Here is a 57,671-nt window from a genome sequence, read left to right as displayed (position 1 = left end):
TGTCACGACGCAAACACGCAGACATCGAACGACCATTTAGAGTCCCTGGCGGTAAAGTGGGAATGAGCTTGGTGGCAGGTTTAGGATTAATTAGCTGTATGATCACTATCGTGGTGTCGTTCGACGTACCAGCAGGTATCAGCGCAGAAACGGGCGCGTATGCACTCGTATTGGGGTTCATCGCATTCAGTTTGCCAGCTATCGCGGCGGTGATGTATCGCAATCGAAAAGTTCGCTCTCAAGCTCAACTAATCGAAGCATTAGCAAGCTAATTTTTCCGAAATACGCAATAGAATAAAGCCGCGGCAGTTACCTGTCGCGGCTTTTTATTTTTACATATTTTGTCTAAAAGTCATGCAAAGCATTCTTGTAACCCCACGCGTTCTAGTGGGTATTTCGTTTGCCTTCTTTTTGGTATTGCTGAGAAATTTCGAAGTAGATATGCATGTCTATTGGCTCAGGTGTGTTCAAAAGCATTTTGCCGACTTCGCGCTGAAAATGGCCGTAGTTCCCAAGCTCATCGGTTAGGCCTAGTTGCTCGTAACATGATTCGCTTGCGAACATGCCATACGCGTAATAATGATGATTTAGATCTTTTTGTTTGTCATAGCCAAGCTCTTGAAGTGCCTGATCAATTTCATCGGGAACGTAAGTGTTTTTATCGCCAAACGAACGCAACAACACGCTTGGAACCTCTTGAGCAATGCTCTGAATTTTCGTTTTTTTCTTAAAAATACCGAACATAATGTCCTCCACTGACGATGTCTCCAAATACCACACACAACGTGGGTTGAGCGAGCGAATAGTTTTTAGTATGGCTCACGATTTAAAGACTAAGTTACATTCAAGTCACGTTTGTATACTAACTTGATCGCATAATCCGCATCAAATAATAGTCACCTCGTTTCACCCTCGTCTCATCAGAAACCCTGTTTTAATCACAATTGCTGGCTGCTTTGCTGTGCCTTTCCCATACTATCTAATAGGCGTCGCCATCTTCTGCTATCAGTGTTTTGAAATAACCTTGGCTAAAGTCACATTTCGTATCGACATCCATTTTAATTTAAGTTAGCTTTAGAAGTATAGACGTCTAGATTGACTAAGCTTAGGGAGAGAAAGTCGTGCCAATTAGAATTCCAGATCAACTACCTGCTTCAGATGTACTAAGGACAGAGAACATCTTTGTAATGAGCGAAACTCGTGCCGCGAGTCAAGAAATACGTCCTTTGCGAGTACTGATTCTGAATTTGATGCCCAAGAAAATCGAAACAGAAACACAGTTTCTTCGCCTCCTTTCAAACAGTCCATTGCAAGTAAACGTCGAGCTACTGCGCATCGATAATCGACCAAGCAAAAACACACCAACCGAGCATTTAGATACGTTTTACCGTCAGTTTGAGATGGTAAAAGGGAAGAATTTCGACGGTCTTATCATCACTGGTGCGCCACTTGGTCTGGTGCAATTTGAAGATGTGATCTATTGGGATCATTTAAAAACCATCATGGAATGGGCGAAAGACCATGTTACCTCGACGTTGTATGTGTGTTGGGCGGCGCAAGCAGGCTTAAAGTTGTTGTATGACTTGCCGAAAAAAACGCGTAAAGAAAAGCTTTCCGGTGTGTATCATCACCAAATTCATAATCCATTCCACCCTATTCTGCGTGGGTTTGATGATACGTTTTTAGCGCCCCATTCGCGTTATGCCGATTTTTCGCCACACTTTTTAGAAGAACATACCGACTTAGATATTCTCGCCACATCCGATGTGGCGGGCGTATATCTGGCAACGACCAAAGACAAGCGAAACGTGTTTGTTACCGGCCATCCAGAATATGACTCACACACTCTTCACAATGAGTACATTCGGGATTTGGGTGAAGGGATGGAGCCAGCAATCCCGGTCAATTACTACCCGAACAACAACCCAGATAACCCTCCCATTGCGAGTTGGCGAAGCCACGGACACTTGCTGTTCTTGAACTGGCTCAACTACTGCGTATACCAACAAACGCCTTACGATCTGGATCACTTCAGCGAAGATGCTTTCACTAAAGACGATTAAATCAACGAATTAAGTTTGTGAACCGAGCCGCCATCTGGCGGCTTTTTCATATCAGTTTGCAAACCTGATCGCATAGTGCTTTTTCCTCAATGGGCTTTTGCTACGTAATTCATATCATGCTGTCAGATTCAGGGATGTGGGGAAGAAGAATGAAAACCGTAACGCTCAGTGCACTAATGTTGATGACTCAGTTTGCACTCGTAGGCTGTGTTACCGTAAAAGAAAACGGCGCTCCTATCGTGAAAGCCGATCCTGTTGCTATGGCAGAATCTCGCATTGCTCTTGGGCTTGGTTATCTCGAAGGTGGCAATATGATCCGAGCACACGACAACTTGCAACAAGCCTTGAGCCACGCCCCACAATACTACCGCGCACAGCTTTCTATGGCACACTACTACGAAACTGTTGGTGAAGATGCGAAAGCAGAAGACATGTACAAACGCTCTTTACGCCAACACACCAAAAACGGCAACGTACTCAATAACTACGGAACATTTCTATGTAAACGAGGTGATTTCCAACAAGCCGACCAAATGTTTAACCGCGCAATTGAACAACCTTATTACTACCTCATCCCTGCAAGCTACGAAAACGCCGCTTTCTGCGCATTAAAATCACAAGATAAAGACAAAGCAAAATACTACTTTACGCGAGCTATCGATCACGACCCACACCGCCCAAAATCGATTCTCCAACTGGCTAAACTCGAAATAGAAAGTGGCAACTTTACCGATGCAAGAATTCGACTGATGCGATTTAATCAAATGTACGGTGTGAAAAAACCGTCACTGCAACTTATGATCGAGTTAGAACGTGCGGCAGGTAATGAAGCGCTAGAGCAAAAATACGTAAAACAGTTAGAACGCATGTCTTAACGAGCCACACTAATAACCCAAACAGCATAAGTCTTTGCTTAACCTCTCATTTTATTTTCAGGCTCACTTACACCGTTCAAGTTAAGTGAGCCTTGTTTCTCAGAACGCCGACAAATCCCCTGTTTCACTTGTGTTTCAGTCACTGAAAGAGCGACATTACTCCTGTACTTAACATTCAAAATCGGTACTATTTGAAAGATACGTGACCGAGTCACTTTTTGAGTTCTAACTCAATAATTACTGAATGATTGTGCGCTTCGTTGAAGTGCAATTTGCTTTTATTATGAATCTTGTCGTTCAAGAACATATACCCAAGGATGTTGACGCCGGATGAAACCTGCCTGCACACTCTTACTGCTTGCTTCTTTAAGCTCCCCCTTTCTTGCTAGCGCTCAACCCGTCAATGACCTCGTATTTACCGTAGGTATCGTTTCCGACAAAGCAAAAAGTAAAATCAAAAAAGCAACACCCTTTGCTCAATATGTGTCCGGAAGGCTGAATCACCTCGGTTATACCTCTGGGTCGGTACAAGTCTTCAACAACTATGGACAACTTGCAGTTGCTCTCAAAAATGGCAGCGTTCAAATTGCAACAGCTACACCGTTTAACGCCGTAACCCTAGAACGAGAATCTAACAGCCAAGTGCTCGCCGTAAGGTGGAAAAAGGGACTCGAAAAATACCACTCTGTATTTTTCACCCATCAAGACAGTGGCATTCATTCCTTGGCCGATCTGCGCGGCAAAACGCTCATTTTCGAGAGTCGCAACTCCACCAGCAGCTTTTACTTACCTGCCATTACATTGCTCAACCAAGGCGAAAAATTAGAATACCTTCGCTCTATTGGTGCTCACCCAACGAAAGACCGTATCGGCTATTTGTTTTTGGATGAACATTTGGAACAATCCAACGAAATCAACCTATCCGTTTGGGTGTATAAACAGCGCGTTGCCGCAGGGGCGTTCAGTAATTTCAACTGGAACAACCCAAAAGATTTGCCAGAAAACATGAAGGAAAAACTGACCATTTTCCATAACTCGGTGGAGATCCCGCGTGATTTGGTTTTAGCGTCGCCTACTTTGAGCCAATCGACCAAAAATGAAATTACATCGATTTTATTGAAAATGGATGCCTCACCAGAAGGTTTGCATGCCTTGGATGTATTCCAAAATACCAAGCGCATATCAGCACTCACGCCAGATATGGCAACGTCTCTCGACACGGTTCGAAAGTCCGTTAACTTGCTACCAAAGGCAAACTGATGCTGAACAAACTTTCGCTAGAAACCAAATACATTTTCGCGACCATCTCCGTCGTTGTTTTGGTGGTTGCGGTCAACCTTGTACTTTACATGCATGGCTACGACACATACTCAAACAATCTCGCGCAGCAGATTACGCAAAATTCTCAAGATAAGACGGAATCCTACGTCAAACAAAAAGGATTAGTGTACGCGGAGTTGTTGTCTAAGCAGCTGTTTGATCCGCTTTACAACGATAACATCAGCCAAGTCTATGGACAGATTACGGCAACCTTAAGCCAACCGGACGTATCAAAAATCCATGTTGTAGATAACGATGGACTTGTATTCCACGACGGTACACCTCAGCTTGCCATGTTTGCTCAGCCCCACTACCGCTCAGACTTTATTCTTAAGGCAATTGAACAAGAACGTGTCCAAGTCGCTCTATCTAGAGAACAACTGGAAATTGCCGCGCCTATTCACCAATCAGATGTGACGCTTGGAGCCGTATATTTGGAGCTTAACCTTGCCCATTTATTAGAAGAAAAAGAGCAAAACATTGCCCAAGTTGCAGCGATAACGTCTAAAGATAAACACAACATGTTTATTTTGCTGCTGGCAATCAGCATTATTTCTATCTTCATGGGTAGCTTATTCGCGTTTGCCGTAGGTCGATCGTTGGTGAAACCAATCAAACAGTTGAGTGAACAGTTTTCGGAATTTGATACCCAAGCACTTCCAGTTACCGATATTCAACGCAAAGATGAAATTGGTGAGCTGATTACTGCCTATAACAAGATGTCTAACAAGGTAAACACCTACACAACCCGTGTTGAGTTCATGGCCTATCACGACATTCTGACTTCGCTTTCTAATCGTGAAAAGCTGCTGATTGATCTTCAAGAACAAATCAGCGCCAAGCGAGCGCCAGCGCTTGCCGTCCTATTTGTCGATTTGGATGATTTTAAGCACATCAACGACAACTACGGCCACAATGTTGGGGACAAATTACTGGTACACCTTTCGGCACTATTGAGAAAGGAACTGCCAATTTATATCGAACCAGATTATCGACCATGGATACTCGCAAGCCGCGTTGGGGCGGATGAGTTTGTCGTCGTATTCCCTTGCAACAACAGCTTAGAAGCGCGCGAGATTGCCAACCAAATTCATAGACAAGTGCTATCGCCATTGAGGCTCGACAGTCACAATATCCGCTTAACCACCAGCCTTGGTGTTGCGGTATATCCAGAGTTTGGCTGTAACGCAGATTCGTTGCTGCAACTTTCATCCCTTGCCGCACAAGAATCAAAACGTCGCGGCAAAGACATTATGTCCGTTTACGATCCCGCATTCGATGCGACGGTGAAACAACGACTCTATATCGAAAGAGAACTGAGTCGCTCCATCCACGACTTATCTCAGTTTGAGCTTTGGTATCAACCTAAATTTGACCTTAAGACCTACCAGTTGGTTGGGGTTGAAGCTTTAGTGCGATGGAATCATCCCGAGAAAGGTTACATTGGCCCTGAACAGTTTATTCCGATTGCAGAACAAAACGACTTGATTCTCGATCTTGGTGAGCATTTGATCGAAACCGCGATCAAGCAAAGAGCGGAATGGGCAGAAGCATTTGACCATGATTTTCATATCGCGTTGAACTTGTCCCCACGACAAATCTACCGTCAGGATCTTAGCCTCATATTTGAGCACTTTTTATCGCAATACAATGTATCCGCAACAGACATTCACGTAGAAGTGACGGAGTCACTTTTGATGGACGACATAGAAAAAGCCCACTTCGTTTTGCGCAAACTGCAAGCCACTGGTATTGAAGTCTGGTTAGATGATTTTGGTACTGGCTATTCTGCCCTGTCCTATCTTCAACAAGTTAACTTTGATGGGCTTAAAATCGATCGCTCGTTTATCGCACAAACCCAGCAAGACAACAAAGATGACTCTCTGGTACGCGCCATCATTTCAATGGCTCACAACCTCGGAATGAAAGTTGTGGCAGAAGGTATAGAAACCCAAACACAACTGGCGCTGATCGAGCGTCTAAATTGCGATGTGGCACAAGGCTTTTTCTTAGGCAAGCCTGTTCCAGCGGCGCAGCTCCTAGAACTGGAAAACACCTGCCAAGCAATGAAGCACAATGCCTCTTCCATCGTAGGTTAAAAACTGGCATGAAAAGCTCATAACGCTCTGCTTCTTGCTTGGCGTTATGAGAAGCTTTCTGCAAAACACGTCACATTTTTATCCCCTTTTAAACCCGATTGCACTCACAGCGCTAACAACCCAAATAGATAAACTACACTTTTCATATCAACCCTTTGGATATGGAAATGCGCTGTGGTCGGAATTTTTTCGTGGAATAACCTGTCAGTAAAACACAAACTGTTTGGCCTTGTCTTACTGCCAATCATTTCGTTGTTTTTTCTGGCGGGACAACACGTTCATAACCTTTCGACTCAAGCTCAAGATTTACAAAAAGCTCAATTATTCTCTGTTTATATCGACAAAGTCTCTTACCTGTTTAATTTACCCAATAACCCATCCATCCCGAATAAAGCTGACAAAACAGCGCAGTTCATTCAAGAACTAAAAGAAACGACCCCCCGCGTTTTTGGCGACAATTCTGAGGTTTTGCCTCTACTTGCGAGTTTTGAAGAAGCCAGCCTCTCGATGTTTACAGCAATCGATATCGAAGAAAAACTGGATATTGCAGAATGGCGAGCAGATACTTTTGAGCAAATCCTACTTAATCTCGACAAGGTCTATTTTAGTAACGTCAGTTACGAAACCGATCGCCATCTTTCCTCCTTAATGCAATTGGAATGGTTAATGTTTTGGTCGACGGAAGAGCGTCGATTGAGTGAATATCTCATTTATTCAGCCAATAAGCGTCTTCATTACGACGACGCTGTTCGTGATGAGATTCAGTCTCTGATTCAAAACCAACAACTGCTTGTAGAGCGCTTCGTCGCGCTCAATGCCAACCATAACCAAGTCCAATTGCTGATAGAAACCTTTAGCAACAAGGTATTTCAAACTAGCCAAGAATTTCGTGATAAGTTACTTAACCAAGAGGAACTACAAGCGTTATCTCCTCTTAAAACGGGAGCTGGACTTGCTGCGCTGAACACGCGACTGGCGCTACTTCATGACATCGACGACACGATGGAACATGAGCTGCAAACGAAGCTCGCACAAACCATTAAAGCAACCACGCAACAGCGGTTGGTATTCATTGTTATTATGTCGTTGGTGACGATTCTTGTTATCAGTTTAACCATTCGCTTGGTGCGTAAAGTGACCAACAACCTGCATCTAGTTCTTGAATTTTTAAGCCGCGAAAATTACAGCGAAGACTCACCACTTTCGGAGCTCATCAAAGGCAAAGATGAGTTAAGCAAGTTTGCTCAAGAAGTGGAAAAGCTCAGTCATGAGAGAGAACAAGCAAAGCAGAAACTCACCAAAGCCAAAGAAGACGCAGAGCGCGCCAAAGACGACGCGATTGAAGCCAGCAAAGCGAAAAGTAGCTTCCTCGCGAACATGTCGCACGAGATTCGTACTCCGCTCAACGGTGTAATAGGTATTTCTGAAGTGCTGGCAGACACTCCGTTGACGGCTACACAGCGAGATTACGTCGACACAATAGAGACGTCTTCCCAATTGCTGCTCAGCCTGATTAATGACGTGTTGGATTTTTCCAAAATTGAGTCCGGCATGTTGCTGATAAGTCCTCATTCAACCTGCGTGCGAGAATCAATTTATGACATCGCCTCAATCGTGTCCCCAAAAGCAAAAGAGAAAGGCATCGAATTAACCGTCAGCATTAGCCCAAACACGCCTTATCACATCGTCATTGACGATCACCGCTTGCGTCAGGTGATCATGAACTTCATGTCCAATGCCGTTAAATTTACGGAACGAGGCAGTGTAGAGCTTTCGATTACCACGCTTGAAAGTAATGAATCGGAAGCCATCATCGAGTTTTCCGTGCAAGACTCAGGCATCGGCATCGATGAGCAGCAACAGAAACGAATCTTCGCACCATTCGCTCAGGAGGACGACTCCACCACCCGCCAATTTGGAGGTACAGGTTTAGGCCTTGCCATCAGTACGCAACTCGTCGAACTCATGGGCGGAAGCATACAACTTGAATCTGAAAAAGGCCGCGGAAGCCGTTTCTACTTCCAACTCACAGCGTCGATTTCTCAAGCCCATTTTCGTGCTCGACATACCGTGAATAACCAAATCTGGCTCGTCTGTGACGACACTGACCTAGAAACAAAACTGCGTAATGAGTTGAGCTTCTATCAAATTCAAGTGCATCAATCTGTTCATGATCTTAGTGCTCTTCCAACATGGATTAACGACAAAGAACGCATCATCATTCTTTATGTTGAAACGACGCCAGATGCCGCAGTGAAGAACACAGATTTGATGCGAAATTTGGAACATCAACATGTGCAAGTTTGCCTAATCAAACATCTACACAGCCAACAGCTTGATTTCGGTCACCGTGTTGCAGCGATCATTACTCAACCTTTGCTAGGACAACGTCTACTCAAAGCGCTTGAAAGCTGTGCTGAACGATTTACTCAATCTATTTCCGTCGTTCAGCCTGCAACCCGACTTGAAACATTACCCAAAGTGCTCGTTGTAGACGACAATACTGTGAACCAAAAAATTGCTGGGTTGCATGTCACCAAAGCCGGCTTTAGTTTTGATGTCGCTGCGAATGGTGAGGAAGCGGTCGACATGTTCAGAACATCCCAATACTGTCTGATTTTGATGGACTGCATGATGCCGGTGATGGATGGGTTTGAGGCAACAAAACAGATCCGACAAATAGAGCAGAAAGAAAATCGAACGTTCCGCATTCCTATCATCGCGTTAACAGCAAGCGTTGTTGATGACGATATTCAAAAGTGTTTTGACGTCGGCATGGACGACTACGTACCAAAACCGTTTAAGGCGGATTTGCTCAAAGAGAAACTTGATAAAGCCGTTGGGTTGCGACTTCCCGTAACTGCGTCGACAAAGCTCAACCAATCAAGCTTGCCCACTTTTGAAGAACCCGAATTTAAACAACGCGTTGGTGAGGCGTTAAGTGCTGTGCCAATGCGACGTGAACGGATTTTATTGGTGGAAGATAACCGGGTGAATCAAAAAGTTGCTTCTTTACTGTTAAGCAAGGCTGGCTATCAGTTTGAAGTCGCGGAAAATGGCCAGATCGCAGTGGAGATGTTCCAGCGCGATGGTGGTTTCGACATCATTTTAATGGACTGCATGATGCCGGTGATGGATGGTTTCGAAGCAACGAAACAGATCCGCGCTTATGAAGCAAGCTTAGGACTCGAAAAGACGCCGATCATCGCGCTAACAGCCAGTGTGGTCGACGACGATATTCAACGCTGTTTTGACTCTGGAATGGACGCTTATGTGCCTAAACCAGTGAGAAAGGAGAAACTGTTGCATCAAATCGAAAACGTAATGTAGGCGAGCCACATATGAGCATGATTCTCCCCCCTCATAATCAACGAGCGCTGCGACTACTGGTCTCCACTTGTTTGCTGCTTATATTTCTATTGCCTTGGAGCCATCAGGCACTTGCCGCAGAAAGTTACGCCATTTTCTCACTTAACGCTCAGTTTGACGCGTTGACCATTAATAAAGCGAGGAAGCTCTACCGAGGCAAAACCAGACTATTACAAGGCCAACGAATTGAACTCTCTGATTGGCCAGAGACGTCCGTTGAACGAACGGAGTTCTATCGCTACCTGCTTAATAAAAACTTGGCTCAAATGAATGCGCATTGGGCCAGCCTTTCGTTTTCAGGCAAGGCGCGTCCACCCAAAGTAATTGATCAACCCAGTATTGAAATCTTGTTAGCGTGGATGCGAGAACAACCTAATCGCATTGGCTATGCCCCCGTCGACTCGTTGCCGTCGGATGCTCATGTTCTTTATGTCGTCAGTTCGGAGAAATGAAATGAAGAGATCGCTCCTCGCAGTACTTATTAGCAGTGTCGCTTTTCCGAGCTTAGCAACAGTAGAACTGACCGATAACTTATCGCTTAGCGGGTTTGGCTCCATTGCTTGGGCGCAGTCCGACAACGAAACTTCATTGCTCGTGAATCGATTTATTGATGATGACAGCTGTTTCGATTGCGACACCACATTCGGCCTCCAACTTGATTACTTCTATCAAGCTTTTCGTGCTTCTGTTCAAGTCGTCAAGCGACCGCAAGATCATTGGAGTGAACCCAAAATAGAATGGGCTTACCTCGCTTACACCTATAACAACGTCGAAATTCGTGGCGGTCGATTGCGTTTGCCTGTATTCCTTATTTCTGAATACAACTATGTGGGACAAGCGTTTACCACCGCCAGACCGCCGAACGAAGTGTATGACAGCATTCTCGGGATCACGGCGTATGATGGCTTATCCGTTAGGTGGAATTACGACCTTAGTGAGAATGTGATGATCACTGCAATGCCGTTTGTGGGCTATGGTTACAGCAGCGACGTTACCATCAGTGAAGATACGGACATTAGTATAGACACCAACTATTCAGCAGGGCTTAACTTGACGTTAAGCGGTGATAACTACCGTTGGAACTTTGCGTATTTGAATGCCGAGTACGATCAAACCACCGTACTTTCTAACGCCATGCAGCCCATACTTGGCCAAGGCAGCGCGGCGGGAGCAATACGGCTGAAAGATGAAGACCAACACATCCAGCTGTTTTCGCTGGGTGCAAAATATGAGTTTGACCGTATAACCGTCACAGCCGAAGGACAAACCAGCGATATCTCGACCTCGTGGTACGCCGCAACCAGCTACAACCTAAACAAGTTCACCCCTTACGTGGTTTATGGCCAGCAGTTTGACGACAACGAAAAGAAGACCGGTGACAGCGTCCTGACAGGGTTAAGGTTTGACGTGGATTACAACGTGTCAGTGAATGCCGAATGGCAACACTTTAACGCCTTCAACAACGACTCCGGCGCGTTTTCTCTCCCACCAACCGATACCAATGCCAACCTCTACACGGTGATGTTGAATTTCGTCTTTTAGCTACTCAATACAAACAAAGGCAGATTGGATGATCCATCTGCCTTTTCTTGTTTCTATCGCTTCATGTGCCCAGCGTTAAGCCTCTTTTTGGTCTCGATAGACATTGCCCTCGACTTTACGATCCTTGAAGTAAAACTCTCGGTCATGCTCGCCGATTTCACGTAGCACACGACAAGGGTTCCCCACCGCAACGACATTACTTGGAATATCTTTAGTCACAACGCTCCCTGCACCAATAACCGAGTTTTCACCAATCGTCACACCCGGTAACACCACGGAATTTGCGCCAATCCAAACATTGTCTTCGATGTGAACCGGAATATTGAACTGAGCAACTTCACGACGTAAACCTGGCTCTATAGGATGCCCTGCTGTCGCAATCGTCACGTTCGGGCCAATCATCACGGAATTGCCGATATAAATATAGGTGTCATCGACAAGTGTAAGATTGAAGTTGGCGTACACATTATCACCCAGATAAGTGTGACGCCCCCAGTTTGCTCGAAGCGGTGGCTCTAAATAACAGTTATCGCCCACAGACCCAAGTAAACGCTGAAGAATTTCACCACGTTTTTCGCCCTCTGAAGGTCGCGTTTGGTTGTAGTCATAGAGAATCTCTAGGCATTGCGTTTGCTGTTTTGCGAGTTCTTCGTCAGTACAAAAATAAATCTTCTGACTATGCAGCATTGATTGTCGGTCCATGTATCCATCTCATTTAACGTTCTATTACCTTCGGTCTTACAATAACCAATCACAGTAGACAGACCGGAGTATGTCTTGTAGAAACTAGCAGACCTTGCATGAACAAAATTTGCAAAAAATCATAGAAACCTTGCGGATTACTGCACGAAAAAACAGGAAGTTGCGCCATCGCACAAAATGAAATTAACTCACTGATGAATTGTTTTGCTTTGCTTTTTCTCGCTTCATCTTTAGCTGCTTATCTTTACGTTTTAGAGCACGGAAGAACTTGGACTCTTCGTGATACCAGCCCACAACACTAATCGGGAAACCAACTAACATCATGATGAAGAAATCTGCCGGAAACTGCTCCGTCACGTCCTGAAAAGTGTGAAGCTCTCCAAAGATGAACAAACCGATAATTTTACCCACCAACAACGCACAACAAATCATAAAAAACGATTTCATGATGTAGTGCCATTTTCCTTTCTTTCTCTCCTCTCGCCAATAAACATACTTATGTTCTCGGTTATACATTACTCCTCCACAAAGTGACAGCGTCACTCATTAAATGATAGTGTGGGTTCAGTGCATCAGCACTATGGTAATCATAGTGCTGTTTACTAGGAGTTGCCTGTCAAACCAATGAGAAGAACACAAAAATGACATTGTGTTTTGGGAAGAATTCGCTTCGCGTTTTAGAAAGGAAAGAAATAGCGACTATGCTGATAAAATCTCTTTGTATGAGCGATGCTCTCTATCCGCTTCGCTCAGATGAAACTGCTGCGCAAGTGCGACTAATCGCTCGCGATAGCGAGCTAAAGCAGTTTCGTCATCGGTCATAATAGCGAACTCCGCAAAGTGACCAAAACCATCGAGAAAATCTAAGGTGATATGGAACTCGCCGACAAAGAAGATACTTCTGATTTTCTTGCTGCATTGAATCACTTCGTAGCCCATGTTTTCGAGCATACTTTGAGCAGAATCTAACTTAGTGATATTTGTTGCTTCACAACGGTCAGCTTCTGGCCCTTTTACAATCCACAGTTTGATGCCGGCAGGCTGAATTTCTCTGAGTACTAAACTCTTCCCCTGCTTAGTCAGCGTGCGTTGTGGGGTATCGTAAAACCAATCTGACTCTTGGTTGTTTTCGAACATGACTTCATGCTCAATCTGTTTGAGCATGTTTAAAAATGCATCATGATTTTTTACTCGATACTTTAACTCGACTTCAAACTGCCCTTGGAAATGCGCGTCACTCACCACTCGCCTCTACTACATAAACGTCGAAAGGAGCCGAATACTACACTCAAAATCTTAATCGTGTTGTGGCAATACACTCAGCTTGCGCATTTAGTGCTTTCGAAACACCCAGATTGGGCCGATTAATAAGAACTGTAGGTCCTCAAAAAAGGATGGCTTTTTGCCCTCGATTTTGTGCCCAATGAACTGAAGAATCCACAAAGCGCCAAACAGCAGCATAGAAATGTGTAAGACGGGTAGATCTAGAATCTCCAACGACCAAATCAAACCAATGCACGCTAACGTGTAACCGAGCATCATCATGAACACACTGAGAGATAAACGGAAATAAAAGACCCAAACCGGAATGACAGCGAACCAAACCCAGTTGAGCTGAAAACCTAAGATTGAAAGTTGAGGAATGGACCAAATAAGCCCAACCACAGAAAGATAAATACCCGGTACGGCAATTTTGTGAATTTTTTGATTAATTGGGTTTTGATGGCTTTCACCGTAGGCTTCTAACCAGTCAGATAGTGCTCGCATATCACTTCCCTTTTTACGCAACTTCTTTTTATATAGTCCGAGCTCAAAAAAGGTGCGAGTTTTTCAGCGAGCAATTGATGGTTTTCGTTATTGCCTAAACGCTTTCCTGAAATACTATTTGGCTTCAGTGTCCAAGCAATGTACGTTGCGCTTTGGGCAGTTTCGCTACAACCAAATCGTAGGAGCGCTCGCACAAGTCTTGAATGAGACCATCTTCGACATCACCATTGAAATACGCTGTGACCCAATGGCGTTTGTTAAGGTGGTAGCCCGGAGTGATGTCGGTAAACTGAGACGTTAGCACTTCTCCATCTTCCGGTTTCACTTTAACACTGACGTATTCTCGGCCACCACGCTCCGCGATTATCGCGAACATCTTGCCTTTTACTTTGAACACAAGCGCGTCAGGGCCAAAGGGGAAATCACTTTCGGCGCACATAAATGTCTCTAAAAAGGATTCCAATTCTTTGATATTCATGCTCATTCCTTGTTTTTTGCAACGAGATTCGCTATTCAAATTGAGGCAGTAGTAACTTTAACGCCTGATTAACTTGTGACTTTTCATCCGCCGACAATCCACTAATCAAACTATGTTGTACATCCACATGCTCTTGGATCAACGATTCAATCAATGCCAAGCCTTCCGTTGTTAGCTCAACAGTAACACTGCGTCGGTCTTCTTTACTGTGCTCTCTGGCAATAAAGCCTTTCTTTTCTAGCTTGTCTAAGCGGTTAGTCATCGCTCCGGACGTGAGCATCATCGACGCAATCAACTCTGATGGGGTGAGACGGTAAGGCGCTCCGGCACGGCGCAGCGTGGCTAACACATCAAATTCGCCCATTTTCAGGTCATATTGTTTGTGCAGATCAGCGACTCGACACTCCATATGTTTAGCAATGCGCATTAGCCTACCCATGATAGCCATTGGTTCGGTATCAAGATCTGGTTTTTCCTTCGCCCACTGCGTTACTACTCTATCAATTGCGTCCACGAGTTTTCTTTCTCCAATACGAATTCGGTCTGACGATTTATTTTAACATAAAGATACTTTACAAAAAGTAATCTAGCGCGTACCTTTACAATTAATTATCTCAACGTAAAGATATTTTACATGAATATATTACTCGCAATGATCCCCGCATTTTTCTGGGGCACTACTTATGCCGTTACGCAGTTCACTCTTCCAGACTGGCCGCCTGTGTTGCTGGGAGCACTGCGGGCACTGCCAGCCGGACTACTGCTACTGGCAATCAAACCTTCGCTGCCTAAAAAGCACGAATGGAAAGTATTATTGGTATTGGGCACGATTAACATCGCCTTCTTCTTTGGCCTCATTTTTGTGATGGCGTTGACCCTACCTTCTGCAATTTCCGGTGTCGGCATGATTTCTGTCCCCGTCTTTGCCATGCTGTTTGGTTGGGCGGTTTACAAACGTCAGCCTAGCGCAATACAAGGTATTAGCGGCGCAATGTTGATTGCGTTAGCGTGGTTCTTGTTCGATCCAAGCTCAATCTCGCTCAACCCTATCGGTTTAGGGGCGATGCTGGCGGCCATCATGTGCATCGTGATTGGCAGTAGCGTAACCAAATCACTCGGCACAAAAGTGCATTGGTGGACTGTGCTCACGTGGCAGTTGATTTTGGGTGGAGTATTGCTGTCTATCGCCGCTGCTGTGTTAGCTATCATCAATCCGCAGCCTTATGTGCATGCCGTACAGAATATAGATATGACCAACACACTCGGGCTGCTTTGGGTCATTGTGCTCAACACCGCGCTAGGCTACGGCATGTATGTGTGGTTGTTGCAACGCATGTCTGTGGTCGACTTTACGTTTGGTGGCATTGCCAACCCGATTGCAGGGATCGTCTCTGGGTTATTGCTGTTGGGTGAAAACTTTACCCCACTCCAATACAGCTTGATGGTGGGTATGATTGTGATGTCTTTACTACCTCAAATTTTAACGTCGTTGCACGCAAGAAAAGAAGCAATAACGGTTTAAGTAATCATCCCCCATCATATTCAAGAGAACGCCCGATTTTGTATCGGGCGTTTTGTTATTCAATACGATCAACTCGCTCTGAGCTGGGCTTGTTTTCGATAAGCAAGCGGTGTGGCACCATATTCTTTTCTGAAACAGGCACCAAAATAAGAGGCATGCTTAAAACCACATAGCTCAGCTATTGCACTGACACTCGCATCGCTATTGCACACCATTTTTTGTGCTGTATCTAGTCGTGCAGCCTGCAGCACGTCAGTAAACGTCGTCCCTTCCTTGTTCAACTTTCTTTTTACCGTCGACTCACTCATGTAAACCAGTTTCGCAATTTCTTTGAGCGTCCACGGCTTCGTTAGATCTTTAGAAATCAGCGCGCGAATACGTGAAGACAACGAAGAATATGAACGAGTTTCTGCCTGACTGGCGCTCTGCTCAAAGTGCATCAACAAATACAAAAGCATGCTGTTGATATCGAGCAATTCATCGTTTGAACGGTTACCACAGCCCTTTTTCACCATTGCTTTTAATGCCGAGTAGATATCCACGATTCCCGGACGTAAAGTGAAACTCACCGCTACATTCCCCGAGAACACGCCATCGCAAAGCTCGCGGAAGTTCAACTGTTGATTGAGTTTTTCAATGAAACACGCAGCCAGTCTGAAACCCGAAATATTGGCATTTTCTACGAACGAATTGATGGCGATTTGCCCTTTGAAATCCGCGCCAATAGCGACCAAGCAAGGTGGTTCGATAAACTGTTTAATACCTTTAGAATCACATAACTCCAAAGCACAGTTATGGTTTAAGACAATGTAAAAATCCGTCGAGCTAATATCAAACTTTTGATTTATCGGACAGTGTTGCACCTGCCCCTCAAGAACCTCAATCAAAGCCTTCATTTACATTTCCAAAATGAGTGTCAACGCTATCTTGAAACGATATGAACAAAGTGCGTGAATGTTAGTTCTCGCGGTCAGGGAGTCAATTTGATATTTTTTAATCAGCGTTCAGAAATACTGAACGCTGAAATCGGTTAGTTAACCAGACTAATTTCGACTCTTTCTTTTCCTTTGCCAACGTTTTTACGTTTTAAGGCAATGCGTCCAACTTCAGAGGTGCGTTTAAGATGTGTACCACCGCAAGGCACTTGAGCGAAGCCTTCCACTTTCCAATAGCGCCTTTCTTGGCCTTCGTCAGAGAATGCGCTCTCAATCTCAGCGTCCGAATCGATAACTGCCTGAGCTCGTTGTTGAAACTCCGCCAGCAGTGGCGTGATGCTTTCAGGCCATTCAAAATCAATTCGGCTTTTATCTGCTGAGATATGTGCGCCAACCTTCTGAATGTTTGCAAATTTTTGCGTGAACAGTTCAAGTATGACTTCCGCCGCAAAGTGGAGCTTCATCAACGCATAACGCCTTTGCCAGTCAATTTGAGTGATCACTTGGTCGCCAACTCGAAACGTGGGTTGACGTTCTAGAGTGTAAACAATGCGTGAGCCAGACTTAATTGCACCGACGACACGAATCCCGTCGATCGTACCTGCATCGCTCTCTTGTCCGCCGGATTCAGCATAAAAAATAGTGTGGGATAACTCTACTTCGTTGTCCGAAATTCGAGTTACCGTGGAGGTGAGTTCTGTTTGGTAAGGTTTTTTCCAAAATACCTTGACGGTCATATGGCCTTCCTTTGCACATAATATTGACGTACATCGATGCTACGCGGCTAATAAGTGAAGTCAAGCAATGCTAATGAGATAAAAAATAAGCTCCCGAAGGAGCCTATTCACTTACTTTCACTAACTTTCAATTACTTAAGAGGAACGCCAGGCGCGTCAGACACGCAGGAAGCATAAGCCGGGTCTCGAGCATCCATCACCAACTGCGCTCGACCTCGATGCAGGTTAATGATGTCATACACGACGCCCTCATGATGCGGTAAATCCATTAGCGAAGTAGACCAATATTCCGAATTCGCTGGCCAACCAAAACCTCCGCCATCTTTGTCTTCTTCATAGATGCTTTCAGTCCCGTCCCAAACACTGCCTCGTGATGCACGATACAAGCTAAACAACTCATTGCGTGTGGCACGACGCCAGTTGTCACGGCCAGCAAAGTTTCTTACAGACAAATCATGACACCAGTTTGCGTATTGGCTGGTTAAGCCTGCGCGATCACGTCCGTATTGGTTGAACATCGCAAAGTCACCCACAGGGCCGCGTGTACCGTCTTCCGTTTTGATGCCAACGTAAGTTTTCGGTTTTGTCGCGTCGTAGCTCAAAGGTTTAACAAGCTCATAGCCTAGTTTGTTCATGAGCTTCACTGATGGTGGTGCGGTAAATAGGCGACCATCTTCATCACTCGCTACCATCAAACACGCTTCCGCGCTTCCTTCTCCTGAACGAGGCTGTGGGCAAATAGAGATGGCAGACTCTTTTTCTTCCGCCTCAACAACCTTGACCTCAGAGGTGCCTTTTAATTCCCCAAAGGAAGCTGAAATGGTGACCGAACCAAGCTGAGCACTATTTGAGAGTCCACCAGCAATCAAATCTAAAACCGCTTTATTACTGCTTCGCCATGTCACTCGATGCGTTACATCCTGAGTGGTTTCATCGCTATATTCACCGTAGGCATAAAATCGCTGGACGTTCTTTTCCTCTATAGTGATTTCACTAGGATGAACATGGATTTTTTCTAACACCGCATTCGTTACTTGAATTTGCAATGGTGCACTGGTGATCGCATCTTTGGTGGCGTAAACCATTGCCTGCCCTACCGCAAGACCTTTAACGCGATCGCCTTCTAGTTGTAGGACATCTTGATTATCAACCCACCAAGCAACCTGTTCGGTCAACTCAACGCGGCTTTCATCGCTATAGACTCCTTGTGCAGACAGCAGGGTCGAGTTGCCTTTTGCCACGCTCGACGCATTCGTTGTCACTTCAATATTTGTTAGGATTGCATCGGTTACCTGCACTTGTATTGGCTCGCTTTGCACACCATCTGACGCAGCCGTCACCAACGCTGTTCCTTTATGTTTGGCTTTCACAACGTTGTCGACAATCTCAACCACATCGTTATCGACGTGCCAAGTGATACCTCGGGTGAGGTCGACTTGTTCACCATCGCTCAACGTTCCCATGACCACCAAAGTCTTATGTGTGCCCAACGGCATTTCCAGTGCGGTTGACGAAATGTCCATACTCACTAATACCGCAGGCGTGACAGTAATAGAACCATGCTTACTGGTTAAGCCATCAAGTTCGGCATAGATATCCGCGTCACCCTCATCTTGTGCGGTGAAAATACCATTTGTGCCTGGCATGACAACGCTACAATCTGTGGAATCCCACTCTACGAGATGGCTAATATCACGGGTTTGTTTGTCGGTATATTCACCGTAAGCTTTCGCTTGAAAGCTTAGCCCTTTGGCAATCGCCTTATGTGGCACATCGAAGTAAATGTTGGTCAACTTCGCGTCCACAACCTGTACAGTCATTTCGCTACTGAACTCATCTAGGTCTGCGCGAATGACCGAAACACCCGTTTTAACCGCTGTAATCACACCGCGTTCGTCGATGTTAACAATGTCAGCATTTTCAACGTTCCAAACAACTTGTGATGTAAGGTCGTCTTGAGTTTCATCGTTATAAAAGCCGATGACTTTCACCTGCGCCAGCTCACCCTCTGCAAGCGACACATGGCTTTGGTTTAGTGCAATACGAGACACCACTTTGTCTGGTACTGGCGGCTCTGGAATAACGGGATCAGAAGGCTCCGGCGGCGTCACCTCTGGCGTTTCAGGAACTTCCGGTTTGGAAATATCAGGAAACTCAGGCACTGGCAGTTCCGGTATTGGCGCTTCAATTTCTGGCTCGTCAGGTAATACTTCTTCTGGCAAGCTCATTGGTGGTTGGCTAGTGCTGCTTCCACTGTCGCTATTACAACCAAACAAACTCGTGACGAGTAATAGCGTTGCGATCTTATTAAAAGTATTTTTGCTTATCATAGAGTCAGACATTCAAACTTTTATTATTAGACAACATTAAAAATTCAAATTATGAATACAAACAACTCAGCAATACCGCTGACTGGTTAGCGCTTCGTATGTATGAAACTTTTTCTCTAATTCAACCTCCAACTTAGCTCTGTTTTTAGTATCTCTCATCAAGATGTGTTCTCGATAACGGGTAATCGCTGAAATTAATTCACTTTTGGCCATCGCTAATTGCTCGTCAAACGAGCACACGAACTCATGTTCACTCATCGTGATTCTCACAATACATAAATTTAGAAATTACATTCTGTTTATTTACTTCGACGACCATCTATGAGATGGCAAAAAAATGTAATGGGAAGTGCTCAGTTCGACAATATGCCGAATATCAAAATCGTCTCATCGTGATATAAAAATCAGCTCAAGTTTTCGGTTTAGAGTTGGGAGTCACTTTTAATGACTTCCCTATTTTCTGGTAAACAATAGGCAAGAAAAAAGGTGCCACATTGGACACCTTTAAAATCAACGAACAGAAGTTACGCCTCCGGATTCGGTTCAGCAATATTCTCGATTGGCTCTGGTTTTGCGTACACATAACCTTGGATCAAGTAGATATTGTGCGTGGCCAAATACTCAATCTGTTTTCTGTTTTCTACACCTTCAGCAATCATTTCACATTCCGCTTTCATCGCCGCAGACACAATAGAATCCAACACTTTGAGTTTTTGGTCGTCTGAGCCAATTGGATCAACGAACATTTTGTCCACTTTCAAGCAGCGAATACCCAAGTCCTGCAAATAAGAAAAGCCACCATACCCAGTTCCAAAGTCATCAATTTTGAACTTGTAACCTTTGTTGGTGAGGTAGAGAATCTCTTTTTTCGCGGCTTCTACGTCTTTAACCGGAATTCTTTCTGTTAGCTCAAAATGAATTCGGTTTGCACACGGCCAATTCAAATCTGCTAGAAGTTTGGTTAGCGAACCGGTTTCTAAATGAGAAGAGACAATATTGACACTCACCCAAATCGACTCAGGCAGTGACTCAAGGTCTTGGATGATTTTGCGAATCATCTGGTTCGTCATCGGAACAATCAATCCGCTCTCTTCTGCGGCGCCAATAAACATATTAGGTGGCACCAAACCATCGCGTCTTGACCAACGCACCAACGCTTCATAACCTACAGTTTGGCCATCTCTGCTATCCACAATAGCTTGATAGTAAGGGATAAATTCGCCGTTATTGATACCGTTTTGAATCAGCCCTTTGATAGACTTTCTTAGGCTTTTACTTGAGATATAAAACAGCGCAAACACAATCCCAAGAATCAAAGTAGCAGGCACACCCCACACGAAAAGACGCTGATTCGCGTATGCGGCCAAGGCTTCACCACTGTAAATCTTGATGAGCATGTTGGCCTGAGATTCGTCAGAGAAGAAAAACTCGCTCGATAGCGCATTGTCTTCATCAATAATGTTTGGCATGCCGCGACTAATTGAAAGGTCACCAAACATAGGTTCGTGATATTCAAATTTTACGAATAAGCACTCTTCACACGGCTCAGCAATAAGCTGTTTTACCCAACTGTTATCGAGAACCCAAAACACCTCAACGTGCTGATTGTCATAAATTACCATCCATTCTGCTTGGTCTTTGTATTCCGGCAAAATCAAGGAAATATAGAAGTTGGTATCTACTGGAACCCGTTTGGATGACGTAACTTTGGAGACAGGCATCCCTACGCTTGAGCACGAGTCGCCATCTTCCGTGGTCATGCCAATAAATCGAATGTAGCGGTTGTAGTAACGAGGGTCACGCAGCACTTTCATATCATCAGATTGACAGTTGAAGTCGAGCTGGGCGATCTGTTTGGTAATGGCACTCTCTAAAAACGTGGATCTTTGATTTAAGTATTCAACCAACGTTTTGATTTTCGCCTCTTTGATATGCCCAACATATAAATTTGACAAGGCATTAAAAACGACAGCAAAAATAATGATGGGGACTAGCCCTATTAAGATGGCATTTCTTATTGTCTTATTAGCCAAAACTCCTCCTAATGTTCTGCCACGAACAATTTTCAGTAAGCAGGTTCACTATCTCACTTTAATAAGTGGAAAAGTGGGGATGGACTCTCAATCGCAAAGAATAAGTGATTGAGCGGCAATTATTTGCTGAGACTACTGCTGCACATTAGCTTTTACAACTCTCTCGCATGAGATTATGAGCTAATAATGATAGCAATTGACCTTTATTATATACGCAATGGCTTATCGCAAGCGGGAGACTGTTTTCTTCTGCTCTTTTGCGTGGAATCTAAATTTCCAACTCTGTCTTGCCAAAAACGAAAAAACCACCTTTAACGGTGGTTTTTTGATTATTTTCAGTGTGGCTTAGTCACTAGAGTGATTCAATCGCTTGTTGAATTGCAGGACCAATTTGACGCTTGCGAGACGTCACGCCATCCAATACCAACATGTCATTGTCAATTTTCACATCAAAGGCTTTTGATAGCACTTTCTTATCTGCATCATCCGCCCAAAGCATGTTTGCACGTTTGTGCTTGGTATCTGTGATCGAGAAGAACAAGTAATCAAGATTCTGAGCTTTCTTATACGCTTGAATAGCTTCGTTGAAGTCCTGTTTGCGGTCAATCAACTGCTGCGCATTGAGCGTTTCTGCTACGCCGATGCCTACCTTTTTACCCGCGAATTCAAAGTTCTTGTAGTCCATCGTCAAAATCGTCTCTGCTGAGAAATGGCTCAGATCCGATTTCGCCAACAACATTTGTTCACCAAAACCTTTGATGTCTTTGATGCCTGCAATGTCCGCCAGCTTTTGCGCGTACTGTTTGTCATATTCAGTGGTAGTCGAAGATTGAAACACAACCGTGTCCGACAAAATTGCTCCTAAACCTGCACACGCAATATTCTTAGGCAGTTTAACGTTTAACTTCTCGGCATTTGCCGTAAGAATTGTTGCTGCAGAACCCCAAGCACGAATGTCCATCGTGACGATTTGCGGCATGCTGATTGGCGAACTGCCCATCGCGTGGTGGTCGATGATTGCCACGATGGAAGTTGGATCAACCGATTTTGCAAGTTGAGTCGATTGGTTGAAATCCACCAAACCAATGTGGTAAGAAGAGAAATCCGCCTTCACTTTTGGCGCGTCCATGCCACAAAATTCAAACACAAACTTACTTTCTGGGTTCGCTTCGCCAGTTAGCGCTGCTTCTCCGCCGTAGATGTGTGACGCAAGGATAACGGAAACGGCACTATCGGTGTCTGGGCTCAAATGTCCAACCCATACGAGGTTGTCGGTATTATTGTTTGAAAGCGTGGTGAGATCCAAAGCGCCCTCAGCCAAACAGCTGAAAGAGGCAATCATGGTTAATCCAAGTAGTGAACGTTTCATTTGAGTCCTTAATGGTGAGTGGTAAGTTACTATTGGTACTGCATAGACCATTGATTCAAATGTAATTTTTTCGAGTTACCAATTCACCCGATATTCTTGGAATCGCAAGCGTTTTTCGAGTCGATACACACTTTTTTATCGATTCCGCTTACAACTTAAACAGGACGTTTAGACAAGCGAAAGACGATTTTCCAAAAACAAAAAGGAAACGATTGGTGTCAACCGTTTCCTTTACTTGTGATTGCTAATTAAAAGCGCGTGAATTACGCCACTTCAAGAATCACTTTTTCCAACTTATCTAAACCTTCACTAAGCACTTCAGGCTCAATGGTTAGCGGCGGCAACAAGCGAATCACGTTCGCTTTTACTCCACAAGAAAGCAGAATAAGGCCGTTTTCTTGCGCTTTAGAAATCACCGCTTTGGTCATCTCTTGCAGTGGTTTGCCTGATTCTGGGTCAGTAAATTCAATCGCCATCATCGCACCCGTGGTACGGATTTCACCAATAGCAGGCACTGACTGTTGCAGTTTAGTCATACGTGCATTGACCACTTCACCTATGCCCATCGCTTTAGCACACAAATCTTCTTCTTCGATGATTTTCAGCACTTCAAGACCAGCAACACAACCAAGTGGAGATCCCGCGTAAGTGCCACCTAAACCACCCGGCAGCGCAGAGTCCATCACATCCGCTTTCCCAACCACCGCTGAGATAGGGAAACCACCAGCAATGCCTTTCGCCATTGTCATTAGGTCTGGTTCAATGCCTAGGTATTCTGTGGCAAACATTTTACCGGTACGAGCAAAACCAGTCTGGATTTCATCGGCAATCAGCATGATACCGTGCTTATCACACAGCTGACGCAAGCCTTGTGCAAACGCTTCAGGTGCTTTGTAGAAGCCGCCCTCACCTTGCACTGGCTCGAAGATGATCGCCGCAACGCGTGAAGGTTCAATATCGCAAGCAAATAGATCGTCGATCGCTTGTAAGCTTTGCTCAATGCTGATGCCGTGGAACGCATTTGGGTACGGCGCGTGGTAGATTTCGTTCGGGAAAGGACCAAAGCCCGCTTTGTACGGCGCAACTTTACCGGTTAACCCCATCGTCATATTTGTACGACCGTGAAAGCCGCCTTTGAACGCTATCACGCCGCTACGACCAGTATGAGCGCGCGCTACTTTCACGGCGTTTTCGACCGCCTCGGCGCCAGTGGTTAGAAAGATCGCTTTCTTCTTAGTCTCACCTGGTGCAAGTTCTGTTAGCTTTTCAGCCAGCTCAACGAATGACGCGTACGGCGTAACCATCGCACACGTGTGCGAAAAGTTGTCCAGCTGGGCTTTTACCGCTTCGCTAATGCGCTTGTGAGAATGCCCTGTATTAGTTACTGCGATGCCTGCTGCAAAGTCGATATATTTGTTGCCTTCGATATCCCATACGTAAGCGTTTTCAGCTTTCTCGACGTAAAGTGGGTACAGTGCGCCCATGCCTTGAGCGATAACTTGGCTTCTTCTTTCGTGTAGTTGTTGGTTTGTCATTGTTTTGTCCTTAATTAGTTGCCGCCAAAGCAGAGATATTTCACGTCCATGTATTCATCAATACCTTGTTTTGCTCCTTCGCGTCCGATGCCGGACTGCTTAACACCACCGAAAGGAGCCACTTCAGTAGAGATCATGCCTTCGTTAATGCCGACCATGCCGTATTCGAGCGCTTCTGCGATTTTCCAAACACGGTGAATGTTTTGGCTGTAGAAGTACGACGCGAGGCCGTAGATGGTGTCGTTCGCCATTTCGATCAGTTGTTCATCGCTGTCAAAGCGAATCACTGGCGCGACAGGGCCAAAGATTTCCTCGGAAACAATCTTCATGTCGTGAGTAACGTCTTTGAGCACCACTGGCTGCATAAATAGACCATCGAGCGTTTTGAGTTCTGAAACTGGCTTCGCGCCTTGCTCAATAGCACCGTCGATAAGCGCTTGAATGCCTTGCTTTGCCGATTCGCTTATCACAGGACCGATGTTCACGCCTTCTTCTAAGCCGTTACCGACTTTGAGTTGCTGAACCGCAGCGTCGAACTTAGCAACAAACTCGTCATACACTTTGCTGTGTACGTAGAAACGGTTGGCGCAAACACACGTTTGACCTGCGTTACGAAATTTCGACGCCATCGCGCCCGCAACCGCTGCATCAATATCCGCATCATCGAATACGATAAACGGCGCGTTACCACCCAGCTCCATTGAGGTACGTTTGATGTCAGCCGCGCTTTGTTGCATCAGCACGCTACCCACCTGAGTAGAGCCAGTGAAAGACAACTTGCGAATCAACGGATGCGAAGTGAAGATAGCGCCTACCTGACGTGAGTTTTCACCCAGTACCACTTGCAGTACGTCGCGTGGGATACCCGCTTGGTAGGCGAGTTCTGCAACCGCAAACGCAGACAGCGGCGTGGATTCAGATGGTTTTACGACGAAGCTACAACCTGCGGCTAAAGCGGGTCCTGCTTTGCGCGTAATCATCGCAATTGGGAAGTTCCAAGGCGTAATCGCACAGGCAACACCAATTGGCTGTTTGATGGTAACCAAACGCTTGTCTGCACTTGGCGCAGGAATCGTCTCACCGTAGGTACGTTTCGCTTCTTCAGCAAACCATTCGATAAAGCTCGCGCCGTAAAGCACTTCACCTTGAGCTTCTGTTAGCGGCTTACCTTGTTCTAACGTCATCAAACGGCCAAGGTCGGCTTTGTTTTCCAATAGAAGTTGGAACCAACTATTGAGCATACCAGCGCGCGTTTTTGCTGGCAGTGCCGCCCACTCTTTCTGCGCCACATGGGCACGTTCAATGCTATTTAAAATGTCATTCTCGGTTGAGACTGGTGCGTACCCAAGAAGCTCTCCGGTCGCCGGATTAGTCACTGCAATGCCCTGTTGTGGGTTCGCTACCATAAACGAAACAAGGCTTTGGTTTTGTATCTGTTGCATGGTCATTCCTTTTGACAACTCATCATCGCCGCTAAGTCAGCGGCGAGCTTATGTTTAAGCAGGGATCTGCTGCGTAATGCAGTGAATGTTCCCTCCGCCGAGTAGAACCTCTCTCGACGGTATCGCGATGATTTGGTATTCCGGCATCGCGTTTTGCAAAATATCGATCGCAATGGCGTCGGTGTCTTCATCCAACATCGGTAAGAACACATGTCCGTTGACGATAAGAAAGTTGGCGTAAGAGGCACTTAGGCGTTCGCCAGCTTGTCGGCTCATTCCTGAACTGGCGTCAATGCCATTGGCTTCGCGCTCGCTGTAATGCAACGGACCCGGTAATGGCAAACGGACAATTTCAATCTCGCGCCCTTTCGCATCGTGCTGAGATTTCAGTACTTGTTCCGCTTGACGAGACAACGCGTATTGCGGATCACTTGAGTCATCGGTCCAACTCAGTACCACCTTACCCGGTGCGATAACGTGCATCAGGTTGTCAACATGGCCGTCTGTTTCGTCATTGAATAAACCATTTGGCAACCAAATGACTTTTTCGATTCCGAGATACACCTTTAACTGCTCTTCGATTTGCGCTTTGCTCAATTGCGGATTTCGCCCCGGACTAAGCAAGCACTCTTCTGTGGTGTAAAGGGTGCCTTCACCATCGGTGTGAATCGCCCCACCTTCAAGTACAAACGGTGCGCGGTAATAATCTATACCGATGATGTCGCACACCGAGCCAGCGACAAGATCGTCCTGCAGCCAGTTATCGTAAAGCCCGTTGTACTCGCCGCCCCACGCGTTAAATTGCCAACTAATCCCACGGCGCTCACCCGCCTGATTCACGAGCACGGTCGGCCCGATATCGCGCATCCACGCATCGTTAAATGGGATTTCCACCAAACGTACGTCTGAGTGGAGCATTTGACGCGCTCGGTCAAAGTTGTGCGAGCATACCGCGACGCACACTTTGGTCACTTCCGCGATTAAGTTAGCGATTCTGGCGAAGGTTTCTTGCGCGGGTAATGCGCCGTCACGCCAGTTATCTTTTCTTTCTGGCCACGCTAACCAAACTTCACTCACCGGCTGAAATTCAGCCGGAAAATAGAAGCCATCTTGCGCTGGTGTTGTCGATAACTTCATTTTAACGCCTCTTTAAACAGCTAGTTTACCAACGCTGGTGTAAAGGTCTGGACGACGGTCGCGGAACAAGCCCCACGCGTGACGCGCTTTCGCTGTCGCAGCGAGATCGATTTCTGCGTAAATAATGGTTTCACCTTCACGTGGTGCTTCGGCAATTTTTGCACCAGTGTGGTCAGTGATAAAAGAAGAGCCGTAGAACGTGGTCTCGATACCATCATCGACCTCAGTGCCCACTCGGTTTGACGCAACCACTGGAACGAGGTTTGCTGCCGAGTGACCTTGCATTGTACGTTGCCAGTGATCACGCGAGTCCAGTGTTGGATCTTGAGGCTCAGTACCGATTGCAGTTGGATAGAAAATCGCTTCCGCGCCGTGCAGAGCCAAGCTGCGCGCAAGCTCTGGAAACCATTGGTCCCAACAAATGCCAGCACCGAACTTACCGAACTTGGTTTGCCACACTTTGAAACCGGTATCGCCAGGGCTAAAATAGTACTTTTCGCTGTAGCCCGGGCCATCAGGAATATGCGACTTGCGGTAGTTATCTAGTACCGTGCCATCGGCATCAATCATCACTAACGAGTTAAAAAACGTATTGCCCGATTTTTCAAAGTAGCTGACAGGAATAACCACGCCGAGCTCTTTAGCCAACGCACTCATCTCTTTAATAAGACGACAATTCTCCGTTTCTTCCGCAAGCTCGAAATACTTCGCTTCTTGTTTTTTGCAGAAGTAAGGTGCAGCGAACAGCTCTTGAGGAAGAATCACGTTCGCACCGTTTTGTGCTGCTTCACGAATCGCCTTTTTGGCTTTAGCTAGATTTTCTTCCAGATCCCAGCTTTTCGTCAGTTGAAGGGCTGCAAATTTCACTACTTTGCTCATTGGATATTCCTTATCTCTTAAATCGCCAGTTTGTCACGTAGGTTGTAGTAAGCCGCGCCCATTGCCGTAAACGGAATTTGGAAGTGGCGGCCCCCCGGGAAGGAGTAATGTTTCAGAGCCGCAAACGCATCAAAGCGTTCTGCGTGTCCGGTCAGAGCTTCTGCCAGCAACTTGCCTGCGAGATGAGTACACGTTACACCGTGACCGCTGTAGCCTTGTAGGTAGTAAATGTTGTCTGCAAACGAGCCAAATTGCGGCATGCGTGAGTAAGTCAGTAAGAAGTTACCCGTCCAGGTGTAATCGATCTTGATGCCTTTCAATTGTGGGAAGACTTTCTCCATCTTCGGACGGATCAGTGCTTCAATGTTTTCTGGGTCACGTGCGCCGTAAACCACGCCACCTCCGAACAACAAACGCTTGTCGGCGGTTAAGCGGAAGTAGTCAAGCAAGTAGTTACAGTCTTCAACGCAGTAGTCACTGGTTAGCACTTGTTTTAACTGCTCATCACTCAAAGGCTGAGTCGCCACCACTTGTGTGCCGCACGGGATCGCTTTGTTGCTGATGTTTGGTGCCAAACCACCAAGGTAGGCGTTACCTGCCAGTACCACGTACTTGCTCTTCACGCTGCCTTGCGCAGTTTTAACTACTGGGTTCATCCCTTTATCAATCGACACGACCGCCGACTGCTCAAAGATTTGACCACCTAGAGAAATGAACGCAGCGGCTTCACCTAATGCCAGTTTCAGCGGGTGAATATGACCACCGCGCATATCCAGCAAACCGCCAGTGTACACTTTCGTGCCTACCGCTTGTTCTACCTCTCCTGCGTCAAGCAGAGTCAGTTGGTCGTTGCCGTAACGCTCCCAGTTCTTCTTATGTTCTTCTAGCCCTTTGAGTTGTTTACTATTCAGTGCCGTGAACAAGCCGCCTCGCTTGTAATCGCAGTTGATGTCGTATTTGTCAATCAGACCACGGATGATATCGCCGCCTTCAAAAATCATATCGCACAGAGCTTTGGCTTGGTTTTGGTCGTAACGGCTTTCAATCACGTCAACATCTCGGCTGTAGCTGTTAACGATTTGGCCACCGTTACGACCAGTTGCCCCAAAGCCCACTTTTGCGCTTTCTAACACAACGACTTTAAAACCCTTTTCTGCTAGGTGCAGCGCAGAAGAAAGACCAGAAAATCCCGCACCGACTACACACACATCGCACTCGATGTTGTCTTGCAGTTGTGGGTATTCCGGCATGTTTGGCACAGAGTGCGCATAGAACGAATCCGTATGCTTGTTCATAGAACTATTCCTTTATTTATCGTAATCGTCAGCAGGCTTAAGGATGGAGGCGAATCCAAGTGGTTTTGGTTTCGGTGAATTTTTCAATCGCGTGGAGAGACTTGTCTCGACCATTTCCGCTCATTTTGAATCCGCCAAATGGGACCGTCATATCACCTTCGTTGTAGTTGTTGACCCAAACCGAGCCGGCTTGCAGTCGTTTTGCTACGCGATGAACGCGGTTGATATTGCTACTCCAAAGTGCAGCACCTAAGCCATACTTCGAATCGTTAGCGATCTCAATTGCTTGCGCTTCATCTTTGAATGGAATGACACACAGCACCGGACCAAAAATTTCCTCTTGGGCGACACGCATCTTGTTGTCGACGTTGTCTAAAATGGTTGGGGAAACAAATGCGCCCTGCCCATCGACATCGCCGCCACAACGTACGTTTGCACCTTCTGATTCACCTAACGAGATGTATTCCAACACTTTTGATTTATGATCTTGGTCGATAAGCGCGCCCATGGATGAACTTGGGTCCATTGGGTCTTTTGGCGTGAACGCTTTCGACGCTTGAATAACTTTTTCTATGAACTGATCTTTGATGCTTTCGTGAACAAGCAGACGGGTTGCCGCGACGCACACCTCACCTTGGTTGTAGAAACACCCTGCGGCGGTTTCTGCTGCTGCGCGGTCTAAATCATCACAATCTTCAAACACGATGTTCGCGTTCTTGCCGCCCGCTTCTGCAAACACGCGCTTTAGGTTGCTCTCACCCGAGCTGACCATCAGTTGACCTGCAATGCGCGTCGAGCCTGTGAAGGCGATGCAGTCTACGTCTTGGTGTTTCGCCAGCGCGTCGCCAGCTTCATGACCAAAACCCGTCACGACTTGGAAAACGCCTGTTGGCAAACCCGCTTGAGAAGCAAGTTGACCTAGGAATATCGCGGTGAGAGAAGATTTTTCTGACGGTTTTAGAATCACGCTGTTACCAGCCGCTAAAGCAGGGCCAAGCTTCCAACACGCGAGCCAAAGTGGGAAGTTCCACGGCACAACCGCGGCAACCACACCAATTGGCTGATGAGAAATAAAAGCGTGTACGTCTTTTTCTGTTGGGGCAACTTCACCGTACACTTTGTCGATCGATTCGGCGTACCAGCGTAAAGAGTTTGCTGCGCCAGGAATATCGGTAGAGAAGCTGTGAGAGATAGGTTTACCAGTATCGAGAGTTTCTAATAGTGCTAACTCTTCTTGGTGTTGATCAATCAGGTCAGCAAACTGTTTAAGCACTGCTTTGCGATGAGCTGGGCTGCTTTCACTCCAGATACCAGATTGAAATGCTTGGCGAGCGTATGATACCGCGAGGTCTACATCTTCACTTTGACAACGGGCGATTTCGGTGAATATCTTGTCTGTTGCTGGGTTAACTACCGGGATGGTTTGCCCTGTTAAAGCGGCACTGTATTCACCGTTAATGTACGCCCTGTTTTCGATGTTTAGATTGTTTTTTAGCTCAATCCATTGCTCTTGGGTTTTCATACGCTCTCCTTGTGATCACACAAGGCAAGCCCCCACTAAAATGTGGTTGGCGTATGCGCACTTATCAATCGACAAGCCTTGTCTGTGTGATTCGTAAATCGATGTGGCTTCGTCGTATCAATAATGTACGACTCGCCGGCTGTGAGGACGTAGGAGTGGCCTTTGTACTCTAGAGTGATTTCTCCCTCTAAAATCGTGCCGACCTCTTCGCCTTCGTGTCTGATTTCCGCCGCACCTGTTGTTCCATGTGGTGCGTATTCTTCGATCAAGAATCCAATAACTTGATCTTTGTCGCCATTCGTCACTAGTTTCATGGATACCGTCTCGCTCCCAATTTCCACGAGATCTGACGGTTTGAAGACCACTTTCACTTCATCATTCGAAGATTGTTCAAAAATGAAAAACTCCGACAGTGATAAAGAAAATACATTGACGATTTTTTGTAGTGAGCTGACCGACGGGCTCACTTTGCCATTTTCAATGGACGAGATTGCACTGTGGGTAATACCAGCGCGTTCGGCTAATTCCCTTTGTGACAATCCATGTTTTTTACGTAACTGAACAATATTTTTACCAATCTCATGATTGTCCATTCATGCAGCTCCAAACGTTTAACGAGAGGCTGCCATCATAAATTCATTGAATAAAATTTGAGAGAAATGATTGTTTTTTGCTTTCCATTCTGGGTGCCACTGCACGCCAACGAAAAATTTTTGTTGCGGAAGACTAAATGCTTCTACTAGGCCATCCGGGGCTTTAGCTTCGACTTGCAGTTGAGGAGCAAGCTGATCGACGCCTTGATTGTGCAGCGTGTTCACTTCAAAAAAGGTGGTATTTTCCCAGTGATTTTGTACCAACCATTGTTCAAACAAACTCTGCTTTTGCACTAATACCGCATGAGCGGGCGCGTATTTTTGTTCGAAATCTTCAACAGTCGCTTCGCGATGATCATTAAAGCCTGAATCGTGAACGGCTGGGTTTAATGAGCCGCCTAGTGCAACATTCATCTCTTGGAAACCACGACAGATACCAAGGCACGGAATGTTTTGGTCTACCGCGTGACGAATTAACGTCAGTGATAGTTCATCACGCGCTTCATCTTTATGGCTTTCTTCATGTGTTGCATTGTATCGATGCGGAGCAACATTCGAATGACTACCAGGAAATAGGAAGCCATCACACATGTCTAATATGGTGGCTACGTCGTCTCCCGACATTTCTTGAGCTAACATAATCGGTAGCCCTCCAAAATCCTTAACGGCGCGTAAGTAAAAGTCGTTGACCGCTTGTATCTGATAGCCACCTAACTCTTTAGTGCAGCTAACCACACCAATGATGGGTTTGCGTGTTCCTGACATGACATTTCCGTGTTCGATTTATTTAACATTTACCCTACAAATCATGTACAAAATTATCAACACGGATATTCGTTATTATCGTCACAACGTGATCTAAAGCACTATTTAGGCCACTAAATTGAATATTTATGCTCATTATATTGAACAAAACAAAATCAACTGTTACAAAATAGTTAACAGAAAGGCATAAAAACCAGCCGTTAAACACCAAAAGCACAGTATAAGTGCATGTTTAAATTAAAAATAACCTGAAAAACAAACGATTTAATTAAAACACTGTAATTTATTTGTTAACTTGGTTATTTCTAATTTCTACTCGTCAGGCTATTTGGAGAAGAAAATGGAATCGTATCTACAGGAAGTACAAAATTTTAAACAAAAATGGCCCGATATAGAATTTATCGACCTTATCTTTACCGATATCAATGCCACTCCAAGAGGAAAGCGCATCCCGATAGACGCACTAGAGAAGCTTGATAAAGGGGTAGCACTCCCCCTCTCGACCATCACCCTTGATACTAAAGGTAACGTCGTTGAAACTGCGGGGTTGGGCGAAGATCTCGGAGAACCAGATCACCTCTGTTACCCAATCAGTGGAACTTTGATGCCAACGGCAAAGGAACAAGTTGGCCAACTACTGCTTAGTATGATGGATGAAACCGGGCAACACCCTAACCCACTGTTCATCCGCAACATTCTCGCGTCTATGTTGCAAACGCTGCATGCCAAAGATCAGTACCCATGTGTCGCGCTAGAGTTAGAGTTCTATTTAATCGACAAAACTCGTGGGGAAAATGGCGAACCATTAACGGCAATTAATCCAACGAAGAAAACACGAGAAAAAGACACCGAGGTTTACGACCTTGATGGATTAGATGACTACGCGGATTTCTTGACCGATCTTAATCGAATCGCATTAGAGCAAGGGTTGAATACGTCCGGCGCTCTTTCTGAGTCTGCACCGGGACAGTTCGAAATCAACTTCAACCATTCCAAAGATGTACTGCGAGCGTGTGATGAGATCATCATTGCAAAACGTTTGATTCGCCAAGTGGCTCACCAGCACGGGTTTGATGCGACATTTATGGCGAAACCTTTTGGTGAACAAGCGGGTAATGGCATGCACATTCACCTCAGCTTGGTTGATAAAGATGGTAACAACCACTTTAGTCAAACCGATGGTCAAGCTAGCCCCTTCTTCTATCAAACCATGGCAGCCATGTTGTCACAAACCTCCGATGCCATGGGTTTGATTTGTCCGAACGTTAACTCCTTCCGCCGCTTTTTACCGGGTGCGTATGTGCCAACAAAAGCCGACTGGGGAGAAAACCACCGAGGCGTGGCGCTGCGTGTGCCGATTAGCGACAGTAAAAACCGTCGTATTGAGCATCGTATCGCTGGCGCTGACGTTAACCCTTACATTCTCGCTGCAGTAGTACTTTCCGCAGTATTAGCGAGTGATAACTACACCAAAGACCAATGTCCGCCAACCTTAAGTGACGATGCTGTTGAACTGCCGCTGCGTATGTCAGAAGCGCTAGAGCGACTGGAGCACAGCGAGTTGGCTCAATACATCTCACAAGACTTTATTGACTTGTATCTAGCTTGCAAGCGGAGTGAACTCGCAGAATTTGAGCGAGCGATTACTCCATTGGAAATCGACTGGATGTTGCACTCGGCATAAACAAAGGAAATGCACTTTATGACAACGCAAACCAAGGCGCTGGATGCGCCGCTTAAAATCAATACTCAACATATTATTGTTTCTTTAATCTCAGTTGCGACGTTTATCTTTTTTACCACTATCGGATTAAATCATGAGGAAGGCGAAGCCTACGGATGGATGAGCCTTCTGCCAACCGCGTTGGTTTTGGTCTTTGCCCTCACGACACACCGAACTGTGGAAGCCCTTTTTAGTGGCGCAATTGCTGGGGTACTTCTGCTCAATCCAACTGAAGCGGTCGAGCAAATTGTCGATATTTCGATGAGTGTGATGATGGATGAAACCATCGCATGGATCATCCTCGTATGTGGTTTGATGGGCGGTTTGATTGCCGTGTTGGAGAAAGGCGGCAGTATTTTGAGCTTCTCCGATATGCTTGTCACCAAGGTCAAAAGCCGCAAGCAATCGATGTTGATGACATTTGCTCTGGGTATCCTGATCTTTATTGATGACTACTTAAACGCAATTGCAATTTCATCATCGATGAAAAAAGTCACTGACGGCTACAAGATCTCTCGTGAAAAGCTCTCTTATCTAGTGGATTCAACCGCAGCGCCTATCTGTATTCTGGTGCCGATTTCCACTTGGGCCATCTTCTTTAGCTCGCTGCTAGAAGCAAACGGCGTCGCTGAAGCAGGCCAAGGTATTCAGACGTATATGCAAGCAATTCCTTACATGGCTTACGGCTGGGTAACTTTGGTGATTGTTCTGCTGGTTGCGATGGAAAAAATCCCTGACCTCGGCGCAATGAAAAAAGCAGAAGAGCGTGCGAAGAATGGTCAAGTTCGTCCAGACGGCGCAACCGATGTGGACTTTGGTTCTGAAGTTTCTGCGCACACCAATCCGACAATGGGTCTGATCAACTTCCTTTTACCGATGATCGTCCTCGTTGCTGCCAGCTGGTACTTTGGTATCGACCTACTGGCGGGGGTTTTCGTCGCGCTGATCTTCACCATTAGCTTCTACGGCGCACAAAAACTGATTTCGATGAACGATATGTTCGAAGCTGTTTATGATGGCATTAAAGTCATGCTACTGCCGCTTGCAACCGTAATTGGCGGTTTCATGCTGAAATCCGTCAATGACTCGCTAGGTGTCACGCAATACGTGATTGAGACCGTAAGCCCTTACTTATCGGCGTCTTACTTCCCTGCGATTATCTTTATGATTACTGGTGCGTTGGTCTTTGCTACGGCATCTTCTTGGGGAACATTCGCGGTAGCGATGCCAATCGTTCTGCCTTTGGGTGAACAGCTTGGTGTGCCGCTACACTTAACCGTTGCGGCTCTACTTTCGGCATCAGCGGCCGGTAGCCACTCTTGCTTCTTTAGTGACTCTACCGTGTTGTCTGCACAAGGCTCTGGTTGTACGTCCATGCAACACGCGACGACACAGTTCCCTTATGCGCTGATTGGTATTGTTGCAACCGCGATTTTCTTCTTCATCATCGGTTAAGATTAGCCCTAAAAGCAAAAGCCCTGCTCACCAATGAGCAGGGCTTTTTAGTTTGGCGAAACATCCGAAGCGGAAATAGGCAGAATCTCAACTAAACCTGCACCGCTTTAATATGCTTGATGATACTGGCGTAAAGTAAGGCATACCAAACGATGAATGGCAGAACATCGACGGACGAGCTCACCACAATGCCATCCTCAGGCATCACCGTCATGTAGTAGGCAAGCAAAAATACAGATATCGGAATCAATAACGTACAAAACCGTACTGACACAACAAAGCTGATACTAAAGTATCGCCCAAGGAAATCCGTACCATGTTCGGAACCATTGGCCTTATACGCCCAGTACGTACCAAACAAGACAATCAGAATATAAGACACAGATTCGACAGCATCCCATACATTTTGTGGTTCGAGTGGCGAGATGGAAATAAGCTCAATACCAATAGTCACAAACGCTATGCTTAAAAACATATACAAGAACTTATCTTTTTCCGACAGTTTGTTGGCTCGAATATCGTTCTTCAGACTTTGTACATCCCAAAAATACATAGCGACTCCTTTAAGTATTGCTCGTCTTGAACTGAACACGCCGAGTGATACTTGCGCAATTAATTCATAGTAACTCGAAATATAAATTAAAAATCAAATAGATAGTAAAATCGACTAAAAATACTCTCGCACAAATGGGATGGTTTGTCTCTAAGAAATCTCTCGTTATCGGTACCGTCTTGGGCTAAACATGACTAATTTACCAAACCGATTTTTACAATGTAATTGGCAGTCAAAATCACTAACTTTCTAATTTGCCTTTGAAGGAATAAGCAATACATTGCATTATAAGAAACCGCTTACCCCTATTGAACTAACTTACCGACCAAGGAGGGTCTGATATGAAATTAGCACAGTTAAATATTGCGCTTGCCAAATATCCTTTGGATGCGCCTGAAATTAAAGAATTTGTAGACAATTTAGACTTAGTTAATGGTATTGCTGAAGAGAGTGAAGGCTTTGTTTGGCGTTTAAAAGACGACTCCGGTGATGCCACCAGCATTAAATTGTTTGAAGACCCAAACATGATTGTAAACATGTCTGTCTGGGAAAGTACTGACGCACTCAAAAACTTTATGTTCCGTACTGACCATAGAGATTTCATGCGCCGAAAAAGCGAATGGTTTCATCGATTAACAGAAGATAGCTATGTTCTATGGTGGGTTGAAGATGGCCATATACCAACACCACAAGAAGCTTTATTCCGCCTTCAACATTTACGCGATAACGGAGATACGCCCTTTGCTTTCACATTTAAAACTAACTTTACAGAAGCAGATCTTGCGTGAGCTATGCGCTGATTAAATCGCTAAAGTACACAAGAGCACGGATATTACATGCCTCCCCCCTTCATTGGAGTTATGCAATTCAAGGGAAATTGTAACTGACTCAAAAAGACAAAGAGTGATAGATCATTTTGAAATTAAGGTAGCGGCATTCGAAGAATGTCGTGCGTTTTACATGAATGTGCTTGAGCCATTAGGCATTGAACTCAAATGGTCAGATGAAAATGCTGCTGGTTTCGGGCTTTCGAGCGAGCCAAATGTAAGATTTCTCATTGAAAAAGGTGTCAGCAATTCAACATGCCACATCGCTTTTTCTGCGTTAGACAAACGACAAGTTACAGCATTTCACGAAGCGGGGTTGTCTGCTGGAGGCAAATGTAACGGGAAACCTGGTTTACGAAGTCACTACGCTCCAAATTACTACGCAGCGTTTTTGATTGATCCCGAGGGTAATAATGTGGAATCCGTGGTGTACCTTTAGTACGCATACAACAAAGCGTTTATGAGTAACTTCCCAAGCTTGGGATTTTTACCAAATGGTTCTGGTGATTGAAGAGGCATGTAGTAGCAATAGTATTGCTTACCCCCTCTCCCCTCAGCAAGGCGTTATACGCCAATAGTAAATGAAGAAGCAGACCTTTCGGTGTTAACCACAAAAATTGAGACTGAAGAAGACCTTCAGAACGACTACAAGTAATCTATACAGGCTTAACCAAAACCGTCTCTGACAATACATAAATCTCTTCTAAGCGAGATTTTTCATTAATGTAACTTTCATTCTCTTTGAGATATGAAATACTTTTACTGACTTAACCTTGATAATAATCATCATCTTCAAATGTTGTGAAAACATTAGGGCCTTGTTCAAATAAATATGAGACTTCCTTTCTAAAAGGATGAAGTTCATTTCGTGGCGTTGATTGAATAACCACCGACTTGATAGACACCTTTTCGTTAGACTGACTCGGTGACAATTCAAAAGCCACTGCCTACATTGAAATAGATAGCACTTTCTTCATCACTCACCGCATAGTCCATGCCTATGTGTAGACCATATCGACGAGCAATTTGATAACGAAAGCCTACGCCACCAGCATTAACTCGGCTGTCTTGTTCATCGCCACTACGTTGGGTCGCTTGACCCGCGCCATAAAACCCACTCACTTTCCAACGATGATTAATGCTGTAAGTAAGTTGAGCTTGCAAGGTTTCGATTTCATCACCTTGGTAACGGTATGAAGAAACACCCCGCAGTGCGACATACGGCTTTGCAGTCGGTGACACCATAGAATCTTTCTGCTCAAAATTTTGGTAGTTGCCAGCCAAACCTAACGTCCATTTTTCCGCAATCGGGATGTAGGCTTCTGCATCAAGGTTAAAAGTACGATAATTATAATCACTGCCTAAAGCATCATCATAAATCATATAGTCAGCAGTCACTTTATACCCTTTGCTAGGGTAAAAGAGATTATCGCGAGTATCGTATTCAGCGAGCACACCTAATCCAGACGTTACAGCTTCACTTCCAAGGGTAAGTTGCATGACCTTATCTATCAGCTTGCTATCCGATTCCACTTTAGACTTCGCCAACATTTGTTTTACACCAAGCATTAATGGCGTATCGGCAATGCGAAATTGCACTTTTTGAGCCAGCACTGCGACCGATGTTTTGGTTCCAAATTTGATTTCCTTCTCAATCGGGCCAAAGGAGATATGTTTATACAAATCCAAGTTAGCCACCCCAACACCACCACCGCCTACATAGCGAATAGAGTCATTAAGCCAAGAGCGTCGGTGCCCACCAAACGCAAACCAAGTACCATTCTCAGTACCTAATGCGCCTGCGACAGTCATTGCACTCGGCACGAGCTGCGCTCCTCCATCTATTGCTGATAACGCTGCTTGTTTTCTTTTGTTTTTCTCTTCTTGCGTTTCATGCAAAAACAAACCAGCGACACCACCTCCATATCCGATAGCTGGCTCGGTAATTAGGATAGGTACTGGTAAAAAACCATGAGCATTCTCTGCAATGTGATGCCCCATATCGAACTGTCCATCAACCGGATCGTAGAAAGAGGCAAGTGACGAGCATGATAACAATGCAGAAAGAGAAATAAGCGCCCCGCTGTATCGGCGATTCATAAAGTTAACCCTCAGATAAAAAAAGCCGGGTAACTAAACCCGGCTGAAAAATCTGCTTCCGTGCAGCGGTCATATGGTAAAAACACTTTTTGCTCTGGGCTTCCCCATAGAGCGAGACTAGAATAAGCCAAAAAAGGAATACCTCACACTCCTATATAGAGGGTGTAATCCATCAAAACTCGAACTTAAAGTTAACTGAAACGAAAACAAGGCTCTAATTGAACCTTGTTAAAAAATTGGATGAGTCTATGAGTTAACGATGGAGACCGTCTTCAAATCGCTTGCGATAATTGTTTATCACGGTGATTAACGACTTTTTTATATCAACAATTTGTTTGGAATGTGGACACCAAAGCGCGAAGCCAAACTTGAAGCCCTCTAGCATCTCATCGGCTTCGACTGGCTCAATGGCGTGACTGGCAAACTCAGTGTTTGCTAATGTTTTAGGAAGTAGCGCCCAACCCAAACCAGCTTCTACCATTTTTATCACCAGAGCAAGTTGATCGACTGCTTCATTGTCTGAGCTGTAAATGATTTTCTCTGCCATGCCTTCTTCAATAAAAGATCGCAATACAAATTGCTTGCTGTTTTTCAGAGCCACCAGGACTGCACTTTTCTCCAACCTAGAGAGCTCTCCACCTTTTTGAACAAAAGGGAAAAACTCGAAATGCCCAAGGAAGGTACCATCAAAGCTATACATCGCCTGACGGTCATGCACATTAACGATACCAAAATGGTATTCGCCACTATCTATGCCTCTTTTGATGTCCTGTTTATTCCTAACAAAAAAGTTCACGCGCATTAACGGAAAATCGCGAAGCAATTGCTGGCGGATTTCAACCAAAGCGCGATGAGGAATCACACTAGAATAAGCGATGTTGACGCTTTCTAATCCACCATAAGAGAGGCTTAGCGCCAATTTATCGAAAGTACGCGCTTGCTCGATGGTTAATTTAGCATAGTGGTAAAGAAGGTGACCATCTTCTGTTGGCTCTACCGAACGCCCTACTCGTTCAAACAAGTTGACCGCAAGTTGGTCTTCAAGGTTGGTAATCACCTGCCCTATCGTGGTTCGGTGCTTATTGAGTTTGATCGCTGCTTTACTAAACGAGAGTTGTTCATAAACGGTCACGAACGCGAGAAGTTGTTCAAAACTAAAGTTCATAGGTTGCGCTTCCTTTCTAGAGTTATTTAATTAAAAATATAATAACATTACTATTTGGTAACGATAGCAAACTATGTTTGAATTCCTTCTCGTCGACATAAAAAAACCTACTAAAATTAGTAGGTTTTCTCCATCTTAGTTGTACTCAACAACGCGAGCTAAATAGTTAAATTCACCAGAGTCACCATGGTAATCGCGGTAGACATCGACACTAAAATACTTAGGTTGATCAGCTTGAATGTGGTCAACGATCTTCTGTTCTAGTGACGCCAACGTCTCACCGGTTTTCGAATACACAAACTGCTTATTCACTTTTTCCAATTTGCGTTGCTTCGCTTGTTTGTGTGACACATAATTGTTGATCTCTTCCCATTTGCCAACGTACTCAACCGCAACGTAACTCGAGTTCTCATCAATCATGATAAAGGCAGCACCTTCTTCTTTGATTGCAGAGAGTTGCTGCATGTCACTATCCACTTTTTGCTGATCAAGTTGGGCACCACTTTGTGCAAATGCAGTAGCGGAAGCAGTAAGCATCATTAGTATTATAAGGGCTTTTTTCATTGTGTTGTTTTCCTGTATTAAGGGAGTTCAGTCACCCAAAGTTGTCCCTGAGTGGCTTTTTTGAATCCATATTCGTAAATTGTCAGCAAGTAGTGTGAGTCGAACATATCTTTCGTCACTTTTGCGTATCCGAAATCTTGGTCGATATAGGTAAACTGCATCTCAATATCGTTGTTTTCACTGATGTATTTCATGCGATACAAATCACCACGTGCTTGCGCTAACGTAAGGCTTGAGACGCTTTTCGATACAAGGTCAAAACCTTTGTCTTTTAATGGTCGATAAGCAGCTTTCAGTTCGCCGTTCCGAATCACATCCAGCTGCGGCGCCTTTTCTAACCCCAATGCCTCCGAGATTTGGTGGTAGTTAAAGTTAGACGGATTAAAGAACACTTGAGCCGCGAGACCACCGTCTACGTGCAACTCTTCTAATGTTTCTTCTCCATACTCAACATCGATAAATTGCGGAGGGAAGACACCTGGAATCGATGCACTCGCTGCAAGCACTTTGTATATCAATTCAGATTTGTCCGCTAAGTCACTATTCGCAATAGCGCCAATGTTCCAAATCACCAATTCGCCTGAATCAAAATGGGTACTGCCGATAAAAAGGCGCTTTCCATTGCGATGTTGCTGTGCCATCGCTTCAATCATTGGCTCTGGGTACGCGTCTGCAATGAAATCATAAAGGGTTTCACCATCTGTAAAGGCGTCCTTAAACAGCGTGTTTAAGAAGTTCTTTTTACCCAAAACGTTTTTATCGTTGATGTTGAGCATCACCTCTTTCATCTTTGGCATCGCTTCGCCACCGGTGAAAACAAACGGGGCAATCAAGGCACCCGCACTGATCCCCGTGATGATGGCGTAATCTTTCAGTTCACCTTTCTCTTGTAAGCCCATCAAAACACCTGCACCGTATGCACCATTTACGCCGCCCCCTGATAACGCCAAAATATTGAGTTGGTCACCCGTCACTTTGATCGGTGTGGTTTTATTATGCGTCGAATAGAGAAAATCGGGCGCTTCATTGGCCCACATTCGAAATGGTTCTTGTGGTGTTGAACTGGCAAGCTCGACATCTTTATAGTTGCTCTGAGAAACGCGCACATCCAGCGTATGGGGTGAACTGCACGCCGCTACCAATAGAGAGAGCGCTACAGTCACACCAGAGGAAATTAAACGATTCATAATTAGTCTCATTTAATGTTCTCTGGTTCATGACCAGAGACTCAGTTTGAAGTTAATGGGGTCAAAATGAAGTCCGTTTCGTCGTATGGCGGTACTATAGCCAAGCGCATTAAATAACCGTAATCGCTGATGTAGGATGCTATCCATCAATGCAATGACGACTAATTTCTATAGTGTTTAGCTAAACTACTACGCTGTTGCGCTAAGCAATTTTTACGATGTTGAACTCATGAGTCGGCTCGACAAATTCATATTGAGCGTTGATCGTCTGCAGTTCCCATGTGCCATAGCCTTTAGTGATTTCTAATACACCATAAACTGCATTGTGAGCGTGACGAAATGACGCAACTGGAGACATATTCTTCACCAAACAAGCAGTAAAAATGGCGGAAATCAAATCCCCGACTCCAACCGGTTGCAAATCAAAGTCAATGCTTGGACGCTGGGCCAAATAACATGCTTTCGGCATCGCTAGAATCATACTGAAAGCATCATCCTTTAATGCATGAAGGTGTTTCACCAGCACCATTTTCGGTCCCAGATCCAAAGCTTTTTTACAAGCGGTGACCGCATCATAAATTGAGTCTATTTTCACGCCAGTCAACTCACTCAATTCAAACTGGTTTGGAATAATCACATCAGCGATGGGCAACAAGTTTTGTCTGATAGCCTCTTTGACACCATCTTCTACAATACAGCCCTTATCTGGGTCCCCCATGACAGGGTCACACACATAGAGTGCGCTGTGGTTACGGTCCTTTACCAAACTTACCGCTTCAGCAACCGCTCGACATTGTTCTGCGCTGCCTTGATAGCCGGACAATACCGCGCCACATTCACTGAGCTTTTCAATGTTGTCTAAACCACGCATTAATGAACGAATATCATCAGAACCAAATTTTTGTCCCGTCCAACCTTGTTGATATTGTGTGTGATTAGAGAACTGAACCGTATGAATTGGCCATACCTCAAGCCCCATTCTTTGCATTGGGAAGACAGCGGAGCTATTACCTGCGTGGCCATAGACCACATGAGATTGAATAGAAATAATACTTTTCATAAGTCACTCTTAGTTGCGAAATTTGTTAGCTTGGCGACCAAATAAACACAATGTACGACACTGTGCTTATTTGGTCGGAATAGCCTCGACAACGCCGAGGCTTATTCTTATTGGGCTAGATTAATTAGCCTTGGAACTCGGCAAAGTACTCATCCAACACTTTGCGCGTTGCACGACCAATGAGCTCGTATTCGTGGTGAGTAAGGTTTGCCAGGGAAACACGAACTGAAGCATGAACTACATCGAAGCCTTTGCCCGGAAGTAAGATAACGCCGGTTTCATGTGCAAGGCGGAACAGGAAGTCTTTGCCCTTCTCGTTCGCTTTGAACCATTCAACAAAGACTGGTCCGTACAATTTACCGCCCAGAGTATCGAGCTCAAGCAGTGTGTAGTAGTCCACACGATCTTTGTTTTCTTCAATTTCTACACCCATGTTTTTGTACAGGGTTTTGTAACGCTCACGGATGATGCGTTTGCATGCTGCTTTGTAGTTTTGCTCTGAGTCCATTAGGCAGTTCAGAGCGAACAGTGCCATTTGAACTTGTTGAGGAAGCGACAAACCTGCCGTGTGGTTAAGTGCAACGCTGCGGCTATCGGCTACGATACGGTCAATAAACTTGATTTCACGAGGTTCCGGAGTTAGCGTTTTGTAACGATCGTCCAACTCAAGTTGACGCGCTTCTGGAAGGCTACGCATTGCGTCGTCAAACACGTTGTTGTGCTGAATCGCAATCGAGCCTAAGCGCCAACCTGTTGCACCGAAGTATTTAGAGAACGAGTATACACAAAGCGTGTTGTATGGCAGTTTCGCAAACAGTGATACAAAATCGTCTGCAAACGTGCCGTATACGTCATCAGTAATGATGAATAAATCACTGCGTTGCTCATTGACGAAGTTCGTTAAGTTATCTAGCGTCTCATCCGAGAATTTTACTGATGCTGGGTTCGCAGGGTTAACGACACAAAGCAGTTTGATGTCTGTATCCGCCAGTTTCTGGATTTCAGACATTGGTAGTTGCCATGTTGTCTCATCAAGGCGTAACTCAACAACCTCCAATTCATATTCAGAAAGCTCCGGGATCTCTAAATAAGGAGTAAAGATTGGCGTGATCAAAGCAACTTTATCGCCTTTTTTGATTAGACCGTTGTTAAACATCGTTTGGAACGTGTAAGTCATTGATGCGGTGCCACCTTCCGTTGCAAACAGATCGAAATCTGTTGTGATCGGCATAGGACCATACATTTCTTCTGCGATGTACTGCTTCACGACGGTTTCAATGTTTGTCAGCATGCGAGGTGGCACTGGGTAGTTACACGCTAGGTATGCGTTAACCAGTTCATTCAAGAATGCTTGCTTCTGTAGACCTAGACGGTCTTTCGCGTAGCTCAACGACTTTTCGATAAACTGCACACCTTGATCTTGCTTATTATTGCTCGCGAACGTGTCAAAACGTTCAACGATACCCATTCCATCTGGAATGCCACCAAAGCCACCATCAAGGTATGAATAGGTACGCTCTGCTTCCATCACCGCGAATTCACCTAAACGAATAAATGCTTTACGTGGTAGTGTCGCTAAAAAATTTGGGTTACCACGACCTGCATCTAATAAAATGCGGTCAGGAACAGTTTGTGCCACTTCAATGAGTTTGTCTTTTAATTCAAATGGGCTTAAATCTGCAAACTTTGAAAAATCAATCGTTGTATTTTGCGTAGTCATAATATTTACCTTAATCTTTTATTTACTGAAATTTGGATAATACTTCCCCTATCGCCTAATTAATTAGGCGATAAGATTTTTCTAATTTATTTAAATCACATGCCTGCGTTTAAAGTAATAATGCCGACAATAATTGGTCCCCATAGGGTGAGCAGTACATTGGCTACTGCATAAGTCACGGTGAATGAGAATACCGGTGTTGCGTTACCTGTTTTTTCCATTAAAGCAGCGAATGCTGGGTTCGCACTTCGTCCACCCGTAACACAACCTAATGCTTCAACTGGGTTCTTAATCTTCAATACAAAGTATGAGAAGAAGAACGAAATAAACTGAGGAATGATGGTGACTGCCATACCTAAGAACAACAGAGACATGCCGTGCTCTTTAATGGTGTCGACCGCTTGAGGGCCAGCCTCAAGACCAACAATACCCACAAATGCTGCCAAACCGAAATCTCGAATGAAGTTCGCCGCACCTACAGGGAACTGAGCAACGTGTGGATTGCGGCTACGCAACCAACCAACAATCAATCCAGATATCAAGCAACCTGCACCAGAACCAATCGTGACGGGAATACCGGCAATCTTAAAGCTGATAAGACCAATTAATAGGCCCACTACCATGCCCATACCTAGCACGATTAAGTCAGTCACGTTTGCTGAGCCCATTCGCTGACCGATGTTTTTCTCAACGCGATTGATGTCTTTTGCTGTACCTGTAAGCTGGATGACGTCGTTTTTCTTCACCACAAGATCCGGCGTCATTGCGATAGAGCTGCCTTCACGAATGTAGTCCGTCACATAAATGCCGCGCATAGAGCCTTGGTTCGAAGCCTCTTTGATCTCTTGCAGTGACTTACCAATCAGTTTGCGGTTGTCAGCAATCAGTTGGCGGTTTTCTTCAATAACTTCATAGCCTTCTGGAAGTGCAATCTCGTTGTCTGCCAAACCATCTTGCAGCTGATGTACCGCATTGCGACGACCAGTGACAACAATGACGTCGCCTTCTTTCAGCGCGGTGTATTTGTCCGCCTCTAGGGCTTTGCCATCGCGTTGAATTAACTCAATACAAGCCGCCAACGATTGTTGATTTAACTGAGCTAAGGTTTTACCTGCTAGCCCGTCATCTTTGCTCACCTTAAATGCTCGTGTAACCAATGCCGTTACTGCATTGAATTCACCCGGTGCTAGCTCGTGCTTGCCATTCGAGTTTTTCTCCTCTAGAGCAATTGCTTCTGCTCGGATATCCCACTTCATCAATGTTGGGAATACCCACGTCACCATAAGAATTGGACCAAGCGAACCAAAGATGTATGTTACTGCGTAGCCCACTGCAACATTGGTCTGCATTAGGTGCTTCGCTTCTTCTGTCACACCGCCAAGACGTGCGATCGCATCACCCGCTGTACCTATGATTGCCGATTGAGTCAAACCACCCGCCGCTAGGCCTGCTGCCGTGCCTCTGTCTAGGTCGAACATCCAAGCAGCTGCTAATACACAAAGCAGGCCGGAAACCGTCATCACAACAGCAGAAAGTAGAATGTTGATGGTTCTAAAATTCAATGCTTTGAAGAACTGCGCGCCACCCTGATACCCTACTGCGTAAATAAAGAGCGCAAAGAAAATGCTTTTTACGCCGGGATCAATATGAACACCAAATTGCCCAATAATTACACCCATTAATAATGTTCCGGCAACACCGCCAAGAACAAATCGACCAATGGTAATTTTACCTACCATATAACCTAGAGAGAGCGTAATAAAGAGAGCAACAAATGGTGCCATTTCAAATAGATTAGAAATAATTTCCATGACAATTTTACTCTTACTAATAAAATAGGACTCAAATAATCTAACGAATAATCTGTCACTCATATTTGTTGGATCATTTAATTTAAAAAGCATCTCGTTTGCTTCGAGGTGAATATTAGGAACAAAATCTCACAACTCGTAATCCTATTTGAAGGATGAAATCATCGCTTCGCGTATTAAAAAGAAAAAATTTACAAATAATCACTAAAATTCAGTAATTTAGCTATAAGCCATGAACATAAGACAAATCAGAAAATAATTTTATTTTTATTTTCACCCTACCGAAAAACCATTTCGTTGCACCATTCTCTCTATATAACGCATCACATCTTTGTTTTGATGGATTAAGCCCTACAAATGCGATTATCACCGCCATCATCATTTGCCTTATCTTTCCATTCATCAAGTTAATAGAGAAAAGCACCATGAACTCAATGCCACATGAACTCGTGTGGGGTGAAGTCTACTTCCCACCCTTGTTGCTGGTGATCACATTGGCTTATATGCTCACCATTTTGGTTGGAACCGTTGCGACAAAACTGGGGCTCCACAAATACGTTGCATTTCCTGCGCTCGCTGAGCTGAGTCTAATTGTGATTTTTACTGGCGTTATTGGTCGATTCATTACCATCTTTTGAGGCAAATCCCGTGATAAAACGTTATCTCATCACGCTGTTATTACTGTGTTCCGCTGGCACCGTGATTTTCAGCTACTACCAATCATACACAAACAACCCTTGGACTAGAGATGGTCAGGTCAGCGCGCACATCGTTTCGATAACGCCCCGTGTAACAGGACAAGTCATTAACGTGTATGCCGAAGACAACTCGCAAGTGAAACAAGGCGATTTATTGTTTGAGATCGACCCAAGTATCTATAAAGCGTCGTATCACAAAGCTTTGGCGACAAAAAGGCAAGCTGTTGCTCTGTTAGCAAAAGCAAAAAACGAAGAACAGCGTGCACTCAAGCTAGAGAAACGCACACCTGGGGCTGTGCCAGTATTAACACTGAACAACCTAAACAATGCGGTAGAAACGGCGGTTGCCAACGTAGAACTCGCGACAGCCAATGTTGAAGAAGCAAAGTTGAACCTCGATTACACCAAGGTTTATGCACCAACCAACGGTTACATTACCAATCTGAACTTACGAGTAGGCTCTCAAGTTGTGGCGAACTCTCCGGTTGTGGCTTTAATTGATGAAGACAGTTTCTGGGTAGAAGGTTACTTCAAAGAAACGGACTTAGTGGGCGTTAATCCTCAAGATACTGCTTACGTGACTTTGATGATGCACAACGATGTGCAACTGAAAGGTGAAATCAAAAGTATTGGCTACGGTATTGCGAAACAAGACGGCAGTACAGGTCAGGCTCTCCTACCTAATGTGAATCCGAACTTCCAATGGATACGCCTAGCTCAACGTATTCCAATTAAGGTAAAGCTGGATGAACTGCCAGACGATCTACAGCTTCGTGTGGGAATGACCGCTTCTATTAAAATCATTAAGTAATTAGGTGATTGTTATGTTCAACCCCTCAACCAAAGAAGCGATCAAAGCTGCGCTATCCATTGTTATCGCAATCTGCCTTGCCTTCTGGTTTCAATGGGAGAAACCTTATTGGTCAGCCATCGCTGTCGCGGTAATGGCGTTGAATGAAAGCTTCGCTCACTCGATAAACAAAGGCCATAACCGGTTACGTGGAACTTTATTGGGCACCGGTTATGCCTTTTTCCTTATCGCGATGTTCTCTCAAGACCGTTTTTTGTTTCTCACCTTTTTCACTCTGTTTCTAGGTATGTGCATTTATATGTCGAGTGACAAAAAATATGGCGATGTGTTTACCGTCGGTTTTTCAGTGTGTTCGATCATCGCCTGTATGGGGGGATTTGATAACCAAGCAACGTTCCACTTCGCTGTACTGCGTATGCAGGAAACCATTCTTGGCGTAATCACGTTCTCTGTGGTGTACCGCTTAGTATGGCCAGTTAACACCGAACAGAACTTCATTCAGCGCTTTGAGACAAGCCGTGATACTTTGCTTAACGCCATGAAAACGCCCAACCAAGTTGATATCAAAGCACTGGAAGCCAACACCGCTAACATAGAGAAATTGTTCCAACTGCTCGGCTTACCGCTTACCGGTGCCTACTACTTGAAAGAGCATCGTCAATTATGGCGCCTGCGCTTAAATGAAATGGCTCAGATCCAAGAGAGACTGCTTGAGCAAGTGGAAAAGCAGCAACGAAGTGAAATCGATTGGCCAACTCTTGCTCAGCAACTTCAATGCTTTGATATTGCCACGCCTAGTACGTCCTTAATCGGTCAAGTACCTTTTGTGGTAAAGGCAGATAGAGACTCTATGTGGCATCATGATCACCGTACTTTCATACAGCATTTGCATGAAGATGGCAGAAAGGTACTGCAAGGTATCTCTATGTTCGTCACTTCATTATTGATCTGGATTTATCTTCCGGTTCCCGGCGGGTTCATATTCCCGATGCTGGCTGCCATATTCTCATCACTCGTCCCTACCATGCCACCAAGCATTATTAAGGATGCTTTTTTTGGTGTCATAGGCACTGGCACAGTGATTCTTCTGCAATACATTTTCTTAATGCCAATGATGACCGAGCTATGGCAACTTGGACTGTTCTACTTCATCAACATCATCGTGATTTGGAAAGTGTTTGCGACACCAAAGCTGATGGTGCACAGAATCTTAGGCGTTAATTTATTGGTTTCTTTGACATCGGGCGCACTCAACTTAACCCCTGTATATCGTATCGAAACACCTTTGCTGATGCTGGTAAACATTATGATCATTTTGATGATTGCCAAGGTATTTACTGATCTGTTCCGTGTTCGCGTTATGGCCTAACTCTCGTCTCTGTTTTTGACACTAAAGCCCTGCATTGCTTCTGCTCTGTGGGGCTTTTATTGCTTTCGCTGACCTTTATTTCGGCCTCATCGATAAAGCGAGGATAGTATCCATCAAAAGCGATTAACGTAATTTCACTGCTCCTCATAAAATCTTCTCATTGATTCAAGAAATGCAATTAAAAACACCGCATTCACAACGTCAATCACAGCAAACACATTTATCTAACTGAACAAGAAGTTCAGTGACACATTAACTGTCTGAGTCTCGAAGGTTTGAGGCTATTCAGAGTGGAAATCGTCATGAGTTTATTTGAAATACGCGCCAGCAAGACCTCTTCTATTACTGTGTTAGCTAGCGCACTAATGCTTACTACACCCACTTTTGGCTTCGCCGCAGAAGAGACAACTTATCGTGAAATCATGGAACAAGGTAGCGAGATATTCGATAAATACGGTATCAGCCATGCTCTACCAAAACTGGCCATCAGTTCTTTGGTACAAGGAGATCATGTAGTTGAACACGCACACCGAACGGTTCAAATCGGTAACGAGGTTCGAGACTCTTCAGTGTTCCTTGTGAAGAACACGGACAGCAAAGGTAACATTGATCTGCGTATCAAATACAACCCTAAAGAACTGGATGAAAACGAAAATTTAATTGATGAAATCGAAAACTTCACACGAACAGAGTACCGCCTTCGTAACTATGCGGAAAGTTTTGACCCCTCATCAGTAAGAGCGAAGGAAGATCAGAACGGCAATGTCATCATCAGCTTCAATTACTCGAAGTACGGTCTTCCTCAAGACATCGCGTATTTCCGCTTTTTGAGTGTAGATATTGAGTTAGTCAATGGTGAGCCGAAGCGTATGATCATTAAAAACAATAAACCGTTTACACATAACAAATACCAAGTAGACACTTACCATCAAGAGATCCAATTCCAGAAGTTGGAATCTGGTAAAATTGCGATTGCCAGCAAACACATCGAGATTGTTGGTTCAAGCAAAAACAAGCCAGTAAATATGGTGAGCACCGTTAAGCCAGTAGCGTTCTATGAAGATAAGCTTGGTGTACAAGTGTTGGATGAGAAACTCTTGAATGAAGTTTCAGACCCACGCATGCGTGAAGCAAGTGTAAAGCTTGACCGCACTTTCCCGTTAATGGGCGATATGGTGCGCCGTCAAGGTATCGATTTGCCTCTGCCGTTTGGCGTGTCGATGGCTTACCGTAACCAGAATATGAACATCCCTTTTAACGATTTCGTTATTGATGGCGTACGTTTGAACGACCTATTCGATCCAGAAGACACTGTTGGTATTGTAAACGCAGAGAGTTTCAGTATTCGTGGTGACGTCAACATCCTTCCTTTTTGGAATGTGTTCGGTTATGTGGGCAAAATCAATGTCGATGCGAACGTGGATGCTGCTTACACAGGCGAAGGTGGCCAGTATCTAAAAGACAAGCTTAATGATCGTCTACCAGGCTTGGGGGATAAGTTCTGCGATGGATTGTCTGCTCTATGTAATCGCGGACGAGTCAATGTGCCGATTCATCTTGAGTACGACTTGCGCGGTGTTGGTACAACGTTATCAGTTGGTTACAAAGAATTCTTTGCTTCCGTCACCGGTACTTACTCCCAAACGCGTTTAAAAGGCGTAGATGATTGGAGTGACGGCATTGTCACGGTTCAGCCAATGCTTGGCTATCAGTTGGTCGACTACCGAACTCAGTTCTTTGTGGGTGCTGAATACCAAGGTTTGGACTCTCGTATGGATGGCCGAGTAAAAACCGGTGATATCGAGTTCGATTACGACATCGGTGTCGAGCTTGACGAGTGGGCATTCCTGGCAGGTTTCAATAAGCAAATAGGTAAGAACTACAACTTGACCATGCTTTACAACAAAGGCGAAACACGTGACTCACTGACCTTGAACTTGGGTTATCGCTTCTAATCGCACAAAGAAACAACACACATTGGTAGGCCATTGGATGGTAGGACTGCATCCTACAAAGGCGATTATTGAACTTGTCATCAATGCCCTACCATTTGAGCCATCAATACAACAAGCCATCCAACCATTCACGGATGAACACCAAAGCGTTAGGACGTCGCTTGTTCGATGCCGTTTAACATTTTCGGTGCACGCACCAAATGACTTTTTGGACATAACAATGACTTTACTCAATCGCTCAACTTTAGCTATTACTATCACTCTTGCCTTAGCTGCCTGTGGTGATGATTCAAGTAAACCAAGCGTTCCTTACAATCCACAGCCGTTGCAACCGTCACCACCAGAGCAAATCTCTTTGGAAATTGGCGATGCGACCATTCAAGCCACCAAAGAGTCTCTTGTCATCACGCCTCTTGATTCAGGTGAAAAACTGGCAGCAGTAGAAGCGTTCAAAGGTATCCAGTTTGCGCAAGCAGACCGCTTTCAACACAGTATTGTCGCACCGCTTGAAGGCAACATTGATGCAACTCAGTTCGGTGATGCGTGTCCTCAGTTAAAAACCACGTTCCAAACACAATCAGAAGATTGCTTGAACCTGAACATTTGGCGCCCAGCCGGGACAGAAGCGTATGCAGATTTACCCGTTTATGTCTTTATTCATGGTGGAGACTTTGAACACGGCGCGGGCTCAGAACCGTTGATTCACGGTGATATGGTGGTTGCACAAGGTGCAGACGATGGTAACCCGTTTATTGCTGTTACTTTTAACTATCGTTTGGGCTTGTTGGGCAGTGTTTGGGTCGATGGTTTGGACAACCCAGAAGGTGGTAACTTTGGTCTAGGCGATCAAAAACACGCGCTTGAATGGGTTCAGCAAAACATAGCGGCATTTGGCGGTAATCCGCAAAACGTGACACTTATGGGTCAAGGGGCAGGTGCAATGTCGGTAGGTATTTTGCAGCAATCAAAAGGCGATGCTGCAATCGCTGGTGAGCACTTTCAACGTGCCATCATGCAAAGCAACGCTTACGGCTTTGAGTACAAAAGTTACGATGTTGCCAAGAGCCAACGACCAGAGCAAAGCGTTGAAGATCTTGCATTAGTACCACTTGATGAGGTCATGAAAGTTCAGAGCGACATGCTTGACCCTATTCAACGCCTTAAGAACTGGGTACTGACCGCTGCGAATATTCCGGTTATAAGTCCAACACGAGACAACAGCCCATTAGCCACGTTGATGCCATTTGCTCCTTACATCGAGCACCGCCCACCGGCGTTTCTAGTGAAAGAAGTACCAGGCCATCACTTTATTGAACAGGCCATTGAGAATGATTGGATCGTACCGACTGTAATTGGCTCAAACAGCGCAGAAAGCAATACTCTGGGCATGCTGCCGAGCCTGACTTTTTTGATCCCTACTATCCTTGAAATCTTGAGCCAAGAAGCGCCAGAAATCATTGAAAGTGGCGATGAGACCTTAATTGTCGAATCCATAGTGGAGTGGCTAGAATCGGAAACAAATCTGAATCGCTTACGCGCGGAATATCGTTCACTACTCAGCGATTCGGCATCGGTTGAACTCGATCTTTCTGACTTATTGGAACTGCTGCCGAGTACAGCATATGAGGCGATGACTAAGTTGTTCTTCGGTTTGGGGAACTCTGATTCGACCACTGAGTTACTTGCTCTGGCTGACTTCTTTCCCAACGATGAACGCGAACTGAATGGTGCGGCCAAAAACATGCAGCAATTCAAAACTGTGTTGCATGATTTGCTCTTCACGGGTCCAAATCGTCATAAGGTCTCACGTGAAGAAGCAACAGGAGCGACACCAAGCTTCTACTACTTTGACTACACACCTGGATTCAACGTATGGACTTACAACACCACAGGTGAAAATGGCGATCTCGATATTGGCGATTTACTTAAGAGCATCAGTTGTATTGTGGCCGCTTGCAATGCATCGGAACTACCATTTGTATTTAACAAAGCATTTAAGCTTGATGGCTCAAGTGTTCGACCAGGCAGCAAAGACAAAGCGATGATGAACAAACTCTCTCGCGTGTGGTTTAGCGAACGTCTATTTGAGGACTTCCAATACAACACCGCGACTGACCGAGTATTGCTGATCGATAACGATGGCGGTATTCAATCCACACAAGACTGGGACAATGCTCATCACTCAGGCATCGATCCGAAACTGCGTAAAGGCCGCCTCAACGGTCTCGAGGAACTTGGGCTGATTCTGAGTCACATGTAACGTCATCCTCAGTCACTAAAAACTCATTACCAAATGTCTAAAAGCCAGTTCGCTGGCTTTTTTCATCCTTATTCCTTGAACATAATTAGGAAGGTTTACTCATGTTTCCTAACGCCCTTCGTGCTCTGCTGATCTTTACCTTCAGCGCGCTATTGGTCGGCTGTGCCCAGCCTTACCCTGAAGTTGAACCGGATTTTGAAGCCAATTGGCAAACTACTCAGCATCAAGCCGATGTTTACTTAATTCCTACCGCTCCAGAAGCCTTTGCTCGTCGCGTTGAACTGGTTAGAAATGCTCAACAAAGCATCGATATGACCTACTTTTCTTGGGAAAGTGATACGCTTGGCTTGATGCTACTCAATGAGCTCAAACATGCAGCGGATCGAGGCGTGCAAGTTCGACTCACTCTCGATGATTTATTGGTGTTTAATGAGAAATGGCTTGCTGATCTCAGCGCTCACAACAACATTCAAATCCGTTTATTCAATCCGTTTGATTCACGTAAGTCAGGCTGGATTGGGCGCGCCATCAACTTCTCTACTCATCAACAACGTTTGGACAATCGTCTACACGAGAAGTATTTCAACGTCGACCATCAATGGATGATTCTAGGTGGACGCAACATTGGCAACGACTATTTTGGTTACAGCCGCAAAGCCAACTTCTTTGATATGGATGTGTTGTTTAAAGGCAGCATCATTCAAGCGTTCGATCAAAACTACCAACAGCTTTGGCACAGCAAGCATGTCACACCAATAGAAAATATCGTTAAAGTAAACCCAAACTATTCCGCGTTTGCCAAAGCAGTCAATAAAGAGGAGATAGACAGAAACATCATTCTGGCTGAAGTTGAAAAACAGGTTAAACAACTGACCAGCCCCAATTTCATCACTGCGCAAGTCACCCCTGTTTTCGATTCATTAAAAAAGTTAGAGAACAACAAGCCTTACTTTAGAAAGCGGGCAGAGCGCCAAGTTTGGCAACAAATAACTACAGCGAACAAAGCGGTGATTTCAACCCCTTACGTGGTACCAAGCAACCATGAGTTTACCTTTATTGATACCTTAATGGAGCAAAAAACGGACATCACTTTAATAACGAACTCCTCTGCTTCTAATGATTCTGGGTTTATTCCGGCTTATTACGAGGAGCACCGTCAAACGTTGTTGGATAAAGGCGTAAATATACTGGAGTACAAAAAACAAGCGAAAAATGACGACCACTACTTCCATGCGGATACTTATTATCACAACAAGACCGTGATACTCGATGATCGGCTGACTTATATAGGCTCATCAAACTTCGACCCGAGATCGGACTTCCTCAATGTGGAATTTGGTGTGTTGCTCCAAAGCGAAACCTTTGCAGAACATGTCATGCACTACTTAACTCGACAACAAGATGAACTGTTTTGGCGAGTATCTCGAGATGAACAAGGCCAAACTCAGTGGCAATCAATGAATGAAACCCATACTAAGAATCCAAACTATGGTGGATGGCACAAAGCGCCTAACTGGATATTCAAGCAACTGAATGGTGAGTTCGAACTCTGAGCCATCAAACATAAAAAAGGCTCTCTATCTACATGGATGAGAGCCTTTTTTATGCCCGCTAAAACTGCGTGCCTAGTGAGAAGTGAACGCGGAATTGGTCTCCTTGAGGAGCATCTAAACCGTAAGCAAAATCCACTTTAACGGGCACGTATTTTGAGTTCCATATCAAACTCAACCCTGTTCCACTTTTCCAATCTACGCTATCGTTGAAGGCATCACCAACATCGTAAAATGCACCAAGCCATAGTTGGTGGTAGACCTGATATTGATATTCCAAACCAGCAGTAAACATGTAACGGGCACCCGTTAAATCGCCATTTTCATCTCTCGGAGAGATTGACTCATAACCATAACCACGAAGGTTGCCATCACCGCCCGCAAAGAAGCGTAATGATGAGGGGATATCGCTCAGAGCGTCAGCGACATTGATACCGACATTCGAACGAAAGTGAAACTTATGTTTTTCGCTGATATCCCAAGACAGCACACTGTTGCCTTCAATACGCAGCAAACGAGAATCCGAGAAAAAGTTCGGATCCGAGTATTCCAATGAGTAAACGTGACGGTGTTTTATTTCTAATTGATCATTCTTGCGATCAAGCAATGAAAACGTTACTCCCGGCAATAGCATCTGTGAGTCGTTATTTTCCGACGCTTGTTGATAACGCTCTTGCAAATAACGAACGTGCATGGTGCTCTGCCAATCACTGTCTAGCTGCCAATGCTTCTCAAACGACAAATCATTTGAAAAACTCGACGTATCTCGATAGTCGACATGCTTAGATTCAAACTGGATCCCGTAGTAATCCGTCAGGACATTTTGGGTCGGAATTTTGTAGCCGAGCAGCAGTGACTGTTCCGGTTTTGAAGCGTACGCTTGTGCCTCAAAACTATGTCCACGTTTGTTATACCAAGGTTTAGTCCAATTCAGCGAAGCACGTAATCCCAAGTCTGTCGAATACCCACCGCCGACTTGCACGATATTGCGTGAATTCGGCTCTGTAAGCACTTCTATTGGCACCTTTTGACCATCGGATATCTCCTCGAAATCCGCTTTCACAATCACACTGCGAAACCAATCCGTACTGGAGAGATCGGCCTGATATTGACTCAATTTCAAAGTGTCAAAATCGTCGCCCCGCTCAAATGTTCTCATCGCTTCTATTCGTGCCGTTTCGATACCCGATGTAAGAACAGACAACTCTCCAAATTGGTAACGAGGACCACTAGAGAAATACAGATTCACATGGGCTTGATTCAAGCTTGGAATGACTTCCAAAGACGATTCAATAAAACGCCCATCTAGATAACCTTTTTGCTGAGCCAATGAAATCAAGTTTCGCTTTAACGTATCGTACTCAGAATGAAGCAACGGCTGCCCTTGTTTAAGTTGAGCTTGATTGATTAGCTCGATAAAATCCTCATCATTGCTAGCCTCTCCAGACACGACGATATTAGATTTTGCCACCAACATCACCTCCCCAGCGTCGACATCAAGCGTGATGAGATCATTCTCCCCTCTCTGAACATTGAGCTCGGAATGATAGTAGCCATAAGGGTTCAATGCTAACCTAACCAACTTACTGAGCTGACTTACGGGAATGTCATTTGCTGAAGTATTCGCTAACGGCATGAGGTAATATTCCAGATTCCTCTCTAGCGGTTTGGATAAACCTTGAATAGTAAATTCTGCAGCCAATACGCCCCCAAAAGGTATGAAGACGAATATAGAAATTCCAACGAGTTTTTGGACGAGAGAAGCCACAAATCTGCCTTAGTGGGTTTGACACCCAACTAGGCTAATCGCACTCAAGAAATCGCGTTAATCGTGTATGTAGGATGAACTCCTACAAATTTAGATATAATGCTTAAAACTCACGTAGGAGTTACACCAGTTTTTTCAATCTAGTCCATGGATCGACATGAAACTGATCCGCACCACCAGTTTTGGACACCGAGTTAAGTGAGTACAATCACTAACGAGGTGAACCATGACAAACAAAAAGAAACGTATTATCCATTCTCCTGAATTTAAAGCCGAAGCCCTGAAGCTAGCAAAGAAAGTGGGTGTGGCTGCGGCAGCAAGACAGCTCTCCTTGCATGAATCTCAGATCTACGGTTGGCGTAAGGCTGTAAAGAAAGACACCACGACCAGTCAGCGAGAGCAAGAGCTAGATATCGTAAAAAAGGCCGCCACCTACTTCGCGAAAAATCTAAAATAGATTGCTATGAATTTATGCTCGAACACCTGCTGTGCTTCAGTGTTGTCCGTATGGCTAAGGTGTTCAGGGTTTCTCTAAGTGGGTTTTATTATTGGATTGAGCATCATCACAAGGCCATCCAGCGCGAGACAATTCGTCAAGAGCTTGATACAAAGGTCAAAGATGCTTTTGACAACAGTAAAGGTCGAGATGGTTCAAGACGTATCCAGAAAGAACTCGCTGAGAACGGTAATAGCCATAATGTTAAAACCATTGCAGCCAGCATGAAGCGTCAGGATTTAACGCCGAAAGCGGCACGCAAGTTTAAGTGTACAACGGACAGCAAGCAT

48 protein-coding genes and 1 pseudogene (1 of these 49 running past the window's edge) are annotated in these 57,671 nt (G+C 45.0%); 20 read left to right on the top strand and 29 right to left on the bottom strand.

The features are described 5' to 3' along the window. Nucleotides 1-272 carry the end of an APC family permease gene (locus tag UF05_RS22315; protein ID WP_005500396.1) on the top strand. It extends 1,156 nt beyond the left edge of the window, so only the last 272 of its 1,428 coding nucleotides appear in the window; its start codon lies off the left edge, out of view; its stop codon occupies nt 270-272. A gap of 112 nt (nt 273-384) precedes the next feature. Here UF05_RS22315 and UF05_RS26395 read toward each other — a convergent pair whose 3' ends face one another. Beyond that, entirely contained in the window at nt 385-744 is a 360-nt protein-coding gene (locus tag UF05_RS26395; protein WP_005485673.1) for a hypothetical protein, read from the bottom strand. A gap of 377 nt (nt 745-1,121) precedes the next feature. Here UF05_RS26395 and metA point away from each other — a divergent pair, with 377 nt between their 5' ends. The 7 genes from metA to UF05_RS22275 all read left to right on the top strand — a co-directional run bounded on the left by metA (nt 1,122) and on the right by UF05_RS22275 (nt 11,268). Further along, complete coding sequence (metA, locus tag UF05_RS22305; RefSeq protein WP_005464332.1) at nt 1,122-2,063, top strand: homoserine O-acetyltransferase MetA; 942 nt, start codon at nt 1,122-1,124, stop codon at nt 2,061-2,063. 149 nt (nt 2,064-2,212) lie between these two features. Next, nucleotides 2,213-2,938: a type IV pilus biogenesis/stability protein PilW gene (gene pilW / locus UF05_RS22300; RefSeq protein WP_005477819.1), complete on the top strand. Its 726-nt coding sequence runs from the start codon at nt 2,213-2,215 to the stop codon at nt 2,936-2,938. A gap of 330 nt (nt 2,939-3,268) precedes the next feature. Further along, nucleotides 3,269-4,198 (top strand): phosphate/phosphite/phosphonate ABC transporter substrate-binding protein, encoded by a 930-nt coding sequence (locus tag UF05_RS22295; protein WP_045545135.1) that lies wholly within the window; start codon nt 3,269-3,271, stop codon nt 4,196-4,198. Beyond that, entirely contained in the window at nt 4,198-6,357 is a 2,160-nt protein-coding gene (locus tag UF05_RS22290) for a GGDEF domain-containing phosphodiesterase (RefSeq protein ID WP_045545134.1), read from the top strand. The genes UF05_RS22295 and UF05_RS22290 overlap by 1 nt, the downstream gene beginning before the upstream one ends. 174 nt (nt 6,358-6,531) lie before the next feature. Next, a complete protein-coding gene (locus UF05_RS22285) occupies nt 6,532-9,687 on the top strand; it encodes a response regulator (RefSeq protein ID WP_045545133.1) in 3,156 nt (1,051 codons plus the stop codon). Between the two features lie 11 nt (nt 9,688-9,698). Further along, complete coding sequence (locus tag UF05_RS22280; protein ID WP_031850231.1) at nt 9,699-10,178, top strand: hypothetical protein; 480 nt, start codon at nt 9,699-9,701, stop codon at nt 10,176-10,178. 1 nt (nt 10,179) lies between these two features. Then, the gene (locus UF05_RS22275; protein WP_025525446.1) at nt 10,180-11,268 is read left to right on the top strand and encodes an outer membrane protein; all 1,089 of its coding nucleotides are present in this window, start codon (nt 10,180-10,182) and stop codon (nt 11,266-11,268) included. 75 nt (nt 11,269-11,343) lie between these two features. Here the strand turns inward: UF05_RS22275 and UF05_RS22270 are convergent, their stop codons facing one another. From UF05_RS22270 to UF05_RS22245, 6 genes are all read right to left on the bottom strand, one after another. Beyond that, entirely contained in the window at nt 11,344-11,970 is a 627-nt protein-coding gene (locus UF05_RS22270) for a sugar O-acetyltransferase (RefSeq protein WP_045545132.1), read from the bottom strand. 183 nt (nt 11,971-12,153) lie between these two features. Beyond that, complete coding sequence (locus tag UF05_RS22265) at nt 12,154-12,486, bottom strand: hypothetical protein (protein WP_005464576.1); 333 nt, start codon at nt 12,484-12,486, stop codon at nt 12,154-12,156. A 183-nt stretch (nt 12,487-12,669) separates the two neighbouring features. Then, entirely contained in the window at nt 12,670-13,215 is a 546-nt protein-coding gene (cyaB, locus tag UF05_RS22260; RefSeq protein WP_045545131.1) for a class IV adenylate cyclase, read from the bottom strand. Between the two features lie 87 nt (nt 13,216-13,302). Then, nucleotides 13,303-13,737: an Mpo1 family 2-hydroxy fatty acid dioxygenase gene (locus tag UF05_RS22255; protein WP_025542533.1), complete on the bottom strand. Its 435-nt coding sequence runs from the start codon at nt 13,735-13,737 to the stop codon at nt 13,303-13,305. 124 nt (nt 13,738-13,861) lie between these two features. Beyond that, a complete protein-coding gene (locus UF05_RS22250) occupies nt 13,862-14,215 on the bottom strand; it encodes an MmcQ/YjbR family DNA-binding protein (RefSeq protein WP_031854196.1) in 354 nt (117 codons plus the stop codon). Nucleotides 14,216-14,246: 31 nt separating this feature from the next. Continuing rightward, nucleotides 14,247-14,729 carry a MarR family winged helix-turn-helix transcriptional regulator gene (locus tag UF05_RS22245; protein WP_005464470.1) on the bottom strand — a complete coding sequence of 161 codons (483 nt, stop codon included), beginning with the start codon at nt 14,727-14,729 and terminating at the stop codon, nt 14,247-14,249. Between the two features lie 120 nt (nt 14,730-14,849). Between UF05_RS22245 and UF05_RS22240 the strand changes: the two genes are divergently transcribed. Continuing rightward, nucleotides 14,850-15,737, top strand: coding sequence for a DMT family transporter (locus tag UF05_RS22240; protein ID WP_045545130.1), 888 nt, complete (start codon nt 14,850-14,852; stop codon nt 15,735-15,737). A 68-nt stretch (nt 15,738-15,805) separates the two neighbouring features. Here the strand turns inward: UF05_RS22240 and UF05_RS22235 are convergent, their stop codons facing one another. The 13 genes from UF05_RS22235 to UF05_RS22170 all read right to left on the bottom strand — a co-directional run bounded on the left by UF05_RS22235 (nt 15,806) and on the right by UF05_RS22170 (nt 32,309). After that, on the bottom strand, nt 15,806-16,633 hold the full coding sequence (locus UF05_RS22235) for a helix-turn-helix domain-containing protein (protein WP_045545129.1): 828 nt from the start codon (nt 16,631-16,633) through the stop codon (nt 15,806-15,808). A gap of 134 nt (nt 16,634-16,767) precedes the next feature. Continuing rightward, a complete protein-coding gene (locus UF05_RS22230; RefSeq protein ID WP_045545128.1) occupies nt 16,768-17,409 on the bottom strand; it encodes an alanine--tRNA ligase-related protein in 642 nt (213 codons plus the stop codon). A 131-nt stretch (nt 17,410-17,540) separates the two neighbouring features. Next, nucleotides 17,541-19,751 (bottom strand): Ig-like domain-containing protein, encoded by a 2,211-nt coding sequence (locus UF05_RS22225; RefSeq protein ID WP_045545127.1) that lies wholly within the window; start codon nt 19,749-19,751, stop codon nt 17,541-17,543. Nucleotides 19,752-20,263: 512 nt separating this feature from the next. Then, the gene (locus UF05_RS22215; protein ID WP_045545126.1) at nt 20,264-21,772 is read right to left on the bottom strand and encodes an EAL domain-containing protein; all 1,509 of its coding nucleotides are present in this window, start codon (nt 21,770-21,772) and stop codon (nt 20,264-20,266) included. A gap of 352 nt (nt 21,773-22,124) precedes the next feature. Continuing rightward, on the bottom strand, nt 22,125-23,141 hold the full coding sequence (locus UF05_RS22210) for a manganese-dependent inorganic pyrophosphatase (protein WP_045545125.1): 1,017 nt from the start codon (nt 23,139-23,141) through the stop codon (nt 22,125-22,127). 263 nt (nt 23,142-23,404) lie between these two features. After that, a complete protein-coding gene (gene gabT / locus UF05_RS22205) occupies nt 23,405-24,676 on the bottom strand; it encodes a 4-aminobutyrate--2-oxoglutarate transaminase (protein ID WP_025636334.1) in 1,272 nt (423 codons plus the stop codon). A 14-nt stretch (nt 24,677-24,690) separates the two neighbouring features. Beyond that, complete coding sequence (locus tag UF05_RS22200) at nt 24,691-26,118, bottom strand: NAD-dependent succinate-semialdehyde dehydrogenase (RefSeq protein WP_045545124.1); 1,428 nt, start codon at nt 26,116-26,118, stop codon at nt 24,691-24,693. Nucleotides 26,119-26,172: 54 nt separating this feature from the next. Next, nucleotides 26,173-27,255: an agmatine deiminase gene (gene aguA, locus UF05_RS22195; protein ID WP_045545123.1), complete on the bottom strand. Its 1,083-nt coding sequence runs from the start codon at nt 27,253-27,255 to the stop codon at nt 26,173-26,175. Between the two features lie 12 nt (nt 27,256-27,267). Then, nucleotides 27,268-28,134, bottom strand: a complete 867-nt coding sequence (aguB, locus tag UF05_RS22190; protein ID WP_025626061.1) for an N-carbamoylputrescine amidase — start codon at nt 28,132-28,134, stop codon at nt 27,268-27,270. Nucleotides 28,135-28,151: 17 nt separating this feature from the next. Then, nucleotides 28,152-29,429, bottom strand: a complete 1,278-nt coding sequence (locus UF05_RS22185; RefSeq protein WP_025818085.1) for an NAD(P)/FAD-dependent oxidoreductase — start codon at nt 29,427-29,429, stop codon at nt 28,152-28,154. A 37-nt stretch (nt 29,430-29,466) separates the two neighbouring features. Further along, nucleotides 29,467-30,951, bottom strand: a complete 1,485-nt coding sequence (locus UF05_RS22180) for an aldehyde dehydrogenase (protein WP_045545122.1) — start codon at nt 30,949-30,951, stop codon at nt 29,467-29,469. 35 nt (nt 30,952-30,986) lie between these two features. Continuing rightward, complete coding sequence (gene puuR / locus UF05_RS22175; RefSeq protein ID WP_005464588.1) at nt 30,987-31,544, bottom strand: HTH-type transcriptional regulator PuuR; 558 nt, start codon at nt 31,542-31,544, stop codon at nt 30,987-30,989. 18 nt (nt 31,545-31,562) lie between these two features. Continuing rightward, the gene (locus UF05_RS22170; RefSeq protein WP_045545121.1) at nt 31,563-32,309 is read right to left on the bottom strand and encodes a gamma-glutamyl-gamma-aminobutyrate hydrolase family protein; all 747 of its coding nucleotides are present in this window, start codon (nt 32,307-32,309) and stop codon (nt 31,563-31,565) included. 340 nt (nt 32,310-32,649) lie between these two features. Here UF05_RS22170 and UF05_RS22165 point away from each other — a divergent pair, with 340 nt between their 5' ends. Beyond that, nucleotides 32,650-33,993, top strand: coding sequence for a glutamine synthetase family protein (locus tag UF05_RS22165; RefSeq protein ID WP_005500353.1), 1,344 nt, complete (start codon nt 32,650-32,652; stop codon nt 33,991-33,993). 18 nt (nt 33,994-34,011) lie between these two features. Next, nucleotides 34,012-35,487 carry a Na+/H+ antiporter NhaC family protein gene (locus UF05_RS22160; RefSeq protein WP_021449153.1) on the top strand — a complete coding sequence of 492 codons (1,476 nt, stop codon included), beginning with the start codon at nt 34,012-34,014 and terminating at the stop codon, nt 35,485-35,487. A 91-nt stretch (nt 35,488-35,578) separates the two neighbouring features. Here the strand turns inward: UF05_RS22160 and UF05_RS22155 are convergent, their stop codons facing one another. Then, nucleotides 35,579-36,040, bottom strand: a complete 462-nt coding sequence (locus tag UF05_RS22155) for a hypothetical protein (RefSeq protein ID WP_005500350.1) — start codon at nt 36,038-36,040, stop codon at nt 35,579-35,581. 341 nt (nt 36,041-36,381) lie between these two features. Between UF05_RS22155 and UF05_RS22150 the strand changes: the two genes are divergently transcribed. Then, on the top strand, nt 36,382-36,828 hold the full coding sequence (locus UF05_RS22150; protein WP_005500348.1) for a DUF3291 domain-containing protein: 447 nt from the start codon (nt 36,382-36,384) through the stop codon (nt 36,826-36,828). A gap of 115 nt (nt 36,829-36,943) precedes the next feature. Next, nucleotides 36,944-37,306: a VOC family protein gene (locus UF05_RS22145; protein WP_029837688.1), complete on the top strand. Its 363-nt coding sequence runs from the start codon at nt 36,944-36,946 to the stop codon at nt 37,304-37,306. 494 nt (nt 37,307-37,800) lie between these two features. On the opposite strand, the gene UF05_RS22140 is transcribed toward UF05_RS22145, so the two are convergent. From UF05_RS22140 to aspT, 7 genes are all read right to left on the bottom strand, one after another. After that, nucleotides 37,801-38,967: a BamA/TamA family outer membrane protein gene (locus UF05_RS22140; protein ID WP_025633222.1), complete on the bottom strand. Its 1,167-nt coding sequence runs from the start codon at nt 38,965-38,967 to the stop codon at nt 37,801-37,803. A 253-nt stretch (nt 38,968-39,220) separates the two neighbouring features. Beyond that, nucleotides 39,221-40,132 (bottom strand): LysR family transcriptional regulator, encoded by a 912-nt coding sequence (locus tag UF05_RS22135; RefSeq protein ID WP_020840727.1) that lies wholly within the window; start codon nt 40,130-40,132, stop codon nt 39,221-39,223. 135 nt (nt 40,133-40,267) lie between these two features. Then, a complete protein-coding gene (locus UF05_RS22130; protein ID WP_025632046.1) occupies nt 40,268-40,696 on the bottom strand; it encodes a hypothetical protein in 429 nt (142 codons plus the stop codon). 17 nt (nt 40,697-40,713) lie between these two features. Beyond that, on the bottom strand, nt 40,714-41,883 hold the full coding sequence (locus UF05_RS22125) for a patatin-like phospholipase family protein (protein ID WP_045545120.1): 1,170 nt from the start codon (nt 41,881-41,883) through the stop codon (nt 40,714-40,716). A 202-nt stretch (nt 41,884-42,085) separates the two neighbouring features. After that, nucleotides 42,086-42,943 (bottom strand): pyridoxal kinase PdxY, encoded by an 858-nt coding sequence (pdxY, locus tag UF05_RS22120; RefSeq protein WP_045545119.1) that lies wholly within the window; start codon nt 42,941-42,943, stop codon nt 42,086-42,088. 124 nt (nt 42,944-43,067) lie between these two features. Continuing rightward, entirely contained in the window at nt 43,068-44,663 is a 1,596-nt protein-coding gene (locus UF05_RS22115) for a bifunctional aspartate transaminase/aspartate 4-decarboxylase (protein WP_020840731.1), read from the bottom strand. Nucleotides 44,664-44,758: 95 nt separating this feature from the next. After that, a complete protein-coding gene (gene aspT / locus UF05_RS22110; RefSeq protein WP_020840732.1) occupies nt 44,759-46,474 on the bottom strand; it encodes an aspartate-alanine antiporter in 1,716 nt (571 codons plus the stop codon). 425 nt (nt 46,475-46,899) lie between these two features. Between aspT and UF05_RS22100 the strand changes: the two genes are divergently transcribed. From UF05_RS22100 to UF05_RS22075, 6 genes are all read left to right on the top strand, one after another. After that, nucleotides 46,900-47,112: a DUF1656 domain-containing protein gene (locus UF05_RS22100; RefSeq protein WP_020840734.1), complete on the top strand. Its 213-nt coding sequence runs from the start codon at nt 46,900-46,902 to the stop codon at nt 47,110-47,112. 10 nt (nt 47,113-47,122) lie between these two features. Next, nucleotides 47,123-47,983, top strand: coding sequence for an HlyD family secretion protein (locus UF05_RS22095; RefSeq protein ID WP_045545118.1), 861 nt, complete (start codon nt 47,123-47,125; stop codon nt 47,981-47,983). 13 nt (nt 47,984-47,996) lie between these two features. Then, on the top strand, nt 47,997-49,352 hold the full coding sequence (locus tag UF05_RS22090; protein ID WP_020840736.1) for an FUSC family protein: 1,356 nt from the start codon (nt 47,997-47,999) through the stop codon (nt 49,350-49,352). A 302-nt stretch (nt 49,353-49,654) separates the two neighbouring features. After that, nucleotides 49,655-51,307: a hypothetical protein gene (locus tag UF05_RS22085; RefSeq protein ID WP_031817764.1), complete on the top strand. Its 1,653-nt coding sequence runs from the start codon at nt 49,655-49,657 to the stop codon at nt 51,305-51,307. 220 nt (nt 51,308-51,527) lie between these two features. Beyond that, the gene (locus UF05_RS22080; RefSeq protein ID WP_045545117.1) at nt 51,528-53,567 is read left to right on the top strand and encodes a carboxylesterase family protein; all 2,040 of its coding nucleotides are present in this window, start codon (nt 51,528-51,530) and stop codon (nt 53,565-53,567) included. A gap of 101 nt (nt 53,568-53,668) precedes the next feature. After that, nucleotides 53,669-55,120, top strand: a complete 1,452-nt coding sequence (locus UF05_RS22075; protein WP_045545116.1) for a phospholipase D family protein — start codon at nt 53,669-53,671, stop codon at nt 55,118-55,120. Nucleotides 55,121-55,178: 58 nt separating this feature from the next. Here the strand turns inward: UF05_RS22075 and UF05_RS22070 are convergent, their stop codons facing one another. Then, entirely contained in the window at nt 55,179-56,885 is a 1,707-nt protein-coding gene (locus UF05_RS22070) for an autotransporter assembly complex protein TamA (RefSeq protein WP_043037631.1), read from the bottom strand. Between the two features lie 226 nt (nt 56,886-57,111). Here UF05_RS22070 and UF05_RS25295 point away from each other — a divergent pair. Next, nucleotides 57,112-57,671 (top strand): annotated as a pseudogene (locus UF05_RS25295) (IS3 family transposase); the annotation flags it as partial.

The sequence above is a fragment of the Vibrio sp. S457-15 genome (assembly GCF_000960545.1).
Taxonomy (GTDB): domain Bacteria; phylum Pseudomonadota; class Gammaproteobacteria; order Enterobacterales; family Vibrionaceae; genus Vibrio; species Vibrio parahaemolyticus.
Note: the sequence above shows the minus strand (reverse complement) of the source record. Positions and strands in the feature narration are given on the sequence as shown.

Coding starts and splice junctions, on each gene's coding strand:
- UF05_RS26395 (WP_005485673.1), bottom strand. CDS start 744: ATGTTCGGTATTTTTAAGAAAAAAACGAAAATTCAGAGCATTGCTCAA.
- pilW (WP_005477819.1), top strand. CDS start 2,213: ATGAAAACCGTAACGCTCAGTGCACTAATGTTGATGACTCAGTTTGCA.
- UF05_RS22295 (WP_045545135.1), top strand. CDS start 3,269: ATGAAACCTGCCTGCACACTCTTACTGCTTGCTTCTTTAAGCTCCCCC.
- UF05_RS22290 (WP_045545134.1), top strand. CDS start 4,198: ATGCTGAACAAACTTTCGCTAGAAACCAAATACATTTTCGCGACCATC.
- UF05_RS22280 (WP_031850231.1), top strand. CDS start 9,699: ATGAGCATGATTCTCCCCCCTCATAATCAACGAGCGCTGCGACTACTG.
- UF05_RS22275 (WP_025525446.1), top strand. CDS start 10,180: ATGAAGAGATCGCTCCTCGCAGTACTTATTAGCAGTGTCGCTTTTCCG.
- UF05_RS22270 (WP_045545132.1), bottom strand. CDS start 11,970: ATGGACCGACAATCAATGCTGCATAGTCAGAAGATTTATTTTTGTACT.
- UF05_RS22265 (WP_005464576.1), bottom strand. CDS start 12,486: ATGTATAACCGAGAACATAAGTATGTTTATTGGCGAGAGGAGAGAAAG.
- UF05_RS22255 (WP_025542533.1), bottom strand. CDS start 13,737: ATGCGAGCACTATCTGACTGGTTAGAAGCCTACGGTGAAAGCCATCAA.
- UF05_RS22250 (WP_031854196.1), bottom strand. CDS start 14,215: ATGAATATCAAAGAATTGGAATCCTTTTTAGAGACATTTATGTGCGCC.
- UF05_RS22240 (WP_045545130.1), top strand. CDS start 14,850: ATGAATATATTACTCGCAATGATCCCCGCATTTTTCTGGGGCACTACT.
- UF05_RS22235 (WP_045545129.1), bottom strand. CDS start 16,633: ATGAAGGCTTTGATTGAGGTTCTTGAGGGGCAGGTGCAACACTGTCCG.
- UF05_RS22230 (WP_045545128.1), bottom strand. CDS start 17,409: ATGACCGTCAAGGTATTTTGGAAAAAACCTTACCAAACAGAACTCACC.
- UF05_RS22225 (WP_045545127.1), bottom strand. CDS start 19,751: ATGTCTGACTCTATGATAAGCAAAAATACTTTTAATAAGATCGCAACG.
- UF05_RS22210 (WP_045545125.1), bottom strand. CDS start 23,141: ATGAAACGTTCACTACTTGGATTAACCATGATTGCCTCTTTCAGCTGT.
- gabT (WP_025636334.1), bottom strand. CDS start 24,676: ATGACAAACCAACAACTACACGAAAGAAGAAGCCAAGTTATCGCTCAA.
- UF05_RS22200 (WP_045545124.1), bottom strand. CDS start 26,118: ATGCAACAGATACAAAACCAAAGCCTTGTTTCGTTTATGGTAGCGAAC.
- aguA (WP_045545123.1), bottom strand. CDS start 27,255: ATGAAGTTATCGACAACACCAGCGCAAGATGGCTTCTATTTTCCGGCT.
- aguB (WP_025626061.1), bottom strand. CDS start 28,134: ATGAGCAAAGTAGTGAAATTTGCAGCCCTTCAACTGACGAAAAGCTGG.
- UF05_RS22185 (WP_025818085.1), bottom strand. CDS start 29,429: ATGAACAAGCATACGGATTCGTTCTATGCGCACTCTGTGCCAAACATG.
- UF05_RS22180 (WP_045545122.1), bottom strand. CDS start 30,951: ATGAAAACCCAAGAGCAATGGATTGAGCTAAAAAACAATCTAAACATC.
- puuR (WP_005464588.1), bottom strand. CDS start 31,544: ATGGACAATCATGAGATTGGTAAAAATATTGTTCAGTTACGTAAAAAA.
- UF05_RS22170 (WP_045545121.1), bottom strand. CDS start 32,309: ATGTCAGGAACACGCAAACCCATCATTGGTGTGGTTAGCTGCACTAAA.
- UF05_RS22165 (WP_005500353.1), top strand. CDS start 32,650: ATGGAATCGTATCTACAGGAAGTACAAAATTTTAAACAAAAATGGCCC.
- UF05_RS22160 (WP_021449153.1), top strand. CDS start 34,012: ATGACAACGCAAACCAAGGCGCTGGATGCGCCGCTTAAAATCAATACT.
- UF05_RS22155 (WP_005500350.1), bottom strand. CDS start 36,040: ATGTATTTTTGGGATGTACAAAGTCTGAAGAACGATATTCGAGCCAAC.
- UF05_RS22150 (WP_005500348.1), top strand. CDS start 36,382: ATGAAATTAGCACAGTTAAATATTGCGCTTGCCAAATATCCTTTGGAT.
- UF05_RS22140 (WP_025633222.1), bottom strand. CDS start 38,967: ATGAATCGCCGATACAGCGGGGCGCTTATTTCTCTTTCTGCATTGTTA.
- UF05_RS22135 (WP_020840727.1), bottom strand. CDS start 40,132: ATGAACTTTAGTTTTGAACAACTTCTCGCGTTCGTGACCGTTTATGAA.
- UF05_RS22130 (WP_025632046.1), bottom strand. CDS start 40,696: ATGAAAAAAGCCCTTATAATACTAATGATGCTTACTGCTTCCGCTACT.
- UF05_RS22125 (WP_045545120.1), bottom strand. CDS start 41,883: ATGAATCGTTTAATTTCCTCTGGTGTGACTGTAGCGCTCTCTCTATTG.
- pdxY (WP_045545119.1), bottom strand. CDS start 42,943: ATGAAAAGTATTATTTCTATTCAATCTCATGTGGTCTATGGCCACGCA.
- UF05_RS22115 (WP_020840731.1), bottom strand. CDS start 44,663: ATGACTACGCAAAATACAACGATTGATTTTTCAAAGTTTGCAGATTTA.
- aspT (WP_020840732.1), bottom strand. CDS start 46,474: ATGGAAATTATTTCTAATCTATTTGAAATGGCACCATTTGTTGCTCTC.
- UF05_RS22100 (WP_020840734.1), top strand. CDS start 46,900: ATGAACTCAATGCCACATGAACTCGTGTGGGGTGAAGTCTACTTCCCA.
- UF05_RS22090 (WP_020840736.1), top strand. CDS start 47,997: ATGTTCAACCCCTCAACCAAAGAAGCGATCAAAGCTGCGCTATCCATT.
- UF05_RS22085 (WP_031817764.1), top strand. CDS start 49,655: ATGAGTTTATTTGAAATACGCGCCAGCAAGACCTCTTCTATTACTGTG.
- UF05_RS22080 (WP_045545117.1), top strand. CDS start 51,528: ATGACTTTACTCAATCGCTCAACTTTAGCTATTACTATCACTCTTGCC.
- UF05_RS22075 (WP_045545116.1), top strand. CDS start 53,669: ATGTTTCCTAACGCCCTTCGTGCTCTGCTGATCTTTACCTTCAGCGCG.